This window comes from Streptomyces caelestis, from assembly GCF_001279005.1.
Classification (GTDB): domain Bacteria; phylum Actinomycetota; class Actinomycetes; order Streptomycetales; family Streptomycetaceae; genus Streptomyces; species Streptomyces heliomycini.
This window is the reverse complement of record NZ_LGCN01000188.1, coordinates 1-56195: the sequence shown is the minus strand read 5'-3', so window position 1 is coordinate 56195 and position 56195 is coordinate 1. Positions and strand designations below refer to the sequence as shown.

General features: G+C 73.6%; 52 protein-coding genes, 1 pseudogene and 1 riboswitch (1 of these 54 running past the window's edge). Of the genes and pseudogenes, 32 read left to right on the top strand and 21 right to left on the bottom strand.

The features are described from left to right. Both ADK41_RS16385 and tyrS read left to right on the top strand, forming a co-directional pair. A protein-coding gene (locus ADK41_RS16385; protein WP_030833918.1) for a metallopeptidase TldD-related protein crosses the window boundary here: on the top strand, window positions 1–811 show its 3' portion. It extends 584 nt beyond the left edge of the window; 811 of the gene's 1395 nt are visible here — the last part of the coding sequence; its start codon lies off the left edge, out of view; the stop codon is at window positions 809–811. Between the two features lie 66 nt (window positions 812–877). Then, window positions 878–2146: a tyrosine--tRNA ligase gene (gene tyrS / locus ADK41_RS16380; RefSeq protein ID WP_030833915.1), complete on the top strand. Its 1269-nt coding sequence runs from the start codon at window positions 878–880 to the stop codon at window positions 2144–2146. Window positions 2147–2225: 79 nt separating this feature from the next. On the opposite strand, the gene ADK41_RS16375 is transcribed toward tyrS, so the two are convergent. Next, window positions 2226–2510 carry a GlsB/YeaQ/YmgE family stress response membrane protein gene (locus ADK41_RS16375; RefSeq protein ID WP_030833912.1) on the bottom strand — a complete coding sequence of 95 codons (285 nt, stop codon included), beginning with the start codon at window positions 2508–2510 and terminating at the stop codon, window positions 2226–2228. Window positions 2511–2757: 247 nt separating this feature from the next. On the opposite strand from ADK41_RS16375, the gene ADK41_RS16370 reads away from it, so the two are divergent. Both ADK41_RS16370 and ADK41_RS16365 read left to right on the top strand, forming a co-directional pair. Next, on the top strand, window positions 2758–3156 hold the full coding sequence (locus ADK41_RS16370) for a DUF3099 domain-containing protein (protein WP_030833910.1): 399 nt from the start codon (window positions 2758–2760) through the stop codon (window positions 3154–3156). A 245-nt stretch (window positions 3157–3401) separates the two neighbouring features. Then, on the top strand, window positions 3402–3626 hold the full coding sequence (locus tag ADK41_RS16365; protein WP_030833908.1) for a hypothetical protein: 225 nt from the start codon (window positions 3402–3404) through the stop codon (window positions 3624–3626). Window positions 3627–3631: 5 nt separating this feature from the next. On the opposite strand, the gene moaA is transcribed toward ADK41_RS16365, so the two are convergent. From moaA to ADK41_RS16350, 3 genes are all read right to left on the bottom strand, one after another. Continuing rightward, the gene (gene moaA / locus ADK41_RS16360; RefSeq protein WP_030833906.1) at window positions 3632–4621 is read right to left on the bottom strand and encodes a GTP 3',8-cyclase MoaA; all 990 of its coding nucleotides are present in this window, start codon (window positions 4619–4621) and stop codon (window positions 3632–3634) included. Between the two features lie 160 nt (window positions 4622–4781). Next, a complete protein-coding gene (locus ADK41_RS16355) occupies window positions 4782–6410 on the bottom strand; it encodes a solute symporter family protein (protein WP_030833905.1) in 1629 nt (542 codons plus the stop codon). Beyond that, on the bottom strand, window positions 6407–6763 hold the full coding sequence (locus ADK41_RS16350) for a DUF485 domain-containing protein (protein ID WP_030833904.1): 357 nt from the start codon (window positions 6761–6763) through the stop codon (window positions 6407–6409). The genes ADK41_RS16355 and ADK41_RS16350 overlap by 4 nt, the downstream gene beginning before the upstream one ends. Window positions 6764–7030: 267 nt before the next feature. Here ADK41_RS16350 and ADK41_RS16345 point away from each other — a divergent pair, with 267 nt between their 5' ends. From ADK41_RS16345 to ADK41_RS16325, 5 genes are all read left to right on the top strand, one after another. Continuing rightward, window positions 7031–8560 carry a S8 family peptidase gene (locus ADK41_RS16345; protein WP_030833901.1) on the top strand — a complete coding sequence of 510 codons (1530 nt, stop codon included), beginning with the start codon at window positions 7031–7033 and terminating at the stop codon, window positions 8558–8560. Between the two features lie 61 nt (window positions 8561–8621). Then, window positions 8622–10154, top strand: a complete 1533-nt coding sequence (locus ADK41_RS16340; protein WP_030833891.1) for a S8 family peptidase — start codon at window positions 8622–8624, stop codon at window positions 10152–10154. A gap of 69 nt (window positions 10155–10223) precedes the next feature. Then, entirely contained in the window at window positions 10224–11582 is a 1359-nt protein-coding gene (locus tag ADK41_RS16335; protein WP_030833888.1) for a CoA transferase, read from the top strand. 246 nt (window positions 11583–11828) lie between these two features. Then, the gene (locus ADK41_RS16330; RefSeq protein ID WP_037805080.1) at window positions 11829–12818 is read left to right on the top strand and encodes a CopD family protein; all 990 of its coding nucleotides are present in this window, start codon (window positions 11829–11831) and stop codon (window positions 12816–12818) included. A 106-nt stretch (window positions 12819–12924) separates the two neighbouring features. Continuing rightward, window positions 12925–13908, top strand: coding sequence for a DEDDh family exonuclease (locus ADK41_RS16325; protein WP_030833881.1), 984 nt, complete (start codon window positions 12925–12927; stop codon window positions 13906–13908). 329 nt (window positions 13909–14237) lie between these two features. Here the strand turns inward: ADK41_RS16325 and ADK41_RS16320 are convergent, their stop codons facing one another. Further along, the gene (locus ADK41_RS16320; protein WP_030833878.1) at window positions 14238–14486 is read right to left on the bottom strand and encodes a hypothetical protein; all 249 of its coding nucleotides are present in this window, start codon (window positions 14484–14486) and stop codon (window positions 14238–14240) included. Window positions 14487–14670: 184 nt separating this feature from the next. Between ADK41_RS16320 and ADK41_RS16315 the strand changes: the two genes are divergently transcribed. From ADK41_RS16315 to ADK41_RS16305, 3 genes are all read left to right on the top strand, one after another. Beyond that, complete coding sequence (locus ADK41_RS16315) at window positions 14671–15465, top strand: SURF1 family cytochrome oxidase biogenesis protein (protein ID WP_030833876.1); 795 nt, start codon at window positions 14671–14673, stop codon at window positions 15463–15465. Between the two features lie 196 nt (window positions 15466–15661). Further along, complete coding sequence (locus tag ADK41_RS16310; RefSeq protein ID WP_030833873.1) at window positions 15662–17443, top strand: glycoside hydrolase family 15 protein; 1782 nt, start codon at window positions 15662–15664, stop codon at window positions 17441–17443. 5 nt (window positions 17444–17448) lie between these two features. Beyond that, the gene (locus ADK41_RS16305; RefSeq protein WP_030833870.1) at window positions 17449–18204 is read left to right on the top strand and encodes an SDR family oxidoreductase; all 756 of its coding nucleotides are present in this window, start codon (window positions 17449–17451) and stop codon (window positions 18202–18204) included. A gap of 174 nt (window positions 18205–18378) precedes the next feature. Here the strand turns inward: ADK41_RS16305 and amaP are convergent, their stop codons facing one another. Genes amaP through ADK41_RS16280 form a run of 5 tightly spaced genes read right to left on the bottom strand, consistent with a single transcriptional unit; the run spans window position 18379 to window position 20650 of the window. Beyond that, window positions 18379–18957: an alkaline shock response membrane anchor protein AmaP gene (gene amaP / locus ADK41_RS16300; RefSeq protein WP_030833867.1), complete on the bottom strand. Its 579-nt coding sequence runs from the start codon at window positions 18955–18957 to the stop codon at window positions 18379–18381. A gap of 2 nt (window positions 18958–18959) precedes the next feature. Continuing rightward, window positions 18960–19574, bottom strand: a complete 615-nt coding sequence (locus tag ADK41_RS16295) for a DUF6286 domain-containing protein (protein ID WP_051843481.1) — start codon at window positions 19572–19574, stop codon at window positions 18960–18962. Continuing rightward, window positions 19571–19951, bottom strand: coding sequence for a hypothetical protein (locus ADK41_RS16290; RefSeq protein WP_030833862.1), 381 nt, complete (start codon window positions 19949–19951; stop codon window positions 19571–19573). The genes ADK41_RS16295 and ADK41_RS16290 overlap by 4 nt, the downstream gene beginning before the upstream one ends. After that, on the bottom strand, window positions 19948–20130 hold the full coding sequence (locus tag ADK41_RS16285; RefSeq protein ID WP_030833860.1) for a hypothetical protein: 183 nt from the start codon (window positions 20128–20130) through the stop codon (window positions 19948–19950). The genes ADK41_RS16290 and ADK41_RS16285 overlap by 4 nt, the downstream gene beginning before the upstream one ends. 25 nt (window positions 20131–20155) lie before the next feature. Beyond that, window positions 20156–20650, bottom strand: a complete 495-nt coding sequence (locus ADK41_RS16280) for an Asp23/Gls24 family envelope stress response protein (protein WP_030833857.1) — start codon at window positions 20648–20650, stop codon at window positions 20156–20158. A gap of 86 nt (window positions 20651–20736) precedes the next feature. Between ADK41_RS16280 and ADK41_RS16275 the strand changes: the two genes are divergently transcribed. Further along, window positions 20737–21492 carry a hypothetical protein gene (locus ADK41_RS16275; RefSeq protein ID WP_030833854.1) on the top strand — a complete coding sequence of 252 codons (756 nt, stop codon included), beginning with the start codon at window positions 20737–20739 and terminating at the stop codon, window positions 21490–21492. A gap of 457 nt (window positions 21493–21949) precedes the next feature. On the opposite strand, the gene ADK41_RS16265 is transcribed toward ADK41_RS16275, so the two are convergent. The 6 genes from ADK41_RS16265 to ADK41_RS16240 all read right to left on the bottom strand — a co-directional run bounded on the left by ADK41_RS16265 (window position 21950) and on the right by ADK41_RS16240 (window position 29127). Continuing rightward, the gene (locus ADK41_RS16265) at window positions 21950–22753 is read right to left on the bottom strand and encodes an enoyl-CoA hydratase/isomerase family protein (RefSeq protein ID WP_030833849.1); all 804 of its coding nucleotides are present in this window, start codon (window positions 22751–22753) and stop codon (window positions 21950–21952) included. A gap of 106 nt (window positions 22754–22859) precedes the next feature. Beyond that, complete coding sequence (locus tag ADK41_RS16260) at window positions 22860–23081, bottom strand: helix-turn-helix domain-containing protein (RefSeq protein ID WP_029385158.1); 222 nt, start codon at window positions 23079–23081, stop codon at window positions 22860–22862. A gap of 355 nt (window positions 23082–23436) precedes the next feature. Next, complete coding sequence (locus ADK41_RS16255; protein ID WP_030833845.1) at window positions 23437–25035, bottom strand: ABC-F family ATP-binding cassette domain-containing protein; 1599 nt, start codon at window positions 25033–25035, stop codon at window positions 23437–23439. A 388-nt stretch (window positions 25036–25423) separates the two neighbouring features. Then, on the bottom strand, window positions 25424–26896 hold the full coding sequence (locus tag ADK41_RS16250; RefSeq protein ID WP_167353473.1) for a hypothetical protein: 1473 nt from the start codon (window positions 26894–26896) through the stop codon (window positions 25424–25426). Window positions 26897–27065: 169 nt separating this feature from the next. Further along, window positions 27066–28193 (bottom strand): alpha/beta hydrolase, encoded by a 1128-nt coding sequence (locus ADK41_RS16245; RefSeq protein ID WP_030833840.1) that lies wholly within the window; start codon window positions 28191–28193, stop codon window positions 27066–27068. A gap of 223 nt (window positions 28194–28416) precedes the next feature. Continuing rightward, window positions 28417–29127: a class II aldolase/adducin family protein gene (locus tag ADK41_RS16240; RefSeq protein WP_030833837.1), complete on the bottom strand. Its 711-nt coding sequence runs from the start codon at window positions 29125–29127 to the stop codon at window positions 28417–28419. Between the two features lie 162 nt (window positions 29128–29289). Here ADK41_RS16240 and ADK41_RS16235 point away from each other — a divergent pair, with 162 nt between their 5' ends. From ADK41_RS16235 to cobI, 9 genes are all read left to right on the top strand, one after another. Further along, entirely contained in the window at window positions 29290–30558 is a 1269-nt protein-coding gene (locus ADK41_RS16235; protein WP_030833834.1) for an inorganic phosphate transporter, read from the top strand. A gap of 40 nt (window positions 30559–30598) precedes the next feature. After that, window positions 30599–30820: a hypothetical protein gene (locus ADK41_RS16230; protein WP_030833831.1), complete on the top strand. Its 222-nt coding sequence runs from the start codon at window positions 30599–30601 to the stop codon at window positions 30818–30820. Between the two features lie 154 nt (window positions 30821–30974). Then, window positions 30975–31112: riboswitch (cobalamin riboswitch) on the top strand. 122 nt (window positions 31113–31234) lie between these two features. Continuing rightward, the gene (locus ADK41_RS16225) at window positions 31235–32176 is read left to right on the top strand and encodes a cobalamin biosynthesis protein (RefSeq protein ID WP_030833829.1); all 942 of its coding nucleotides are present in this window, start codon (window positions 31235–31237) and stop codon (window positions 32174–32176) included. Continuing rightward, window positions 32173–33684 carry a cobyric acid synthase gene (locus tag ADK41_RS16220; RefSeq protein WP_030833826.1) on the top strand — a complete coding sequence of 504 codons (1512 nt, stop codon included), beginning with the start codon at window positions 32173–32175 and terminating at the stop codon, window positions 33682–33684. Before ADK41_RS16225 ends, ADK41_RS16220 begins: the two co-directional genes overlap by 4 nt. Then, the gene (gene cobN / locus ADK41_RS16215) at window positions 33681–37331 is read left to right on the top strand and encodes a cobaltochelatase subunit CobN (protein WP_030833823.1); all 3651 of its coding nucleotides are present in this window, start codon (window positions 33681–33683) and stop codon (window positions 37329–37331) included. Before ADK41_RS16220 ends, cobN begins: the two co-directional genes overlap by 4 nt. A gap of 169 nt (window positions 37332–37500) precedes the next feature. Further along, on the top strand, window positions 37501–39510 hold the full coding sequence (locus ADK41_RS16210; RefSeq protein WP_030833820.1) for a putative cobaltochelatase: 2010 nt from the start codon (window positions 37501–37503) through the stop codon (window positions 39508–39510). Continuing rightward, entirely contained in the window at window positions 39510–40109 is a 600-nt protein-coding gene (gene cobO / locus ADK41_RS16205) for a cob(I)yrinic acid a,c-diamide adenosyltransferase (protein ID WP_030833817.1), read from the top strand. The genes ADK41_RS16210 and cobO overlap by 1 nt, the downstream gene beginning before the upstream one ends. After that, window positions 40103–41560, top strand: a complete 1458-nt coding sequence (locus tag ADK41_RS16200) for a cobyrinate a,c-diamide synthase (RefSeq protein WP_030833814.1) — start codon at window positions 40103–40105, stop codon at window positions 41558–41560. The genes cobO and ADK41_RS16200 overlap by 7 nt, the downstream gene beginning before the upstream one ends. After that, window positions 41557–42288, top strand: coding sequence for a precorrin-2 C(20)-methyltransferase (gene cobI, locus ADK41_RS16195; protein WP_030833812.1), 732 nt, complete (start codon window positions 41557–41559; stop codon window positions 42286–42288). Before ADK41_RS16200 ends, cobI begins: the two co-directional genes overlap by 4 nt. Before the next feature lie 17 nt (window positions 42289–42305). Here the strand turns inward: cobI and ADK41_RS16190 are convergent, their stop codons facing one another. Continuing rightward, complete coding sequence (locus ADK41_RS16190; protein ID WP_030833809.1) at window positions 42306–43034, bottom strand: ZIP family metal transporter; 729 nt, start codon at window positions 43032–43034, stop codon at window positions 42306–42308. A gap of 95 nt (window positions 43035–43129) precedes the next feature. Here ADK41_RS16190 and cobM point away from each other — a divergent pair, with 95 nt between their 5' ends. From cobM to cobC, 6 genes are read left to right on the top strand one after another with little or no spacing between them, the layout of a single operon-like run. Then, window positions 43130–43948, top strand: coding sequence for a precorrin-4 C(11)-methyltransferase (gene cobM / locus ADK41_RS16185; RefSeq protein ID WP_030833806.1), 819 nt, complete (start codon window positions 43130–43132; stop codon window positions 43946–43948). After that, entirely contained in the window at window positions 43945–45186 is a 1242-nt protein-coding gene (locus tag ADK41_RS16180; protein WP_030833803.1) for a bifunctional cobalt-precorrin-7 (C(5))-methyltransferase/cobalt-precorrin-6B (C(15))-methyltransferase, read from the top strand. Before cobM ends, ADK41_RS16180 begins: the two co-directional genes overlap by 4 nt. Continuing rightward, complete coding sequence (gene cobJ, locus ADK41_RS16175) at window positions 45183–46865, top strand: precorrin-3B C(17)-methyltransferase (RefSeq protein WP_030833800.1); 1683 nt, start codon at window positions 45183–45185, stop codon at window positions 46863–46865. The genes ADK41_RS16180 and cobJ overlap by 4 nt, the downstream gene beginning before the upstream one ends. Next, on the top strand, window positions 46862–47458 hold the full coding sequence (locus ADK41_RS16170) for a precorrin-8X methylmutase (RefSeq protein WP_030833797.1): 597 nt from the start codon (window positions 46862–46864) through the stop codon (window positions 47456–47458). Before cobJ ends, ADK41_RS16170 begins: the two co-directional genes overlap by 4 nt. Continuing rightward, window positions 47455–48360: a sirohydrochlorin chelatase gene (locus ADK41_RS16165; protein ID WP_030833793.1), complete on the top strand. Its 906-nt coding sequence runs from the start codon at window positions 47455–47457 to the stop codon at window positions 48358–48360. The genes ADK41_RS16170 and ADK41_RS16165 overlap by 4 nt, the downstream gene beginning before the upstream one ends. Continuing rightward, on the top strand, window positions 48350–49417 hold the full coding sequence (cobC, locus tag ADK41_RS16160) for an Rv2231c family pyridoxal phosphate-dependent protein CobC (RefSeq protein ID WP_030833791.1): 1068 nt from the start codon (window positions 48350–48352) through the stop codon (window positions 49415–49417). Before ADK41_RS16165 ends, cobC begins: the two co-directional genes overlap by 11 nt. Before the next feature lie 73 nt (window positions 49418–49490). Here cobC and ADK41_RS16155 read toward each other — a convergent pair whose 3' ends face one another. From ADK41_RS16155 to ADK41_RS16140, 4 genes are read right to left on the bottom strand one after another with little or no spacing between them, the layout of a single operon-like run. Then, on the bottom strand, window positions 49491–50582 hold the full coding sequence (locus tag ADK41_RS16155) for an amidohydrolase family protein (RefSeq protein ID WP_030833789.1): 1092 nt from the start codon (window positions 50580–50582) through the stop codon (window positions 49491–49493). A 21-nt stretch (window positions 50583–50603) separates the two neighbouring features. Continuing rightward, complete coding sequence (locus tag ADK41_RS16150) at window positions 50604–51401, bottom strand: amino acid ABC transporter ATP-binding protein (RefSeq protein ID WP_030833787.1); 798 nt, start codon at window positions 51399–51401, stop codon at window positions 50604–50606. Then, a complete protein-coding gene (locus ADK41_RS16145; RefSeq protein ID WP_030833785.1) occupies window positions 51398–52234 on the bottom strand; it encodes an amino acid ABC transporter permease in 837 nt (278 codons plus the stop codon). The genes ADK41_RS16150 and ADK41_RS16145 overlap by 4 nt, the downstream gene beginning before the upstream one ends. 4 nt (window positions 52235–52238) lie before the next feature. Further along, window positions 52239–53090 (bottom strand): ABC transporter substrate-binding protein, encoded by an 852-nt coding sequence (locus ADK41_RS16140; protein WP_030833783.1) that lies wholly within the window; start codon window positions 53088–53090, stop codon window positions 52239–52241. Window positions 53091–53276: 186 nt separating this feature from the next. Between ADK41_RS16140 and ADK41_RS16135 the strand changes: the two genes are divergently transcribed. From ADK41_RS16135 to ADK41_RS40870, 4 genes and pseudogenes are all read left to right on the top strand, one after another. Beyond that, a complete protein-coding gene (locus ADK41_RS16135) occupies window positions 53277–54377 on the top strand; it encodes a pyridoxal-phosphate-dependent aminotransferase family protein (RefSeq protein WP_030833781.1) in 1101 nt (366 codons plus the stop codon). Window positions 54378–54590: 213 nt separating this feature from the next. Continuing rightward, entirely contained in the window at window positions 54591–55130 is a 540-nt protein-coding gene (locus ADK41_RS16130; protein WP_030833779.1) for a DinB family protein, read from the top strand. A 340-nt stretch (window positions 55131–55470) separates the two neighbouring features. Continuing rightward, entirely contained in the window at window positions 55471–55977 is a 507-nt protein-coding gene (gene ectA / locus ADK41_RS16125) for a diaminobutyrate acetyltransferase (protein WP_030833776.1), read from the top strand. Window positions 55978–56054: 77 nt separating this feature from the next. Then, a pseudogene (locus ADK41_RS40870) lies at window positions 56055–56195 on the top strand (diaminobutyrate--2-oxoglutarate transaminase); the annotation flags it as partial.

The window sequence follows — 56195 nt, the reverse complement described above, 5'->3', positions numbered from 1 at the left end:
CACGCGGGACTTCAAGGACGTCGACCCGGCGGCGCTCGACGCGGAGCTGGCCGTACGGCTGGGCTGGGCCGAGCGGCGGCTGGAGCTGCCCGCGGGCCGGTACGAGACGCTGCTGCCGCCGACCGCGGTGGCGGACCTGCTGATCTACCAGCTGTGGTCGGCCTCGGGGCGGGACGCGGTCGAGGGGCGCACGGTGTTCTCCAAGCCGGGCGGCGGCACCCGGGTCGGCGAGCGGCTGACCGGGCTGCCGCTGACCCTGCGCAGCGACCCGAACGAGCCGGGTCTGGAGTCGGCGCCGTTCGTGATCGCGCACTCCTCCGGCGGTGACCAGTCGGTGTTCGACAACGGGCTGCCGCTGACGGCCACGGACTGGGTGCGCGAGGGCGAGCTGAACCGGCTGACGACCAGCAGGCACGGCGCGGGCCTGACCGGGCTGCCGACGGCGCCCGCCATCGACAACCTGATCCTGGACGGGGGCGGGGACCGCTCCCTGGAGGAGATGGTCGCGGCCACCGGGCGCGGGCTGCTGCTGACCTGCCTGTGGTACATCCGCGAGGTCGACCCGGCGACGCTGCTGCTGACGGGCCTGACCCGGGACGGCGTCTACCTCGTCGAGAACGGCGAGGTCACCGGCGAGGTGAACAACTTCCGGTTCAACGAGTCGCCGGTGGACCTGCTGGGCCGGGCCACGGAGGCCGGGCGTACGGAGAAGACGCTGCCCAGGGAGTGGGGCGACTGGTTCACCCGGGCGGCGATGCCGGCGCTGCGCGTCCCCGATTTCAATATGAGCTCCGTCAGTCAGGGCGTATAACCTCGTAGGCGTTCGCAAGCGGCCGTCACCCGACCGGCCGAAGATCATCGAGGAGACACGAGAACCGTGACGGACATCGTCGACGAGCTGAAGTGGCGCGGGCTGTTCGCCCAGTCCACTGACGAGGACGCTTTGCGCAAGGCGCTCGCGGACGGTCCCGTCACGTTCTATTGCGGCTTCGACCCGACCGCGCCGTCCCTGCACGTGGGGCACCTGGTGCAGGTGCTCACCCTGCGCCGGCTCCAGCAGGCCGGTCACCGGCCGCTGGCGCTGGTCGGCGGCGCCACGGGCCAGATCGGCGACCCGCGCCCGACCGCCGAGCGCACGCTGAACCCGCCGGAGACCGTCGCGGGCTGGGTCGAGCGGCTGCGCGGCCAGATCGAGCCGTTCCTGTCCTTCGAGGGCGAGAACGCGGCCACGATGGTCAACAACCTCGACTGGACGCAGAACCTCTCCGCGATCGAGTTCCTGCGGGACATCGGCAAGCACTTCCGCGTCAACAAGATGCTGACCAAGGACTCCGTCGCCCGGCGCCTGGAGTCCTCCGAGGGCATCAGCTACACGGAGTTCAGCTACCAGCTGCTGCAGGCGATGGACTTCCTCCAGCTGTACCGGCGCTACGGCTGCACGATGCAGCAGGGCGGCAGCGACCAGTGGGGCAACCTCACGGCGGGCCTGGACCTGCTGCACCGGCTGGAGCCGGACGCCACGGCCCACGCCTACGCCACACCGCTGATGACGAAGGCGGACGGCACCAAGTTCGGCAAGACCGAGGGCGGGGCCGTCTGGCTCGACCCGGAGATGACGACGCCGTACGCGTTCTACCAGTTCTGGCTGAACACGGACGACCGGGACATCTCGGGCTACCTGCGGATCCTGTCCTTCAGGTCCCGCGAGGAGTTGGAGGAGCTGGAGCGGCAGACGGAGGAGCGTCCGCAGGCCCGGGCCGCCCAGCGCGCGCTGGCGGAGGAGCTGACGACGCTGGTGCACGGCGCCGACCAGACGGCCGCCGTGATCGCCGCCTCCAAGGCCCTCTTCGGCCAGGGTGAGCTGGGTGAGCTGGACGACCGCACGCTGGCCGCCGCGCTCTCGGAGGTGCCGCACGTCAAGGTGGTCGAGCTGGGCCCGGTGGCCGACCTGTTCGCCGAGGTCGGCCTGGTGCCGAGCAAGTCCGCCGCGCGGCGCACGGTGAAGGAGGGCGGCGCCTATGTGAACAACGTCAAGGTGACCGCCGAGGACGCCGTCCCGGCCGAGGAGGACCTGCTGCACGGGCGCTGGCTGGTGCTGCGCCGGGGCAAGAAGAACCTGGCGGCGGTGGAGGTCACGGCCGGCTGACCCGGCGGCCCGCGCCTGCTCCGGGGCGGTCTCCGGCATCCGCCGGAGACCGCCCCGTCGTCATCCGTACGGCGACGGGTCAGACCCGCTGTCGTTCGTGTTTCCTGCGCTGCATCGAGGTGTACAGCATCTCCGCGAACAGGACGACGACGATCGCCGCGCCCAGCTGGAAGATGTGCCGCCCCCAGTCGATGCCCCGCGTCTCCTCGATCCCGAAGCCCCGCGCGATGGCGTTGCCCACGATCGCACCGATGATGCCGCAGATGGTGGCCAGCCACAGCGGGAGGTGCTGCTTGCCGGGGATCACCGCCTTGGCGATCAGGCCGAGCACGAATCCCACGATGATCGCCCACAACCAGCCCATGGCTGCCTCCTCGTACGGCTTGACGCGAGCGGTTACGGCCAGTGTCGGTCGAGACGCGGTACGCCGCATGTCGGGCATGCCGCCCGCGCCGCGGCGCGGGCGGTGCGCCGCGGGACGGGGCGGACCCGCTCTCGTTCCCCGTCCGGAGGCGGCGTAACGTGGACATGTCCGGAACCGGTGTCAACGGGACGGGGTGCCGGCCGGTCAGGTACGGAGAAGACCCGATGCGGGCGGATGGTGGAATGCGATGCGGAAGCAGCATGGCGGCGGCAACGTCCAGGTGTTCCGGATCACCGGCGCCCGGACGGGCCTCCAGGAGGACGTGCGGGGGCGGCAGCGCCGGTACGTGATCTCGATGGCCGTCCGTACGGTCTCGGTCATCCTCGCGGCGACGCTGTGGAACGTGGAGCGGCACGTCGCGATCGTGGCGCTGGTACTCGGGGCGGTCCTGCCGTACGTCGCGGTGGTGATCGCCAACGCCGGGCGCGAGAATGCGCCGTCCCTGCCGTCGACCTTCGTGACGACGCCGATGAAGCCGATGATCGCATCGCCGCGGACGAATGACGGTTCCGCGGAATCCGATGCGGAAGATGTGGCGTCACAGGCGGCGCCGAACGCACGAACGGAGCGGCCCGGGCGGTCGTGAGGATCGGGGTGTGCGGGGAAACCCTGTCAAGCGGAAGGCGCTTACCCGCCATCCTCAAGGAAAGCTCAGATCAATCGTGTTGTTCCGGTGCCGGGGGCGGCGCGACCCGTGACATACTTCGTACGCGCTCCGCATCCCCCGTCGGAGCGACGGACCGACGCCGGGCAGCTCCCCCCGTGGCTGCTCGGCGTCGCCCTTTCCCGTGGATCTCGCGCCCCGTCGGCCGGGTTAGGGTCAAGGGTGTGATGGTCCCTGATCCCGAGACGCCGGTCTGTTCCGCCAAGGGGTGTCGTGCCGCCGCCGTGTGGGTGCTGGCGTGGAACAACCCCAAGCTGCACACGCCGGAGCGCCGTAAGACCTGGCTCGCCTGCGAGGAGCACCGCGAGCACCTTTCGCAGTTCCTCGGGGTCCGGGGATTCCTGAAGGACGTCGTCCGGTTCGAGGAGTGGGAGGCTCCGGAGGGAGCCTAGTGTCCTCAGCCCCCGATGGCGGACATCGGCCGGTCCGGCTGGATGAAACCGGGGTCGTCCAGGCCCGCTCCCGCCTTCTTGCCCCGCATCGCGTGTTTCCAGAGGCGGGCGATCTCCTCGTCGGGGGCGCCGGAGCGCAGGGCCGCGCGCAGGTCGGTCTCCTCGGTGGCGAACAGGCAGGTGCGGATCTGTCCGTCGGCGGTGAGCCGGGTGCGGTCGCAGGCGGCGCAGAACGGGCGGGTGACGGAGGCGATGACGCCGACGCGGTGCGGGCCGCCGTCGACCAGCCAGCGCTCGGCCGGTGCGGAGCCGCGCGCCTCCTCGCCCTCGGGGGTCAGCTCGAAGCGCGTGCGCAGGGAGGCCAGGATGTCCCCGGCGGTGATCATTCCGTCGCGCTTCCAGCCGTGCTGGGCGTCCAGGGGCATCTGCTCGATGAAGCGCAGCTCGTAGTCGTGCTCCACGGCCCAGGCGAGGAGGTCGGGGGCCTCGTCGTCGTTGAGCCCCGGCATCAGGACCGAGTTGACCTTCACCGGGGTCAGGCCGGCCTCGCGGGCCGCGTGGAGGCCGTCGAGGACGTCCTGGTGGCGGTCACGGCGGGTGAGGGTCTTGAAGACGTCCGGGCGGAGCGTGTCCAGGGAGACGTTGACCCGGTCCAGACCCGCCTCCTTCAGGGCGGCCGCGGTGCGCCGCAGCCCGATGCCGTTGGTGGTGAGGGACGTCTGCGGGCGGGGTTCCAGGGCGGCGACGCGCTCGACGATGCCGACCAGGCCGGGACGGAGCAGCGGCTCGCCGCCGGTGAAGCGGACCTCCTCGATGCCGAGGGAGGTGACGGCGATGCCGACGAGGCGGACGATCTCGTCGTCGGTGAGCAGGTCGGGCTTGGCCAGCCACTGCAGCCCTTCCTCGGGCATGCAGTAGGTGCAGCGCAGATTGCACCGATCGGTCAGCGAGACCCTCAGGTCGGTGGCAACTCGGCCGTAGGTGTCGATGAGCACGTGGGCCCCCTCCCTCGACGCGGATCACTCGTGCCCGGCTACTGCGAGCCTACGTGACGCCGCCGACAACCCCCAGCGACCCGGTGCGACGGGAGGACGGACGGCCGCGTCGCGAGGACCCTTACGGGGGTCCTCGCGACGCGGCCGTCCGGGGTGCGGATCAGTGGGCGCCGGTGCCGGTCAGGGACCGGACCTCCAGCTCCGCGTACTTCTTGGCGTCGGGCTCCTCCTTCGACAGGACGGTGCCGAGCCAGCCCATCAGGAAGCCGAACGGGATGGAGATGATGCCCGGGTTCTTCAGCGGGAACCAGGCGAAGTCGACGTCCGGGAACATCGCCTTGGGGTCGCCGGAGACCACGGGCGAGAACAGCACCAGGCCGACGGCGACGACGAGACCGCCGTAGATCGACCACAGGGCGCCCTGGGTGGTGAACCGCTTCCAGAACAGGCTGTAGAGGATGGTCGGCAGGTTGGCGGACGCGGCGACCGCGAAGGCCAGCGCGACCAGGCCGGCCACGTTCAGGTCACGGGCGAGGGCGCCGAGCGCGATGGAGACGATGCCGATGAGGACGGTCGCCCAGCGGGCCGCCCTCATCTCCTCCTTCTCCGTGGCCTGGCCCTTGCGGATGACGTTGGCGTAGATGTCGTGCGCGAAGGAGGACGACGAGGCCAGGGTGAGGCCGGCGACCACGGCGAGGATCGTCGCGAAGGCGACCGCAGAGATGGTGGCGAGCAGGATCGCGCCCCAGGCCGAGTCGGTGCCGCCCAGGTGCAGCGCGAGCAGCGGGGCCGCCGTGTTGCCGGACGGGTTGGACGCGATGATCTCGTCCTGGGAGATCAGGGCCGCCGCGCCGAAGCCGAGGGCGATGGTCATCAGGTAGAAGCCGCCGATGATGCCGATGGCCCAGTTCACGGACTTACGGGCGGCCTTGGCGTTGGGCACCGTGTAGAAGCGGATCAGGATGTGCGGCAGACCGGCGGTGCCCAGCACCAGGGCGATGCCGAGGGAGAGGAAGTCCAGCTTGGTGGTGCCGTCGGCGCCGTACTGGAGGCCGGGCTCGAGGAAGGCGTCGCCCTTGCCGCTGTTCTCGGCGGCGCTGCCCAGCAGGTCGGAGATGTTGAAGTTGAACTTCAGCAGCACCAGGAAGGTGATGAGGATGGTGCCGCCGATGAGCAGCACGGCCTTGACCATCTGGACCCAGGTGGTGCCCTTCATGCCGCCGATGGAGACGTAGACGATCATCAGGACGCCCACCAGGGCGACGATGAGGATCTTGCCGGCGTCGGAGGTGATGCCGAGCAGCAGCGAGACGAGGACGCCCGCGCCCGCCATCTGGGCCAGCAGGTAGAAGATCGACACGACGATGGTGGAAGTGCCGGCCGCGGTGCGCACGGGACGCTGGCGCATGCGGTAGGCGAGGACGTCGCCCATGGTGTAGCGGCCGGAGTTCCGCAGCGGCTCGGCGACCAGGAGGAGCGCGACCAGCCAGGCGACCAGGAAGCCGATGGAGTACAGGAAGCCGTCGTAGCCGAAGAGGGCGATGGCGCCCGCGATGCCGAGGAAGGACGCGGCCGACATGTAGTCGCCGGAGACCGCGAGTCCGTTCTGGAAGGCGCTGAACTGGCGCCCGCCGGCGTAGAAGTCGGCGGCGTCCTTGGTCTGCCGGCCGGCCCAGACGGTGATGCCGAGGGTGGCGAGGACGAACAGCGCGAACAGCGTGATGATCAGCGTGCGGTGTTCGCTCGCCTCGTTCGCGGCGAGGGTGACGTGGGTGATCGCGGGGCTCATGCGCCGCCCTCCATACGCTTCTTGATGGCCTCGGCCTTGGGGTCGAGCTCGGCGGCGGCGTGCCGGGAGTACCACCACGCGATGAGGAACGTGGTGACGAACTGCAGGACGCCGAAGACGAGGGCGACGTTGATGTTGCCCACCAGCTTGGCGCCCATGAAGCCGCCCGCGTAGTTGGAGAGCAGGACGTACAGCAGGTACCAGACGATGAAGGCGATGGTCAGCGGGAAGGCGAAGGAGCGGTAGGAGCGGCGCAGTTCACCGAACTCAGCGCTCTCCTGCACCTCGGTGAACTCCTCCGGTGTGGGGAGTTTGCGTTGTTCCGTCGAGGGGGGCGGTGCTTCGGCGGCCACGGAGTCTCCTCGCGTTGCGGGTCGGTACGGGTGGGGACGGAAGGCGAGTGTCCTCGCGCTTCCTGCCCAAGGGCACGGCGCCACGCGAGGGCCGGTTCAACTCTCCGCCGTTCTTTTCCCGTGGCGTTTTCCGAAGTCGTTTCCGGCAAAACATTGCTGGCCAGCGAGAGCGCGGGATAGCTTCACCCTGCACCACCCCGTCATGTACCTGCCCGAACACCATCCGTGCCCCGGGCCGGTTCCGTTTCCGGATGATGTGGAGACCCCATGGCTCATCTGCGTTCCAGACGCCGTCTCGCCCTCGCCGTGCCCGTCGTGCTGTCCCTGACCGCCTCGCTCGGCTTCCTGCCCGCGGCGGCCTCGGCGGCCCCGCGGACGGTGTCGGCCGAGCAGGCGGCGGACGCGCCCGCCCTGGCGTACGTCGTCAACACCAGGACGGACCGCCGCACGATCGCCTCGGTGGAGCGGGCGATCGCCGCGGCCGGCGGGAAGGTCGTCGTCACGTACGACAGGATCGGCGTGATCGTCGTCCACTCGGCCGACCCGGACTTCGGCGAGGAGATACGCAAGGCCCGCGGGGTCCAGTCCGCCGGCGCCACCCGCACCGCGCCGCTGACCGCGGCCGGGACGACGGACGAGGGCGCCGCCGACTACGTGAGCGCCGCCGAGGCCGCGCGGACGCGGGCCGTCTCCGCGCGGACGCCCGGCAGCGAGCCGCTCGAGGCCGACCAGTGGGACCTGCGGGCGATCGGCGCCGACAAGGCCGCGAAGATCAACCCGGGCAGCCGCAAGGTGACCGTCGCCGTGATCGACACCGGCGTCGACGACACCCACCCGGACCTCGCCCCGAACTTCTCCGCCGCACAGTCGGCCAACTGCGTCGGCGGCAAGGCGGACACCGGCGAGGGCGCCTGGCGCCCGTACACGGACGAGGACTACCACGGCACGCACGTGGCCGGTGAGATCGCCGCGGCCCGCAACGGCGTCGGCGTCGCCGGTGTCGCGCCCGGCGTGAAGGTGGCCGGCATCAAGGTCAGCGACCCGGACAACGGCCTCTTCTACCCGGAGAACGTCGTCTGCGCGTTCGTCTTCGCCGCCGACCACGGCGTGGAGATCACGAACAACAGCTACTACGTCGACCCGTGGCTGTACAACTGCATGGACGACCCGGACCAGAAGGCGATCGTCGACGCGGTCAACCGCGCCCAGCTGTACGCCCAGAGGAAGGGCACGCTGCACCTCGCCTCGGCCGGCAACTCCAACCACGACCTGGCCTCCGACGCGATCGTCGACGACTCCAGCCCCGACGACACCACTCCGGTGACGCGCACCATCGACCCGAGCGAGTGCTACGACATCCCGACCCAGCTGCCGGGCGTCGTCACCGTCAGCGCGACGGGCGTGCAGAACCTCAAGTCGTACTACTCCACGTACGGCAAGGGCGTCGTCGACGTCGCGGCGCCGGGCGGCGACCGCCGCTACCAGCTGCCGGACACGCCGTCGAAGGACGGCCGCATCCTGTCCACCATGCCGAACGGCGAGTACGCCTTCCTGCAGGGCACCTCGATGGCCTCGCCGCACGCCGCCGGCGTCGCCGCGCTGCTGAAGTCCGAGCACCCGTGGGCCACGCCCGCCCAGCTGCAGGCGCTGCTGAAGGCCCAGGCGAACAACCCGGGCTGCCCCGAGTCGTACGACCAGGACGGCGACGGCGCGCAGGACGCCACCTGCGAGGGCGGCAGCCGGGTCAACGGCTTCTACGGCTTCGGCGTCGTCGACGCGCTGCGCGCCGTCAAGTGACCCGCACGGCCCCCTACTTCCCGCCCCGTTTGACCGCACTCGTGAACGAACTGGAGACTCCATGACAGCGGCCCACCCGCGTCACCGCCGCGCGCTCGTCATCCCGGCCGGTATGGCCATGGCGACGGCGCTCGCGTTCCTGCCGAACACCGCGGCCACGGCCGCCCCGGCCGCCGAGCGGCCGGCCGCGTCCACCGCCGACGCGACCCCCCTCAGCTACGTGGTCAACGTCAAGGGCGGGCACGGCACGGCCGCGCACGTGAAGAAGGCGATCGTCAAGGCCGGCGGCACGATCGTGGCGTCGTACGACAGGATCGGCGTCATCGTCGTCCACTCGTCGGACGCCGACTTCGCGAAGACCGTCCGCACGGTGCGCGGGGTGCAGTCGGCCGGCGCGACCCGCAACGCGCCGCTGCCGTCGGCGGCCACCACGGACATGGGCACGCCGAAGGCGCTCAGCGCCTCCGAGGTCGCCCGGGCCGAGTCCGCGGCGGCCGAGGGACAGGACCCGCTCCAGGGCCTGCAGTGGGACCTGCCCGCCATCAAGGCGGACAAGGCGCACGAGAAGTCGCTGGGCAGCTCCAAGGTGACCGTCGCCGTCATCGACACCGGCGTGGACGACACCCACCCGGACATCGCGCCCAACTTCGACCGGGCCGCGTCGGTCAACTGCGTGTCGGGCAAGCCGGACACCAGCGACGGCGCCTGGCGGCCGAGCGCCGAGGAGAGCCCGCACGGCACGCACGTCGCCGGTGAGATCGCCGCCGCGAAGAACGGCGTCGGCATGACCGGTGTCGCCCCGGGCGTGAAGGTGTCGGGCATCAAGGTGTCCAACCCGGACGGCTACTTCTACACCGAGGCCGTGGTGTGCGGCTTCGTGTGGGCGGCCGAGCACGGGGTCGACGTCACCAACAACAGCTATTACACCGACCCCTGGTACTTCAACTGCACGGACGACCCGGACCAGAAGGCGCTCGTCGAGGCCGTCACCCGGGCGTCGCGCTACGCGGAGCGCAAGGGCGCGGTGAACGTGGCCGCGGCCGGCAACGAGAACTACGACCTCGCGGCCGACGAGATCACCGACCCGACCTCCCCGAACGACGGCACCCCGTCGGACCGGGTGGTCGACCCGTCCGAGTGCCTCGACATACCGACCCAGCTGCCGGGCGTGGTGACGGTCGCGGCGACCGGCGCGAAGGGGCTGAAGTCGTCGTTCTCCAACTACGGCCGGGGTGTGATCGACATCGCCGCGCCCGGCGGCGACTCGACGCGCTACCAGACGCCTGAGCCGCCCGCCACCAGCGGTCTGATCCTGGGCACGCTGCCCGGCGGGTCGTGGGGCTACATGGCGGGCACGTCGATGGCGTCCCCGCACGTCGCGGGCGTCGCCGCGCTGATCAAGTCGACGCACCCGAAGGCCTCGCCGGCGCTGGTCAAGGCCCTGCTGTACGCGCAGGCCGACGCCACCGCGTGCACGGACCCGTACGACATCGACGGCGACGGCAAGGTCGACGCGGTGTGCGAGGGCCCGAAGAACCGCAACGGCTTCTACGGCCGGGGCATGGCCGACGCGCTGGACGCGGTGACGCGGTAGTCACGCGGGAGCGGTGGGCGAAAGGGGCCGGGCGGTTGCGCCCGGCCCCTTTCGCGGCATAGTGCGGGCATGAACGCCCTCGCCTCCGTCTGGCCCGCCCTGGGCGGCGACCCCGCCCTCCTCGCCCGCGTGTCGACCGTCGAACGGCCCGGCGTGCTCCCCTCCCGGCTGCCGGTACGGGAGTCGGCGCGCGCCTGTGTGGGCGCGTGCGCGCTGGCCGCCGCCGAACTGGGGGCCCGGCGGACGGGCGGCGGGGTGCCGGCGGTGCGGGTGGACGACGGGGCGGTGGCCACGGCGTTCGTCAGCGAGCGGCATCTGCTGGTGGGCGGGCGGGCCCCGGAGACCTTCGCACCGTTGTCGCGGTTCTGGCGCACCGCCGACGGGTGGGTGCGCACGCACGCCAACTATCCGCACCACCGGGCCCGGCTGCTCGCCGCGCTGGGCGTGCCGAAGGACCCGGGGGCGGTGGCGGCGGCGCTCGCGGAGCGCTCCGCGCGGGAGGCCGAGGAGGCGGTGTACGCGGCCGGGGGCCTGGCCGTCGCCCTGCGGTCGCCCGAGGAGTGGGCGGCGCACGAGCAGGGCGTGGAGGTGGCCGGGCGTCCCCTGGTGGAGCGTGAGCGGCTGGACTCGGCCCCCGCGCGGGTGCTCGCTCCGGTAGGGCGGGATCCGCTGCTGCCCGCGGCGGGGCTGCGGGTGCTGGATCTCACGCGGGTGATCGCGGGTCCGGTCGCCACCCGTACGCTCGCGCTGCTGGGTGCGGACGTGTTGCGCGTGGACGCGCCGGGGCTGCCCGAGATCGCCGACCAGCACGCCGACACGGGGTTCGGGAAGCGGTCGGCGTTGCTGGATCTCTCGGTCGGGCGGGAGGTGTTCGAGGAGTTGCTCGCGGCGGCGGACGTGGTGGTGACGGGGTACCGGCCGGGCGCCCTGGACCGTTTCGGGCTGGCACCTCGGGCGCTGGCGGAGCGGCGGCCGGGGGTGGTGGTGGCGCAGTTGTCGGCGTGGGGGACGTACGGGCCGTGGGGGGATCGGCGGGGGTTCGACAGTCTGGTGCAGGTGGCCACGGGGATCGCGGCGGTCGAAGGTTCTTCGGCGGGGCGGCCGGGGGTGCTGCCTGCGCAGGCGCTCGATCACGGCACGGGGTATTTGTTGGCCGCTGGGGTGTTGCGGGCGATCGGTGAGCAGATGGAGGGGGGTGGGAGCAGGGTGGTGCGGGTGGCGTTGGCGCGGACTGCGGGGTGGTTGCTGGAGGGGCGTGGAGACGTCGGCGTTTCCGGTGACGTGCCCGTCGGGCAGTGGCTCGCGGAACGGTACAGCCCGCTGGGGAGGCTGCGGTACGCCCTGTCGCCGGTGGTGTTCGAGGGTGGGCCGCGTGACTGGGCGCGGGCGCCGGGGTGTTGGGGAACCGATTCGGCTCGGTGGGTCTGAGGGACCGCACGGGGTTTCACTCGCCGGCGCCGGCAGGGTGCCGCTGCGCCCACCCGTGCCGCCCCAGCGGCACGACTGCCCGCAGCTGCGACGGCACGACTGCCCGCGGCTGGGGGGTGGACGCAGGCCCAGCGGCGCGACTGCCCGCGGCTGGGGGTGGGCGCGGGCCCAGTGGTACGGCTGCCCGCAGTCGGGGGTGCGGGCTTGCCCGCTTCTGTGGGGCCTTGTGAAGATCCTGGGGTGAGTTTGACGAGAACCAGGGTCGGGGCGGATGGCGCACGAAGGAGCGGGCGGGGGCGGGCCGTCGCCGTGCTCGTGCTGGTGGGGCTCGGGGTGGTGATACCGCTGTTCGGGCCGGCGCCCGCGTTGCACGGCACCGGGGAGGCCGATGCGCCCGGTACCGGGGGGATCGGCCTGTTGCGGGCGGTGTTGTTCGCGGCGTTGTCCATACCCGTCGGCGAGCTGTTCGTGCGGCGGCTGGCGCGTTCCGTGCCCGGCGCCCCGGCCGCCGTGCCCCGCGGTTGGTCCACCGCGGCGAACTCCGTCGGTTTCGTGGCCGCCCTCGCACTCGCCTCCGTCGTGGCCACCGGCAACCTCGTGCCCGGCGGCCTCGCCGACATCGACGTCGGCGGCCTCTACGCCTCCAGGGACGGCAAACTCGCCCTCCTGGAGGTCAACGCCTTCCTCGCGGCGGCCCTGTGCGCGGCGTCCGGCCGTCCCGGCACCCAGGTGTGGCCGCTGGCCGCGGTGATCGTCGCGGAGGCGCTGCGCGCGCACCCGACGACCGAGTACAGCCCGCTCATCGGCTCCGGGCTGACCCTGGTGCACCTGGTCTGCGCGTCGCTCTGGGCGGGCGGCCTGCTGTACGCGCTGCGCACCCTGCGGCTGTGGCGGCGAGCGGAGGCGGGCGCCGCGCTGCTGGGGCGCTACGCGCGCGTGGCGGCCGTCCTGCTCGCCGCCGTCACCGCGACGGGCGTGTGCAGTTCGCTGCGCCGGATGCCGCCGGAGACGGTCCTGGAACAGCTGACGGACACGGCGTACGGACGTGTCCTGCTCGCCAAGGTGATCCTGATGACCGGGGTCGCCGTCCTCGCCCTGTGGGCCCGGATCCGGCTGGCCCGCGCGAAGGACCCGCTGACCGCCTGCTCCCCCGCGCGGGCGGAGGTGTACGCGCTCGGCGTGGTGGTCGCGGTGTCGGGGCTGCTGACGGCGCTTCCGGTGCCGATCCGCTGGTGAACGGGGTTTCACGGCCCGTACGGACGTTCCCGGTGTCCGGATGCGCGGGCCGTGCGGGGGGCCTGTCGGTCGGCGGTGTCGGTCCCGGCCCGTATCCTCGTGAACCATGCTCGACGACCTCACGACCGCAGCGTCCTCCCCCACCCCGTGGCCGGCCGCGTACCCGCAGGGATACGCGGTCGTCGACGTGGAGACCACGGGGCTGGCCCGGGACGACCGCATCATCTCCGCGGCCGTCTACCGGCTGGACGCGCGCGGCGAGGTCGAGGACCACTGGTACACGGTGGTCAATCCGGAGCGGGACCCGGGCCCGGTGTGGATACACGGCCTGACGAGCGACGTACTGGAGGGGGCGCCCCTCTTCCAGGACGTCGCCGCGGAGTTCGCGACCCGGCTGGAGGGCCGGGTGCTGGTCGCGCACAACGCGGTCTTCGACTGGCAGATGATCGCCCGGGAGTACGCCCGCGCGCGTAGCGAGGCGCCGGTGAAGCAGCGGCTGTGCACCATCGCCCTCTCCAAGGAGCTGAGGCTTCCGCTGCCCAACCACAAGCTGGAGTCGCTCGCCGCGCACTTCGGCGTCGTACAGCGGCGGGCGCACCACGCGCTGGACGACGCGCGCGTGCTGGCGGAGGCGTTCCGGCCCAGTCTGCGGGCCGCGGCGGCGGGCGGCGTACGGCTGCCGCTGCACGAGTGCCTGCCGCTGACCGAGTGGACGGACCGTCCCCGTACCGGGCAGCAGGCGGGCCCCGGCGGCTACCGGCCGGCCGGCTGGCGCCCGTCCCGCAAGCGGCCCGCGTGCCCGTACCCCAACCCGGGGCGGTACGAGCCGGGCGAGCGGCTCAAGCAGGGCATGCGGGTGGCGTTCTCCGGGGACACCTCCGTCGAGCGGGACCTGCTGGAGGACCGCGCGACGGAGGCGGGCCTGCACGTCGCCGGCAGCCTCTCCCGGCTCACCAGCCTCCTCGTCACCAACGATCCGGACTCGGGCACGTCCAAGGTGGTCAAGGCCCGGCAGTACGGCACCCCGGTCGTCGACGAGGCCGCGTTCGGTCAGCTCCTCGGGGACGTCGAACCCGCGCCGGAGGACTGACCGGGGCGCCGGGGCCGACCGTACGGACGGGTGATCGGCGGGCGACTCGCCCGCCGCCCGTGCCGGGCCGACGGCTCGCCCCGCGGCGACGCCCACGGAATCACCTTCGAGGCGCGGGCGCGGGGCGCGGCCCGGAGCAGTGCGGGGCTCTCGCCGCCGACGGTCCCCCGCTCGAAAGGCCGGTCCGGGATCTCGTCCGGGCGCAGGCGCCCGGGGCCGGCCGGCGGAGCCGGTTACGGAAGCGACGGATCCGTGGGCGCACGCGGGTGAGCCGAAGGGCGTGGAAACCGGTGCCCCACACCGGCCGCTGACGGGAAAAGGGCCGCTTTCTACGCCGGTGATCCCACCTTGTCGACAATGCCGGCCTTGCCCTCGGCGCGGGCGCAGTGGGCACCGCAGAACCAGTGACCGTCGGCCTCGACGCCCTGACCGATGATCTGCACCCGGCAGTGCTCGCAGATCGGGGCCATGCGATGGATCGCACAGGCGAACGAATCGAAGACGTGGCGGGCACCGTCCCGGGTCTCCACGGTGAACGCCAGCGCGTAGTCGTTCCCGCACACTTCGCAACGTGTCATAAGCAGCATGGTCGGCCGCCGGGAAGGCGCTCGCAAGCCGACGGCGCCGCATCGACCGGGTGCCGTGCCCGGCCGGCGTGGCCGTCATGCCGGGGATCTCGTTCCTCCGGGCCTCGGCGAGGACCGGGCCCGGATGGACGTACCCGCCTCAAAGCACCCCGCGACCGAGTTGTACGGTCGTGGGGTGTACCGCTTTCTGTTGTCCCGCCAATGGGTGACCATCACACTGGTCGCCCTGCTCCTCATCCCCACGATGATCTGGCTGGGCTTCTGGCAGATGGACCGCTACGAGGAGCGCGACGCCCGGAACCGGCTGGTCGCCGACGCGCTGGCCGCCGATCCGGTCCCCGTGGAGCAGCTGGCCGCCCCGGGACACGCCGTGACCCGCGCCGAGCGGTACCGCACCGTGACCGCCGAGGGCCGCTTCGACACCGATGACGAGGTCGTCGTCCGCCGCCGCACCAACGCCGACGACCGGGTCGGCTTCCACGTCCTCACCCCCTTCGTCCTCGACGACGGCCGGGTCCTGCTGGTCAACCGGGGCTGGATCCCCGCGGAGGCGGGCCGGACCGCGTTCCCCGAGGTTCCCGCGCCGCCGCGCGGCGAGATCACGATCAAGGGCCGGCTGATGCCCGACGAGACGACCGAGGCGAGCGGCATCAAGGACCTCGAGGGCCTGCCGGACCGGCAGATCATGCTGATCAACAGCGGGCAGGAGGCGGAGCGCCTCGGCGCCCGGGTGCTCGGCGGCTACGTGGCGCAGACGGCGCCCGAGCCGAAGGACGGCGCCCCGGAGCAGCTCGGGAACCCCGGCAAGGAGAACTCCGCGCTGAACTACGCGTACGCCATACAGTGGTGGCTGTTCGCGGCGGCCGTGCCGGTCGGCTGGTTCGTGCTGGTCCGCCGTGAGGCCCGGGAGCGGGGCCGGGCCGCGGCCGAGGCACCGGAAGCCGAGGAGACGGAACCGGCGACGGTGTAGCGGGGCCCGCCGGGGACACGCGCCGCGGCGTACCGGACGGGAGCGGACACCCCGCGGGGGACGCGGACAGTGCCGCCGGGCTCCCCCGGGCCCGGTGTCGTCTTCCGCGGCGACGGCGCGGCGGCGTCCGACGGCCCGTCATCCCCCCCGGCCACGCCCCTGATTGCCACCCCCGGCCGCCGGGAACCCGCACCCCGTGCACCGTATCGAGGACTACGCGCTCATCGGCGACGAACAGACCGCTGCCCTGGTGGGCACGGACGGCTCGGTCGACTGGCTCTGCCTGCCCCGCTTCGACTCGGCGGCCTGCTTCGCACGGCTGCTCGGGGACGAGGACAACGGGCACTGGCGCATCGCCCCGGCCGGTGCGGACCGGTGCGCCCGCCGCTCCTATCGCAAGGACACCCTGGTCCTGGACACCGAGTGGGAGACCCCCGAGGGGGCGGTGCTGGTCACCGACCTGATGCCGCAGCGCCACCGTGCGCCGGACCTGGTGCGGATCGTGCAGGGCGTCCGGGGTGAGGTGACCGTGCGCAGCACGCTGCGGCTGCGCTTCGACTACGGCTCGGCCGTGCCGTGGGTGCGCAGGGCGGACGGGCACCGGGTGGCGGTGGCCGGCCCGGACTCGGCGTGGCTGCGCAGCGTGCCGGAGGTGGACACCTGGGGCGAGGACCGGCGCACGGTCTCGGAGTTCACGGTGCGGGAGGGCGAGCGGGTCGCGTTCGTGCTCACCTGGCACCCCTCCCACGAGCCGCGGCCCCCGCTGGTCGACCCGTACTCCTCGCTGCGGCACAGCGTCACCGACTGGCGTGCCTGGGCGGCCCGGTGCCGTTACGACGGCCCGTACCGGGACGAGGTCGTCCGGTCGCTGATCACCCTCAAGGCGCTCACCTACCGCCCCACCGGCGGCATCGTCGCCGCGGCCACCACCTCGCTGCCGGAGGAGCCGGGCGGGGTGCGCAACTGGGACTACCGCTTCTGCTGGCTGCGCGACTCCACCCTGACCCTGAACGCGCTGCTGGCCGCCGGGTACCAGGACGAGGCGGAGGCCTGGCGCAACTGGCTGCTCCGCGCGGTCGCGGGCGATCCGGCGGACCTGCAGATCATGTACGGGCTCGCGGGCGAGCGACGGCTGCCGGAGTCCGAACTGCCGTGGCTGTCCGGTTTCGACGGCGCCACGCCCGTGCGGATCGGCAACGACGCCGTGAGCCAGCTCCAGTTGGACGTGTACGGCGAGGTCATGGACTCCCTGGCGCTGGCGCGGAGTTCGGGACTGTCCGCGCAGCCGGACGTGTGGGCGTTGCAGTCGGTGCTGATGGACTTCCTGCGCGCGTCGTGGCGGCAGCCGGACGAGGGGCTGTGGGAGGTGCGCGGCGGCCGGCGCCACTTCGTGCACTCCAAGGTGATGGTGTGGGTGGCCGCCGACCGCGCGGTGCGCGCGCTGGAGGACGACCCGGACCTGGAGGGGGACCTGGACGGCTGGCGGGAGCTGCGCGACGAGGTGCACCGGGAGGTGTGCGAGAAGGGCTACGACCCCGTGCGGAACACGTTCACGCAGTCGTACGGCTCGCGGGAGCTCGACGCCGCGCTGCTGCTGATCCCCCGGGTGGGTTTTCTGCCTCCGGACGACCCCCGGGTGCTCGGCACCATCGAGGCGGTCCGCGCGGAGCTGGGGCAGGACGGGTTCGTACGCCGCTACACGCCGGACGCGGCGGCCGTCGACGGGCTGCCCGGCGGGGAGGGCACGTTCCTGGTCTGTTCGTTCTGGCTCGCGGACGCCCTGCACATGACCGGCAGGACGAAGGAGGCGCGCGCACTGTTCGAGCGGCTGGTGGGGCTCGCCAACGACGTGGGTCTGCTGGCGGAGGAGTACGACCCGGTGGGCGGGCGGCTGCTGGGCAACTTCCCGCAGGCGTTCAGCCACATCGGCCTGGTGAACACCGCTCTCGCCCTGTTCGGGGACGAAGGGGCAGGATAGGGGCCATGGATCTTGGACTGAAGGACCGGGTGTACGTCGTCACCGGGGCGACCCGCGGGCTGGGCCACGCCTGCGCGCAAGAGCTCGTCGCCGACGGCGCGAAGGTGGTCGTCTCGGGACGGGAGGAGGAGTCCGTCGCTCGGGCGGCGTCCGCGCTGGGGCCGGAAGCGGTCGGAGTGGCCGTCGACAACGCCGATCCCGAGGCCCCGGCGCGGCTGATCGCCACCGCGCGGGAGCGGTTCGGGCGCTTCGACGGCATCCTCGTCAGCGTGGGCGGGCCGCCGCCGGGGTTCGTCGCCGACACCACCGACGAGCAGTGGCGGGCGGCGTTCGAGTCGGTGTTCCTGGGCGCGGTGCGGATGGCGCGGGCGGCCGCGGCGGAGCTGGGTGAGGGGGGTGTCGTCGGGTTCGTGCTGTCGGGGTCGGTGCACGAGCCGATTCCCGGGCTGACCATTTCCAACGGGCTGCGGCCGGGGCTGGCCGGGTTCGCGAAGTCGCTGGCGGACGAGTTGGGGCCGCGGGGGGTCCGGGTGGTGGGGCTGCTGCCCGGGCGCATCGATACGGACCGGGTGCGGGAGCTGGACTCGTTGTCGGCGGATCCGGAGGCTACGCGGCAGGCGGCGGAGTCCCGGATTCCGTTGCGGCGGTACGGGAGTCCCGCGGAGTTCGGCCGCACGGCGGCGTTTCTGCTGTCGCCGGCGGCGTCGTATCTGTCGGGCGTGATGCTGCCGGTGGACGGGGGTTTCCGGCACGGGTTCTGACGCGGGGGCCGGCCGGCGGGTGCGCTGTGCCGGTGCGGGGGGCGCGGCCCGGCGCTCACCGGGCGCCCCCGGAGGGGGGTACCCCCGGAGGGGGGTACCCCCGGAGGGGGGTACCCCCGGCGCCCACCCGTGCCGCCCTGCGGCACGGGTGGGCGCGGGAGCGGCGGGCGGGGGTCAGATCACTCGTTCCGGGCGGTGTTTCACGGCTTGCAGGCGGGTTTCCGCGGGGAGGGCGGGAAGGCCGGCCGAGTCCCGGGCGTGGGTGAGGGGGCCCTCGGTCAGGGCTCGCAGGGTGGCCGCCGGGTCGGTGCGGGGGTGCAGGCGGAGGCGGATCCGGGTTCCGGGGGTGCTCCGGCGGCCGGTGAGCAGGACGTCGGCCCGGTCTACGCCGTCCAGGTGGCTCGCCTCCTCGGCGAGGGCCTGTTCCAGTGCCCGGCCCTCCAGTGACGCGCCCTCGTCGTCGCCGGTGTCGAGCAGGACCTCGGCCGGCCGCCGCCGGCGCAGCACCGCGAGCAGCCACCACAGGGAGAGCAGGACCAGGACGGCGAGCACGGCGATGACGGCCGGCCACCACCAGCCCTCGTCCCGCCACCGGGTCCGCTCGGCCTCGTCCAGCAGCACGTCGTGCCGTCCGTCGTACGGCCACCAGGAGGGCGCGGGCGCCCCCAGCCCGGTCGCCAGCACGGACCCGCCGAGGACGACCAGCACCAGCCCCACGATCCCGAGCAGCACCCGGTTGACGCCCTTGAGCACCTCTACCTCCCCTTCCGGCCGGGCCGCCGTACGCGCAGCGACAGCGAGGGCGGCCGGGCCAGGCCCAGCCCCCGCACGGCGTCGTCGAGCACCGCGGCCAAGTCGGCCCGTACGTCGTCCGGTTCACGGAAGTGCGACACCGCGCGGACGTCCGCGCGGCGTCGTTTCACCCTGACCCGCGCCGACCGCACGCCGGACACCTCCAGGGCCCGGTCCCGCAGCACCATGGCGGCGGCGTCCCGGTGCAGTCCCGCGCGGACGTGGGGATCCGTGGGGCGCATCGGGAGCAGGGCGCGCAGGCCGGGTGTCAGGGCGAGCAGCAGCAGCCAGAGCCCGAGGACGGTGGCGACACCGGCGCCGGTCAGCACCCAGATGTCGTCCAGGGGCCGCTCGGCGAGTTGCCGGGCCAGTTCCCGGCGCCAGCCCAGCGCGGAGCGGTGGGCCCGCACGGCGGCGACGTCGTACAGGAACGCGCCCGCGACCACCAGGGTCAGCAGCGCGACCAGGCCCGCGGGGACCCGGCGGGCCGACCAGAAGCGCCGTCGCCCGCCGAAGCCGCCGGGCCCCTGTGGGGGTGGCGGGTCCTCCTCCGGGGCCGTGCTCTCGGAGTCGCTCATCCCGTGCTCCCCCGGGCCGCTTCCGGCGCGGCGGTCGGGTGCAGCCGTTCGACCAGGACGGCGACCTCCGGTACGTGCATCCCCGCCAGGGCGCGCACCCGGTCGACCACCTGGCGCCGCACCCGCGCGCACCGGCCGCCGAGGTCGCCGGGGTAGTCGAGTTCGACGTACACGCGGACCCGGGCGGCCTCCTGGCGCACCACCACGGTGGCGTGCGGCGGAGCGGCGCCCGGCGGCAGGGGGCCGACCACCTCGCGGGCCGCCTGCGAGGCGATCTTCGCGACCACCCGGTCGGCGATCCTGGTCGCCCCGCGCTCACCCGGCGCGACGGCGGCCGGGCCCCGGCCGGGCTCGGTGACCGTGCTCACCGCCGTCACCGCCGCTTGTCACGGGAACGGAAGAGATCGCCGAGTTCCAGGTCCCCCTCGAGGAACCGCCCGACGACGAAGCCGACGGCGCCCAGGGCTGCCACCAGCAGAAAAGCCCCGAACCCGCCGAAGTATCCGGCGAACCCCAACGCCATGCCGGCGATCATGCCGACCACGGCTGCGTTCATGGTGTGCTCCTCCGCTCACCGGGCCTCACTGGAGGCGGGTCTCCGGTTCCTCGTCCTCCTCCTCGGGCAGCTTCACGTCGCTCACCGCGATGTTGACCTCGACCACCTCCAGTCCGGTCATCCGCTCGACCGCCGCGATGACGTTCTCCCGCACGTCCTTGGCGACGTCGGTGATGGACACGCCGTAATCGATGACGATCTCCAGGTCGAGTGCGGTCTGCACCTCGCCGACCTCGGCCTTCACGCCGCGCGTCGCCGCCTTCGAGCCGCCGGGCACCCGGTCGCGCACGGCGCCGAAGGTCCGTGCCAGACCGCCGCCCATGGCGTGCACGCCGAACACGTCCCGCGCGGCCATCCCCGCGACCTTCTCCACGACGCCGTCCGCGATGGTGGTACGGCCACGGGTCGCGGGGTCGCCGCCGCCGCGCCGCGTTCCCGGGTCCTTGCGGGGGGTGGTCTCCGAAAGGTCCTTCTCCTGGCCGGGGGCCCGCACCGAGCCCCCTTCGGTCATATCGGTCATCTCCGCGCATCCCTTCTCTCATCCTCTTTCGACCACGGTATGCGCGTTTGCCCGGTATTGCGCCGGAGATGCGTCAGGCTGGAGGAATGACGGCGGACCGGTGGATGCGGGCGGTGCGGCAGCAGGTCGGGCTGGGGAGGATCCTGCCCCTGGGAGGAGCGCGCGAGGGGGCGTGGATCGCGGAGCAGGCGGTGGAGACGGTGCTACGGCGCGCGGCGGCGCGGGACGCGCCGGGCGTACGCCTGGACGGGGTGCGGATCGGGCTCGCCGATCCGGAGGGGGCGACGGACGAGCCGGTGGTACCGCCTCCGCCGAGCGCGCTGCCGCCGGGGCCGTTGCGGCTGACCGTCGGGTTCGCGGCCACGGCGGCGCGGCCGGTGCCGGTGACGGCGGCGCGTCTGCGCGCGGTGCTGGCGGAAGCGGTGGTGGAGCGGGTCGGGTTGGCCGTCACGTCGGTGGATCTGCGGGTGACGGAGTTGCTGGACGCGGAGTCCGTGCCTGTGTCTGCGCCTGTCGTGGAGCCGGCGGCGGAGGAGGAGGCGGAGACGGAGGCGGTGTCCGCGCCGTCGCCGGACGGCGGTGACTCCGAGGCGGATCGTGTCGCTGCGGCGGCGCTCGCGGTGGCGGGGGTGAGTCGGCTGACGGGCACGCTGGGGCGGTCCGTGCATCTGACCGAGCAGCCGGGTGGGGGCGCCCTGCCCCGCCGCCACGTGCGCGTGGACCTCGCGGTGGAGGCGGACGCCTGTGCTCTGGACGTGGCCCGGGGGGTTCGTTCGGCGGTGGCGTCCGCTCTGGCGGGTGGGCGGCCTACGGTGGCTGTGCTGATCACAGCGGCCGACTGACCGGGCCCTCGGCCGGTGGGGCTCTTTCACCGGGCGGTGTTCGTGGACGTGCCGGGGCGGTCCGCTGGGGGTGGGATGTTCGCGCAGCCCGGCGCTTACGGGGTGCCGTCGCGCCCACCCGTGCCGCCCTGGGGGTACCTCCCAGGCCCTTGAGGCACTGGGGGAGGCACGACTGCCCGCGGGGACGGGGCGGCAGGGACGCCGCCCGCGGGAACGGCGTGGTGGGGGCGTTGGCTGTGGGGACGGGGCGGTGGGGACACCGCCCGCGGAGGACGGCGCGGTGGGGACACCGCCCGCGGAGGACGGCGCGGTGGGGACACCGCCCGCGGAGGACGGCGCGGTGGGGACGCCGCCCGCGGAGGACGGCGCGGTGGGGACGCCGCCCGCGGAGGACGGCGCGGTGGGGGCGCCGCCCGCGGGGGACGGCGTGGTGGGGGCGTTGGGTGTGGGGGCGGGGTTATTCGCTCAGGCCGGCCAGGTCGCGTAGGCGGCGGGACTGGGAGGCTCGTTCGGCGGTGCGCTGTTCGTCGTAGGTGCGGTTCTGGGCGCCGCGGAGCAGGGACTTGGTCTCGATGACGGCGTCGCGGGGGGCGGCCAGCAGGGCCGCGGCGAGGTCCTGGACCGCCGCGTCCAGGTCGGCCGCGGGCACGGCGAGGTTGGCCAGGCCGGTGTTCACGGACTCCTCGGCCGTGACGAAGCGCCCGGTCGCGCAGATCTCCAGCGCGCGGGCGTATCCGACGAGACCGACCAGCGGGTGCGTGCCGGTCAGGTCGGGGACGAGGCCGAGGCTGGTCTCGCGCATGGCGAACCGCACGTCGTCCGCGACGACACGCAGGTCACAGGCGAGGGCCAATTGGAACCCGGCCCCGATGGCATGTCCCTGGACAGCCGCGATGGACACGATGTCGCTGCGCCGCCACCAGGTGAACGCCTCCTGGTACTCGGCGATGGTCGCGTCCAGCGTGGCGTCGTCGCGACGCGCCAGGTCGATGAACGACGGCTCGCCCTCGATTCCCTCGGGCGTGAACATCTGCCGGTCGAGCCCGGCGGAGAAGGACTTGCCCTCCCCGCGCAGCACCACGACCCGGACGGAGCCGGGCAGCAGCCGGCCCGCCTCGGTCAGCGCCCGCCACAGAGCGGGGCTCTGCGCGTTGCGCTTGGCCGGGTTGGTCAGCGTCACCGTGGCGATCGCGTCGTCGACGGTGAGCCGTACACCGTCCTTGTCGAGTACCGGACCGAGGTCCTGGGCGGACGAAGCCATGGGGCGCCTCCGATGGGTGCGGTCATCCAAGTGACTGCACAGTAACCACCCGACCGGTCAGTCGGCCGGCCGGGTGGCCACCATCGGGTTCTCGGGGCGCCCGGGATCAGGCCGAAGGGGCCTTTTTGCCCCGTGTCGCCCCGCCACGCCCTCGCAGCGTGACACCCGATTCGCTGAGCATGCGGTGCACGAAGCCATACGAGCGGCCGGTCTCCTCGGCCAGCGCCCGGATGCTCGCACCGGCGTCGTACTTCTTCTTCAGGTCTGCCGCGAGCTTGTCGCGCGCGGCGCCGGTCACCCGGCTGCCCTTCTTCAGAGTCTCGGCCACCCGTGCCTCCTCATGGGAAGTGCGCTCTGGTCTCCTCATGATCACCCCTCCCGGCCCTCATGGCCACCCATTCGGCAAGGTCGATGAGACAAGGTGGTGACGACGGGAGCGCGTCCCCACATGCGGAATCAAATATTCCGCAGGGTGCGGACAGTGCCTCCGCACCGGTTCTTCCGTGAAGTGCCAGGTCAGAAAGGCGCGACGGCCGAGCCCCGGTTCATCGAGGGCTCGGCCGCGAAATCCGTGTAGGACACACCTCGGGATGAGGAGATCTCACACGAATGATGGATCACCGATGGGCCGAATGATCCATACGCGGTGGATCACCTCTTCGATCAACCCCGGTCGACGTCTCTCAGGCGAGGGCGACCAGGTCCGCGTAGTCGGCGCCCCACAGGTCCTCGACGCCGTCGGGCAGCAGGATGATCCGCTCCGGCTGGAGCGCCTCGACGGCGCCCTCGTCGTGTGTGACGAGGACGACCGCGCCCTTGTACGTGCGCAGCGCCCCGAGGATCTCCTCGCGGCTGGCCGGGTCGAGGTTGTTGGTCGGCTCGTCGAGGAGCAGCACGTTGGCCGAGGAGACCACGAGGGTCGCGAGCGCGAGACGGGTCTTCTCGCCGCCGGAGAGGACGCCGGCCGGCTTGTCGACGTCGTCGCCGGAGAACAGGAACGAGCCGAGCGTCTTGCGGACCTCGACGAGGTCGAGGTCGGGGGCGGCGGAGCGCATGTTCTCCAGGACCGTGCGTTCCGGGTCGAGGGTCTCGTGCTCCTGCGCGTAGTAGCCGAGCTTGAGGCCGTGGCCCTCGACGACCCGGCCGGTGTCGGGCTTCTCGACGCCGCCGAGGAGGCGGAGCAGGGTGGTCTTGCCCGCGCCGTTGAGGCCGAGGATGACGACGCGGGAGCCCTTGTCGATGGCCAGGTCGACGTCGGTGAAGATCTCCAGCGAGCCGTAGGACTTCGACAGTCCCTCCGCCATCAGCGGGGTCTTGCCGCACGGGGACGGCTCGGGGAAGCGCAGCTTGGCGACCTTGTCGGACTTCCGCTCGGCCTCCAGGCCGGCCAGCAGCTTGTCCGCCCGGCGGGCCATGTTCTGCGCGGCGACGGTCTTGGTGGCCTTGGCGCGCATCTTGTCGGCCTGCGCGTGCAGCGCGGACGCCTTCTTCTCGGCGTTCTGCCGCTCGCGCCTGCGGCGCTTCTCGTCCGCCTCGCGCTGCTGCTGGTAGAGCCTCCAGCCCATGTTGTAGACGTCGATGGCGGCACGGTTGGCGTCCAGGTAGAACACCTTGTTGACGACCGTCTCGACCAGGTCGACGTCGTGGGAGATCACGATGAAGCCGCCGCGGTAGGTCTTGAGGTAGTCGCGCAGCCAGGCGATGGAGTCGGCGTCGAGGTGGTTGGTCGGCTCGTCCAGGAGCAGGGTGTCCGCGTCGGAGAACAGGATCCTGGCGAGCTCGACGCGACGGCGCTGACCGCCGGAGAGGGTGTGCAGGGGCTGGCCGAGCACGCGGTCGGGCAGGTTCAGCGCGGCGGCGATGGTGGCGGCCTCGGCCTCGGCGGCGTACCCGCCCTTGGTGAGGAACTCGGTCTCCTGGCGCTCGTACTGCTTGAGCGCCTTCTCGCGGGTGGCGCCCTGGCCGCCTGCGATGCGCTGCTCGTTCTCGCGCATCTTGCGGATCAGCGCGTCGAGGCCGCGGGCGGAGAGGATGCGGTCGCGGGCGAGGACGTCGAGGTCGCCGGTACGGGGGTCCTGGGGCAGGTAGCCGACCTCGCCGGAGCGGGTGACGGTGCCGCCGGCGGGGATGCCCTGGCCGGCGAGGACCTTGGTGAGGGTGGTCTTGCCGGCGCCGTTGCGGCCGACGAGGCCGATGCGGTCGCCCTTGGCGATGCGGAAGGTGGCGCTTTCGATGAGCACGCGGGCACCGGCGCGCAGCTCGATGCCGGAGGCGGAGATCACGGACAGACTCCTGGGCGGGTGTGGGGTGGCGGTGGGCGGCTGAGGACGTTCCCGCCGTCTAATGCGCGAGGAGAATGGCCATGCGAGCCATTCTAACGGGGCCGTGCAACCACTTTTCCTGGGCGCGGGTGTGCCCGGCCGGCGCCGGGCCGGGCGGCTCACGGGGGCTTTTGGCCTCACGGAGCCGTCGGTGCGCGGGGGCGGGGACGGCACGGTGGCGCACGCCGGGCCGACGCGGGTCCGGCCGGGGCGCACGTCGTCGTGGACGGCGCCGACGCGCGCCGACGGCGGGCGGTGGACCGGACCGCGGCATCCGGGGCTTCGGCGCGCACCCGCCCGGGGCGGGGACCCGGAACCCCGAACCCGGAGCCCGGAGCCCGGAGCCCGGTCAGCCGCCGGTGTGCACCTGGAAGGCGGCCCGGCGGACCGCCTTGGCGAGGGCCGGGTCGGGGTGGGCGGCGGCCAGGGCGACCAGGACCTGGACGGTGCGCGGATGGCCGACGGCGCGTACCTCGGTGAGCAGGGCGGGGACGGTCGGCTGGACCGCGGACTCCAGATGGCGGACCAGCAGCGGGGCCTCGCCGTGGTCGGCGACGGCGGCCGCGGTGTCCACCCACAGCCAGGTGGCCTCCTCGCGGGTGAGGACCTCGTGGGCGTCCTCGGGGTCGGCGCCGTCGTGCTCGGCGAGCCACAGCAGGGCGTACGGCCGCAGCGTCGGCTCGTCGAGCACGGTGCGGACCTCGGGCTCGGCGGGGGCGCCGACCACCCGCAGCGCCTCGAAGGCGAGGCCGCGCAGCAGGGCGTCCTCACCCCGGGCGGCGTCGATCAGCTCCGTGACGGCGCTGCCGACCGGCCGGGCGGCGAGCCAGGCGCGGTACTCGTCGCGGGCCGCGTTGGGACGCAGCTGGGCGCAGCCGCGCAGCATGTCCTCGGCGCCCTGCTCGATGTTCCCGGCGGGGCTCTGCGCGGCGACGCAGATCTGCTCCAGCTTGACCCACACCGCCCAGCTGCCGAGCGGGGTGAGCGTGGCCTGCCCGTCGCCGTAGGTGAGGGCGCCGACGGAGGCGAGGGCGCACAGCGCCCAGTCGAGCAGCGGCTCGAGCGGGGCGTCGGCGGCGGGCACGGCGCTCGCCGGCCGGGGCCGCTGGAGCGGCACCTTGGGTCTGAGCTCCCGGGGGAGCCCGGACCCGTGCGTGCCGGGCTGGGCGGGGTCGGACTGCGGGACGTAGTCGACCTCGCAGCGCTCCGTGCGGAGTTCGGTCACCCGCTGCTGGAGGAGGTCGAGGAGCTGGGGCACGGGGACCGGGCCGGCGGAGAGCTGGAGGAAGGAGAGGACCTGCGGCATCGCCGTGACGACCTCGGCGACGGCGGCGGCCTCGTACTCCTCGGGTTCCGGGTGGGCGAGCGACCAGGCGTCGCAGAGGGCGACCCAGCCGCGCAGCACGGCGCTGTCGTCGCGGTCCCAGGCGCGCAGCCGCCAGCCCGGGCGGGCGCTGTCGCCGTGCACCTCGATGAGACCGGCCAGGCGGGCGGTGTCCCAGTCGGCGCGGACCTGAGCGGGGGTCAGGCCCAGAGCGCGGGCCGCCCGTTCGGCGGTCGCGCCGGAGAGGGTGGCCTTGCCGTCGGCGGTGGCGCTGTCCCCGCCGGGGCCGAGGGCGGCGTCGGCCCAGCGGGCGACGCGGGCCGCGGCGGCCAGGACGGAGCGCGCCATTCTGGCCAGCTCCGCCGGGGCCGGCGTGCCCTCCGGGGGACGTGGCGCGGGGCGGCGCGAGCGCCGCTGGTTCACCGCTGTGGGGGCGGCGGCCAGGGGGCGCGGGCGGACGAGTCGGAGCCTGGAGTCGCGCGGGATACGGGACGTCACGAGTGCAGTCTTCCTGGTGACGGTCCGAAAACCCAAACGGAATGCCGACAGGGGCTCCGGGACGGCTCGCGCCCCGGCTCCGGACACGGCCGGAGGAAGGGATTCAGGCCACTGGTACGGCCATGAACGGAATCCTCGGCACCGGCTGTCCGGCGCTCCCTCCGCGCGGTCACATCAGGGGGGTGAGGAAGCGCCGCAGCGCCTCTTCGTAGGTCTGTGGGTCGGCGTTCCACATCGCGCCGTGGGAGGCGCCCCTGACGGTGTGCAGGGTGATGGTGTTCGGGTGGTCGGCGGCGAGGCGGCGGGAGAACCGCCAGGGCGCCACCGTGTCGTCGGGGCCGTGGAAGATCTGCGTGGGGACCGCGATCCGGTCCAGGTGGACGGCGCCGGGCCTGCGGTCGCCGTACAGGCCCGTGCGTCCCTGGGCGGCGCGGACCGCGAGCGGCAGCAGCACGCCCGGGGTGTGCCGGGCCGTGGCGAGGGCGCGCAGGGTCGCCTCCCAGCTCAGCACCGGGGAGTCGAGGACGAGGCCGGCGACGCGGGCGCGCACCTCGGAGCGGGCGGCGGTGCGCAGCGCCATGGTCGCGCCGGTGGACCAGCCGTACAGGACGACCTGCCGGGCGCCGGAGTCCACGGCGTGGTGGAGCGCGGCGTCGAGATCGCGCCACTCGGTCTCGCCGAGGTGGTTGAGGCCGTCCGGGGAGCGCGGCGCGCCGGGGTCGCCCCGGTAGGCGGGGGCGAGCACCGGGAAGCGGTGGCGGTGCAGGAACTCCATGAGGTTCATGGTGTGTTCCCGGGTGGTGCCGAGGCCGTGGACGGCGATCACCCAGGTGTCCCGGGCGCCCGGCACGAACCACGCGGGCAGGGGGCCGAGTTCGCCGGGGAGCTCGAGGTCGGTGTGGTCCAGGCCGAGGGCGCCGCCCGGGTCGCCGACGTACAGGTTCGGGGTGAGCCGGGCGCGGTCGCCGGGTTCCGGGGTGCCGTACGTGACGCGTTCGAGGCGGCGCACGACGGTGTCGGCGGAGTCCGGGACGCCGGGCAGCACGGGGCCGACGACCGCGTGGAAGTCGTCACCGGTGAGGCCGTGGCGTCCGGGCCGCAGTGTGGCGAAGTCCCTGGTGAGGGCCACCTGGCCGGCGGCGGTGGAGTGGACGGTGAGCCCGGGGTCGGTGGGCAGGGGGCCGCCCGGGGGCGTCCTGAGCGCGGCGTCGCTGGCGTACCGGCCGACGGCCACCGCGGCGGCGCCGGCGCCTATCACGGCGGTGACGGCAGCGGCCGTCGCTCTGACAGTGCGCACGTTCTCCAGTGTCATGTCGGAACGTGTACCCGGCCAGCGGGGGCGGGCACCGCGCGGCCGGCCGGTCGGTCGGCATGTCCGTCCGGACGCGGGAGGCGGACGCGCCGGCGGAGGGCTCGGGGCGGGTTGTTCCGCCCCCGCCGCCCCTTCCCGTTCCGTTCCGCGCCGCCCCGTCCCCGGGGGCTTCGCCTACGGACCCCCGCCGGCCCTGCGGGCCTCGTCCTCAGACGCCGGACGGGCCGGATCGCTGTCCGTACCCCCGCAGCCGCTCCCCCACCTCCGTCACCTGCTGTGGGGTCAGCAGGTGCGGGGACAGACCCGGGACGGAGGAAGCGGTCAGCCAGAGGCTGCACATCCATTCCAGCTGGGCCGTGCGGTCGTAGGCCTGGGCGAGGGTCGCGCCGTGGGTGACGGTGCCGTGGTTCTGCAGCAGGCAGCCGGTGCGGCCGTCGAGGGCGCGGAGCATGTTCTCGGCCAGTTCGTCCGTGCCGTACGTCGCGTAGCGGGCGACCCGGACGGGCCCGCCGAGCGCCGCCGCCATGTAGTGGATCAGCGGCAGCTCCTCGACGAGCGTGGAGACGGCCGTCGCGTGCACGGCGTGCGTGTGCACGACGGCGCGCGCGCCGGTCGTGCGGTACACCGCGAGATGCATGGGCAGCTCGCTGGTGGGGACGAGCGAGCCGAGGACCTGCCGGCCGGTGAGGTCGACGCCCGTCACGTCGTCCGGCGTCAGCCGGTCGTACGGCACTCCCGACGGCGTGACCAGGACGGTCTCGCCGACCCGCACCGAGACGTTGCCGGAGGTGCCGACGACGAGTCCGTCGGCGACGGTCCGGCGCGCGGTCCCGACGAGTTCCGCCCAGGCGCGCGCCTCCTCCTCGCCCACGTCCCGGGCGTCCCCCGCTTCCCGCACGTCCCCTCGCCGCTCAGTCATGCCGTGATCCTGCCAGGCGGCCTCCCGTCACCGCGGCACCGCCATCCGGCGGAGCGGCCACCCCCTCTTACGGTCACCACGATGCCCGTTCCAGTTCATCTTCCGTTCACCCTGGTTACCTACATTCGACCAGTCAATGACCTCGAACGATTGCCTGGGTAAATGGAAAGCTTCTCGCTGATCCTCGCGATTGTGGTGGTAACCGCACTCGCGTTCGATTTCACGAACGGTTTCCACGACACCGCGAACGCGATGGCAACGACCATTTCGACCGGTGCTCTCAAACCCAAGGTCGCGGTGGCCATGTCCGCCGTGCTGAACCTTGTGGGCGCCTTCCTCTCGGTGGAGGTCGCCAACACGATCTCCAAAGGACTCGTCGACGAGTCCGGCATCCGTCCCGAGGTCATCTTCGCCGCGTTGGTCGGCGCGATCCTCTGGAACCTCCTGACCTGGCTGGTCGGTCTGCCGTCCAGCTCCTCGCACGCCCTCATGGGCGGTCTGATCGGCGCCACCGTCGCCTCCGCCGGCCTCGGCGCGGTGCACGGCGACGTACTGGTCACCAAGGTCCTGATCCCCGCGATCGCCGCCCCGCTGGTGGCCGGAATCGCCGCGATGTTCGCGACCCGGCTGACCTACCGCCTGGGCAGGAAGGCCGACGGCAGGGCCTCCGAGAAGGGCTACCGCGCCGGACAGATCGCCTCCGCCGGCCTGGTCTCCCTGGCCCACGGCACCAACGACGCCCAGAAGACGATGGGCATCATCACCCTCGCCCTGGTCGCGGGCGGCGCCGTCGCCCCCGACTCCGACCCGCCGATGTGGGTCATCCTCTCCGCGGGCATCGCCATCGCGCTCGGCACCTACCTCGGCGGCTGGCGCATCATCCGCACCATGGGCAAGGGCCTGACCGACCTCCAGCCGCAGCAGGGCTTCGCCGCCCAGACCAGTGCCGCGACGGTCATCCTGGCCTCCTCGCACCTCGGCTTCTCCCTCTCCACCACGCATTCCGTTTCCGGTTCCGTGATGGGCGCGGGCCTGGGCCGCAAGGGCGGTGTCGTCCGCTGGTCGACCGCCACCCGGATGTTCGTCGCCTGGGGCCTGACGCTGCCGGCGGCGGCCCTGGTCGCGGCGCTCGCCGAGTGGGTCTGCGGCTTCGGCGACTGGGGCACCGCCCTCGTGGCCGTCTTCCTGATCGCCTCCAGCGCGGCGATCTGGAAGATCTCCCGGCGCGAGGTCATCGACCACACCAACGTCAACGACCACGAGGCACCGGAGGCGGAGCCGTCCGGCGTGGTGACGCAGGCGATGGCCGCGGTGACGCCGCCCCCGGCGGGCACCGTGACCGACGACCTCTCGGCCACCATCCCGGCGCCGGTGACGGCCCCCGCCGACCCGGCGGCCCCCGCGGCCCCGCCGGCCGCGACCACCGTCTGACCGCGACCCGGCAGACCCGGTACGAAGGAAGAAGAGCACCATGAAGATCGACTGGGCGGCCCTCGGTTCCGTCTTCGGCGTCAGCCTCGTGGTCACCGTGGTCCTGGTGGGCCTGTTCACCCTCGGCATCAACGGCCTGTCCCACCGCGAGCGGGCCGCCGCCCAGGGCCGGTCCGCGGCCCTGGCGGTCACCGGCGCCTACGCCAGCTTCGCGGCGTGCGCGGCGGCGGTGGGGTACGGCATCTACCTGATCATGGCCTGATCACGGGCCACACCCGTCCGGGCGGGCGGTGCGGGAGCCTCGGCTCCCGCACCGCCCGCCCGCGTGTGCGCATCTCCGCCCGGGGTTCACCCGCCGGATCCCCCCTGTGGGCCTGAGCACACTTCAGCCTCGCAGGTCAACGGCAAGTTGACGGCCCTTCCGGGACCGTGGTGGACTGCCTCAGCCACTACGGCGGCAGGAGAGGAAGCCGGTGCGATTCCGGCGCGGTCCCGCCACTGTCACCGGGGTGAACACCCCGGGAGCCAGGAACTCTCACCGCCGGTCTCGTCGAACCAGGGCGTGGACACCCTGAGTGAGGACATAACGCCATGCGCGGCTGCCTGCCGAGGTCGATCAGCGACACCCCGCCCCGCTTCGGGGCCGCTCCCTCCGGATCCGTCACCGGCTGACCCCATGGGTGCCGATCGCGTGTTCGCGTACGGCGCCGCCGCCGGCCTCCTCGGCGACCTGCTGCTCGGCGATCCCCGCCGGGGGCATCCGGTCGCCGCCTTCGGGCGGGCCGCGGCTGCCGTGGAACGGGTGCTGTGGCGGGACGACCGGGGCCGGGGCGCGGTGCACACCGCCGTCTGCGTCGGCGGGACCGTCGCACTGGGGAGCCTGGCCGCACGCCTCGTACGCTCCTCCCCCGCCGCCTCCGCCGCCCTGACCGGTGTCGCCACCTGGGCCGTCGTCGGCGGGACCTCGCTGGCCCGGGAGGCCCGCGCCATCGGACGGGCGCTGGAGGCCGGGGACGTCGAGGCGGCCCGGGCACGGCTGCCGCACCTGTGCGGCCGGGACCCGCAGGCCCTGGACGCCGACGGGATCGCCCGCGCGGTGGTCGAGTCCGTCGCCGAGAACACCTCCGACGCCGTGGTGGGCGCGCTGGTGTGGGGCGCCGTCGCCGGGGTGCCGGGGCTGCTCGGGTTCCGGGCCGTCAACACGCTGGACGCGATGGTCGGCCACAAGTCCCCCCGCTACCGGCGCTACGGCTGGGCCTCCGCCCGCCTCGACGACGTCGCCGGGTGGCCGGGGGCGCGACTGACCGCCGTACTCGCCGCGCTCGCGGGACCGGACCCGCGCGGGGCCGTGCGGGCGTGGCGCGCGGACGCGGCGAAGCACCCGAGCCCCAACGCCGGGCCCGTCGAGGCGTCCTTCGCGGGCGCGCTCGGCGTACGGCTCGGCGGGACCCTCTCCTACGGCGGGCGGGTCGAGCACCGGCCCGTCCTGGGCGGCGGCGGGCGTGCCGTCGCCGTGTCCGACATCGACCGGGCGGTACGGCTCTCGCGGCGGGTCGGCTGGCTCGCGCTCGGGGCCGGCGTCGCCGCGCGGAGCGTCATGAAGGGACGTGCGTCGTGAGCGGTGGAGGACTGCTGGTCGCCGGGACCACCTCGGACGCCGGCAAGAGCGTGGTGACCGCCGGGATCTGCCGGTGGCTGGTGCGGCAGGGCGTGAAGGTCGCGCCGTTCAAGGCGCAGAACATGTCGCTGAACTCGTTCGTGACACGGGAGGGCGCCGAGATCGGGCGGGCGCAGGCCATGCAGGCCCAGGCCTGCCGCCTCGAGCCGACCGCGCTGATGAACCCGGTGCTGCTCAAGCCGGGCGGCGAGCGGTCCAGCCAGGTGGTGCTGCTGGGCAGGCCGGTCGGCGAGATGAGCGCGCGCGGCTACCACGGCGGGCGGCAGCAGCGGCTGCTGGGCACGGTGCTGGACTGTCTGGAGCGGTTGCGGGGCACGTATGACGCGGTGATCTGTGAGGGGGCCGGCAGCCCGGCCGAGATCAATCTGCGGCGCACCGACATCGTGAACATGGGGATCGCCCGGAACGCCGGGCTGCCGGTCCTCGTGGTCGGCGACATCGACCGGGGCGGCGTCTTCGCGTCCTTCTTCGGCACCGTCGCGCTGCTCTCCCCCGAGGACCAGGAACTGGTCGCCGGGTTCCTGGTGAACAAGTTCCGGGGCGACGTGTCGCTGCTGGAACCGGGCCTCGACATGCTGCACGACCTGACCGGGCGGCGGACGTACGGCGTGCTGCCCTTCCGCCACGGGCTCGGCATCGACGAGGAGGACGGACTCAGGGTGTCGCTGCGCGGCGCCGTACGGGAGTCCGCGGTGGCCGCGCCGGTCGGTGAGGACGTGCTGCGGGTCGCCGTGTGCGCGGTGCCGCTGATGTCCAACTTCACCGACGTGGACGCGCTCGCCGCCGAACCGGGTGTCGTGGTGCGGTTCGTGGACCGGCCCGAGGAACTCGCCGACGCCGACCTCGTGGTCGTACCGGGCACCCGCGGGACGGTACGGGCGCTGGAGTGGCTGCGGGAGCGCGGGCTGGCGGACGCGCTGACCCGGCGGGCGGCCGAGGGGCGGCCCGTGCTCGGGATCTGCGGGGGCTTCCAGCTCCTCGGCGAGCACATCGAGGACGAGGTCGAGAGCCGCGCGGGGCACGTCGACGGGCTCGGCGTCCTGCCCGTGCGGGTGCGGTTCGCACGGGAGAAGACCCTCACGCGTCCGTCGGGCGAAGCCCTCGGGGAGCCCGTCGAGGGGTACGAGATCCATCACGGGGTCGCCGACGTCCTGGGAGGGACGCCCTTCCTGGACGGCTGCCGGGTCGGACAGACCTGGGGCACGCACTGGCACGGCTCGCTGGAGTCGGACGGTTTCCGGCGGGCCTTCCTGCGCGAGGTGGCCGCCGCCGCGGGCCGCCGCTTCGTACCGGCCCCCGACACCTCGTTCGCCGCGCTGCGCGAGGAGCAGCTCGACCGGCTCGGCGATCTGATCGAACAGCACGCGGACACGGACGCGCTGTGGCGGCTCATCGAGTCCGGCGCGCCGCAAGGACTGCCCTTCATCCCACCGGGAGCGCCCGCATGAGCACTGTGTTGTTGTTGTCGACCGCCGACACGGACCTGCTGGCGGCCCGTGCCTCCGGCGCCCCCTACCGGATCGGCAACCCGACCCGCGTGGACGTGGCGGACGAGCTGCCCGCGCTGCTGGACGGGGCGGACCTCGCCGTCGTACGGCTGCTGGGCGGCAAGCGCGCCTGGGAGGACGGGCTCGCGGCGCTGAAGGCGTCCGGGATCCCGGCGGTGCTGCTCGGCGGGGAGACGGTGCCGGACGCGGAACTCATGGCCGAGTCGACGGTGCCGGCCGGTGTGGTGGCGGAGGCGCTGCGGTACCTCGTCGAGGGCGGCCCGGACAACCTCACCGAACTGGCCCGGTTCCTGTCGGACACCGTGCTGCTGACCGGCGAGGGCTTCGAGGAGCCGCGGAAGATGCCGCAGTACGGCGTCCACGGCGAGCGTGCCCTGGAACAGGGCCGCCCGACGGTCGGCGTGCTGTTCTACCGGGCGCACGAACTGAGCGGCAACACCGCCTTCGTGGACACGCTGTGCGACGCCATCGAGGCGCGGGGCGCCAACGCCCTGCCCGTGTACTGCGGTTCGCTGCGCGGCGCCGACCCGGAGCTGTACGGGCTGCTGGCGAAGGCCGACGCCCTGGTCGCCACCGTGCTGGCGGCCGGCGGCACCCACGCCTCGCAGGCGTCGGCGGGCGGCGACGAGGAGGCCTGGGACGTCGGGGCGCTCGCCGACCTGGACGTGCCGGTGCTGCAGGGGCTCTGCCTCACCTCCTCGCGCGCCGCGTGGGAGGAGTCCGACGCCGCCCTGTCCCCCATGGACGCGGCGATGCAGGTCGCCATCCCCGAGTTCGACGGCCGGCTGATCACCGTCCCGTTCTCCTTCAAGGAGCAGGGCCCCGACGACGTCCCGGTGTACGTCGCCGACCCGGAGCGGGCCGCGCGGGTGGCCGGGATCGCCGTACGGCACGCCCGGCTGGGGCACAAACCGAACGCCGGGAAGAGGCTCGCGCTGGTCTTCACCGCGTACCCGACGAAGCACTCGCGCGTCGGCAACGCGGTCGGCCTGGACACGCCCGCGTCGGCGGTCCGGGTGCTGGACGCGCTGCGGGACGCCGGGTACTCCCTCACCGACTACCCCGACAACGGCGACGAGTTGATCCACCGGCTCATCGAGGCCGGCGGGCACGACGTCGAGTGGCTGACCGAGGAGCAGCTGGCCGCCGCGCCCGCGCGGGTGCCGCTGGCGGACTACCGGGCGTGGTTCGAGCGGCTGGACCCGGAGCTGCGGGAGGGGATGCGTCAGGCGTGGGGCGAGCCGCCGGGGTCGCTGTACGTCGACGGGGACGACATCGTGCTGGCGTCCCTGCGGTTCGGGAACGTCGTGGTGATGATCCAGCCGCCGCGCGGCTTCGGGGAGAACCCGATCGCGATCTACCACGACCCCGACATGCCGCCGTCGCACCACTACATGGCGGCCTACCGGTGGCTGGAGAACAGTTTCGGCGCCGACGCGATCGTGCACATGGGCAAGCACGGCACGATGGAGTGGCTGCCGGGCAAGGGACTGGGGCTGGGCGCCGGGTGCGCGCCGGACGCGGTGCTCGGCGACCTGCCGCTGATCTACCCGTTCATCGTCAACGACCCCGGCGAGGGCACCCAGGCCAAGCGGCGCGGGCACGCCACGGTGGTCGACCACCTGGTGCCGCCGATGGCGCGGGCCGACACGTACGGCGATCTGGCCAAGCTGGAGCAGCTGCTCGACGAGTACGCGCTGGTCTCCGACCTGGACCCGGCGAAGGCGCCGGCGGTGCGCGCGCAGATCTGGACGCTGGTGAAGGCCGCCGAGCTCCACCACGACCTGCACGTGGACGACCAGCCGGACGACGACGCCTTCGACGAGTTCGTCATGCACATCGACGGCTACCTGTGCGAGATCAAGGACGTGCAGATCAGGGACGGCCTGCACATCCTCGGCGGCGGCCCGGTGGGCGAGCCGCGCGTGAACCTCGTCCTCGCGGTCCTGCGCGCCTCGCAGGTGTGGGGCGGGCGGGCGAACGCGCTGCCGGGCCTGCGGGCCGCGCTGGCCGCGCACTTCGGGCTGGTGGAGAAGGAGCTGCTGGCCGAGCCGGGCGCGCCGGTGAAGGCGCCGGTGGAGCTGACCGACCTGGTGGACGGTCCGGCGCGTACCGGCGCCGACGTGATCGACCTGCTGGAGCGGCTGTGCCGGCGGTTCGCGGAGGGGATGGAGGAGCGCGGCTGGGCGGCCGGCTCGGTCCCCCCGCTGGTGCGGGAGGTACTGGGCACCGAACTCCCCGACGCGGTGGCCGTGTTGCGGTTCGCCTGCGAGGAGGTCGTGCCCCGGCTGGCCCGGACGACGGACGAGATCGGGCACATCCTGCGGGCGCTGGACGGTGGTTACGTCCCGGCGGGACCGTCGGGGTCGCCCACGCGCGGGCTGGTCAACGTGCTGCCGACCGGACGGAACTTCTACTCCGTCGACCCCAAGGCGATCCCCTCGCGGCTGAGCTGGGAGGTCGGGCAGTCCCTCGCGGACTCCCTGGTGCAGCGGTACCTCCAGGACACGGGCGCGTACCCGAAGTCCGTCGGCCTGACGGTGTGGGGCACCTCCGCGATGCGCACCCAGGGCGACGACATCGCCGAGATCCTGGCGCTCCTCGGCTGCCGTCCGGTGTGGGACGACGCGTCGCGGCGGGTGACCGGGTTCGAGGTGGTCGGCCTGGAGGAGCTGGGCCGGCCGCGCATCGACGTCACGGTGCGCATCTCCGGTTTCTTCCGGGACGCGTTCCCGCACGTGGTGGGGCTGATCGACGACGCGGTACGGGCGGTGGCGGAGCTGGACGAGCCCGCCGGGTCCAACTACGTGCGGGCGCACGCCGACGAGGACACCGCCGGGCACGGCGACCGGCGGCGGGCCACCGCGCGCATCTTCGGCTCGAAGCCGGGGGCCTACGGGGCCGGTCTGCTGCCGCTGATCGACGCGCGGAACTGGCGGTCGGACGCGGACCTCGCCGAGGTGTACGCGGTCTGGGGCGGCTACGCCTACGGGCGCGGGCTCGACGGGCGGGCGGCGCGCGGCGACATGGAGACGGCGTTCCGGCGGATCGCGGTGGCGGCGAAGAACGTCGACACGCGCGAGCACGACATCCACGACGCGGATGACTATTTCCAGTATCACGGCGGCATGGTCGCCATGGTGCGGCACCTGACGGGGGCGAGCCCCGAGGCGTACGTCGGGGATTCCGCCGTCCCGGACCAGGTGAAGACCCGGACGCTGGGCGAGGAGACGCACCGGGTCTTCCGTGCGCGGGTGGTCAACCCCCGCTGGATGGCGGCGATGCGGCGCCACGGCTACAAGGGCGCCTTCGAGATGGCGGCGACCGTGGACTACCTCTTCGGGTACGACGCCACGGCAGGGGTGGTGGACGACTGGATGTACGAGAAGTTGTCGGCCGAGTACGTGTTCTCGCCCGAGAACCAGGCGTTCATGCGGAAGTCCAATCCCTGGGCGTTGCGCGGCATCACGGAAAGGCTGCTGGAGGCGGCGGACCGCGGGCTGTGGGCGGAGCCGGACCAGGAGACCCTGGACCGGCTCCGGGCGACCTACCTCGAGCTCGAGGGAGATCTGGAGGGGGACGCGTGATCTCCCTCGGTATCCCCGCGCAGGCGGGGAGCACAGCAACAGCTCGACGAGATGTTCGTGGAGGAGCGGACCATCCCCGCACGGGCGGGGAGCACGCTTCGACGTTGGCGGAACGGCATGCGGATTTCGCACCGTCCGAGTTCGATTCACACCAAGGAGTGATCGCCGCGTGAGCACGCCTTATCCGTTCACCGCCATCGTCGGACAGGACGATCTTCGGCTGGCGCTCCTGCTCAACGCGGTGAGTCCTGCGGTGGGCGGGGTTCTCGTTCGAGGTGAGAAGGGCACCGCGAAGAGCACCGCCGTGCGCGCTCTGGCGGCGCTGCTGCCGGAGGTGGACGTCGTACCCGGGTGCCGGTTCTCCTGCGACCCGGCTGCCCCCGACCCGACCTGTCCCGACGCCCCCCACGAGCCGGGCGCTGCCACGTCGCGTCCTGCCCGCATGGTCGAACTGCCCGTCGGCGCCTCCGAGGACCGGCTCATCGGGGCACTGGACATCGAGCGTGCCCTCTCCGAAGGCGTCAAAGCGTTTGAACCCGGCCTCCTGGCCACCGCGAACCGGGGACTTCTCTACGTCGACGAAGTCAACCTGCTGCACGACCACCTCATTGACGTTCTGTTGGACGCCGCCGCCATGGGCGCCTCGTACGTCGAGCGCGAGGGCGTCTCCGTACGGCACGCGGCGCGGTTCCTGCTCGTCGGGACCATGAATCCGGAGGAGGGCGAACTGCGGCCGCAGCTCCTCGACCGGTTCGGACTGACCGTCGAGGTGGCCGCCTCGCGCGAACCCGACCAGCGGGTCGAGGTCGTCCGGCGGCGGCTGGCGTACGACGACGACCCCGCCGCCTTCGCCACGCGGTGGGCCGGCGAGGAGGCCGCCGTACGGGCGCGGATCGGGGCGGCGCGGAAGCTGTTGCCGTCGGTGCGGCTCGGGGACGGGGCGCTGCGGCAGATCGCGGCGACCTGCGCGGCGTTCGAGGTGGACGGCATGCGGGCCGACATCGTGATGGCACGCACGGCGACCGCGCTGGCGGCCTGGGCGGGGCGGACGGACGTGCTCGCCGAGGACGTGCGGCAGGCCGCGCTGCTGGCGCTGCCGCACCGGCGGAGGCGGAATCCGTTCGACGCGCCGGGCCTCGACGAGGACAAGCTCGACGAGACGCTGGAGGAGTCCGGGGGCGGCGACGGCCCCGACACCGATCCGGACGGGCCCGACGGAGGTGGCGGGCAGCCGCCCGCGGAAGGCCCGGAGGGTCCGCAGGGCGGTGGTGACGCGGGGGCGCCGGCCGAGGCCGGGGACGCCGGGGAGGCCGAGCGGTCCGCGGGGGCCGGTTCCGGTGAGCGGTCCCCGGTGGGCGCCGCCGAGCCCTTCCGCACGAAGGTGCTGAGCGTGCCCGGGATCGGCGAGGGCGCCGCCGGGCGGCGGTCGCGGGCGCGCACCGAGCACGGGCGGACGACGGGCGCGCGGCGGCCCGGCGGCCCGCTGACCACGTTGCATCTGGCCGCCACCGTCCAGGCCGCGGCACCGCACCAGCGGGCGCGCGGGCGCAGTGGGCCAGGACTGGTGATCCGACGGGACGACCTCAGGCAAGCGGTGCGAGAGGGGCACGAATCCAATCTCGTGCTGTTCGTCGTGGACGCCTCGGGGTCGATGGCGGCGCGGCAGCGGATGGGCGCCGTGAAGGGCGCCGTGGTGTCGCTGCTGCTCGACGCCTACCAGCGGCGGGACAAGGTGGGCCTGGTGACCTTCCGGGGGTCGGCGGCCGAGGTCGCGCTGCCGCCCACGTCGTCGGTGGACGCGGCGGCGGCCCGGCTGGAGTCGCTGCCGACCGGTGGGCGGACCCCGCTGGCGGCGGGGCTGCTCAAGGCGCACGACGTGCTGCGGGTGGAGCGGCTGCGGGACCCGGCACGGCGTCCGCTGGTGGTGGTGGTGACGGACGGGCGGGCGACCGGTGGAGCCGAGCCGGTCGCGCTGGCCTCGCGTGCGGCGCGGCTGTTCGCGGCCGAGGGGGTCGCGTCGGTGGTCGTGGACTGCGAGTCGGGTCCGGTGCGGCTGGGTCTCGCCGGGCGGCTGGCCGGTGAGCTGGGCGGCAGTGCCGTGACGCTGGACGAACTGCGGGCCGACTCGATCGCCGGGCTGGTCAGGGATGTGCAGGGGACTTCGAGGAGGGCCGCGTAGTGCCGAAGGGACAGCCGAGTGTCGTACCGGACGACGGCCTGACGACCCGTCAGCGGCGCAATCGTCCGCTGGTCGTCGTGCACACCGGCATCGGCAAGGGCAAGTCGACCGCCGCGTTCGGGCTGGCGCTGCGGGCCTGGAACCAGGGGTGGCCGATCGGGGTGTTCCAGTTCGTCAAGTCGGCGAAGTGGAAGGTCGGCGAGGAGAACGCGCTGCGGGTGCTCGGCGCCTCCGGCGAGGGCGGGACCGTCGACTGGCACAAGATGGGCGAGGGCTGGTCCTGGGTCCAGCGCGATGCGCAGATGGACAACGAGGAGAAGGCCCGGGAGGGCTGGGAACAGGTCAAGCGGGACCTCGCCGCCGAGACGTACAAGCTGTACGTGCTCGACGAGTTCGCCTACCCGATGCACTGGGGGTGGGTCGACACCGACGAGGTGGTGTCCGTGCTGCGGGAGCGGCCGGGGACGCAGCACGTGGTGATCACGGGGCGGAACGCGCCGGAGAGGCTGGTCGAGGTCGCCGACCTCGTGACCGACATGTCCAAGGTCAAGCACCCCATGGACGCCGGGCAGAAGGGGCAGAGGGGCATCGAGTGGTGAGCTCCGTCCCGCGGTTGGTGATCGCCGCGCCCTCGTCGGGGAGCGGCAAGACCACCGTCGCCACGGGGTTGATGGCCGCGCTGTCCGCGCGGGGGTTCGCCGTGTCCCCGCACAAGGTGGGGCCCGACTACATCGATCCCGGCTACCACGCGCTGGCCACCGGGCGGACGGGGCGCAACCTCGACGCGTACCTGTGCGGTCCCGAGCTGGTCGCTCCGCTGTTCGCGCACGGTGCGGGCGGGTGCGACATCGCCGTCGTCGAGGGCGTGATGGGGCTGTACGACGGGGCGGCCGGTGAGGGCGAGCTGGCGTCCACCGCGCAGGTGGCGAAGTCGCTCCGGGCGCCGGTCGTGCTCGTCGTCGACGCGTCGTCGCAGTCGCGGTCGGTGGCGGCGCTGGTGCACGGGTTCGTGAGCTGGGATCCGCAGGTGCGGGTCGGGGGCGTGATCCTGAACAAGGTCGCCTCGGACCGGCACGAGGGGCTGTTGCGGGAGGCGCTGGAGTCCGTCGGGGTGCCGGTGCTCGGTGTCCTGCGGCGGGCCGCTCAGGTGGAGACGCCTTCTCGGCATCTGGGGTTGGTGCCTGTCGCCGAGCGGGGCTCTGTGGCTGTCGAGGCCGTTTCGGCGATGGCCGCGCAGGTGGCTGCCGGGTGTGATCTGTCGGCGTTGGTCGCGCTCGCGCGGAGTGCGGGGGCGCTGACGGGTGCGGCTTGGGACGCGGGTGAGGCCTTGGTTTCCTCGCCCCCGCCGCCCCTTCCCTTCCCGTCCCCGGGGGCTGCGCCCCCGGACCCCCATCGGCCCTGCGGGCCTCGTCCTCAAACGCCGGACGGGCTGGAGGGTGCCGGACGGGCTGTAAGGGTTGCCGTCGCGGGCGGGAGCGCCTTCACGTTCTCGTACGCCGAGCACGCCGAGCTGCTGTCCGCCGCCGGGGCCGAGGTCGTCACCTTCGATCCGTTGCGGGACGAGGAGCTGCCCGAGGGGACGGCCGGGCTGGTCGTCGGGGGCGGGTTCCCCGAGGTGTACGCCGCCGAGTTGTCCGCCAACGAGGCGTTGCGCAAGGCCGTCGCGGAGTTGGCTCTCAGCGGTGCTCCCGTCGCGGCCGAGTGTGCCGGGTTGCTGTACCTGTGCCGGGAACTCGACGGGCTGCCCATGTGCGGGGTGCTGGACGCCTCCGCGCGTATGTCGGAGCGGCTGACCCTGGGGTACCGGGACGCCGTGGCCGTGAGCGACAGTGCGCTGGCCGGCGCCGGTACCCGGATGCGGGGGCACGAGTTCCACCGGACCGTCGTCGAGCCGGGGGCCGGGGAGGAGCCCGCCTGGGGGATGCGGGCGCCCGAGCGGCGTGTCGAGGGATTCGTACAGCGCGGTGTGCACGCGAGCTATCTGCACACGCACTGGGCGTCCGAGCCCGGTGTCGCCCGTCGGTTCGTGGAGAGGTGCCGGACGTCATGAGCAGCAGGCTGGTCGGGGTCGGGGTGGGGCCCGGGGATCCGGAGCTGGTGACCGTCAAGGGGGTCAACGCGCTGCGGGCCGCCGACGTCGTCGTGGTGCCGGTCCTCGACTCCGGTGAGCGCGGGCGGGCCGAGGCGACCGTGCTGCACTACGTGCCCGCCGGGAAGGTCGTCCGGGTGGTGTTCGCGCTGAACGAGCGGACCGACCGGGCACGGCGCGAGGCGGCCTGGGACGCCGCCGGCGAGCGGGTCGCCGGGCTGCTGCGGGAGCACCGGGCCGTCGCCTTCGCGACCATCGGGGACCCCAACGTGTACTCGACGTTCACGTATCTGGCCCAGACCCTCGTGGAGCTGGTGCCGGACACCGTCGTCGAGACCGTTCCGGGGATCACCGCCATGCAGGATCTGGCGGCGCGGTCGGGTGCGGTGCTGACCGAGGGGACCGAGCCGCTCACGCTGGTGCCGGTGACCGCCGGGGCCGCCGTGCTCAAGGACGCCCTGGCCGGGCCCGGGACCGTCGTCGCGTACAAGTTCGGGCGGCGGGCCGGTGAGGTCGCCGAGGCGCTGCGGGAGACCGGGCGGATCGGGGGCGCGGTGTGGGGGTCGGCGCTGGGGCTGCCGGAGGAGTCGGTGCGGCCGGCCGCCGAGCTGGACGGGGCGCCGCTGCCGTACCTCTCGACGCTCATCGCGCCGCCGCGGCGTGACGGCGGGCGGGGCGGGAAACTGTGAGCCGGACTCGGGCGCGCTCAGTGCGCGGCGCCCACCACCAGCCAGATGAACAGCACGCCCGCGATCGTGCACAGCAGGGTGGAGCGGGCCGGGTGCTCGTGGTGGGCCTCGGGCAGGATCTCGGCCGCCGCGAGGTAGAGCAGGACGCCGCCGAACAGGCCGAGGTAGCCGCCGAGCAGCGGTTGCGGGATGGTGAGGAACAGGGTCGAGGCGGCGCCCGCCACCGGTGCCGCCGCGTCCGCGAACAGCATCGTCAGCGCGCGGCGGCGGGCGTTGCCGTAGACGCGGGTGAGCGTGTACGTGTTGAAGCCGTCCGCGAAGTCGTGGGCGACCACGGCCACCGCGACGGCGGCGCCCATGCCGCCGCCGACCTGGAAGGCGGCGCCGATCGCCACGCCGTCCATGGCGCTGTGGCCGACCATCGCGGCGGCGGCCGTGAGGCCCACCTCGGGCGTGCGGCCGTCGCTCTCCTCGGCGCCGTGCGCGGCCTGCCGGTGGGCCAGCAGGCGTTCCACCAGGTGGGCCAGGAGGAAGCCGGCGACGAAGAGCAGCAGGGCCGCGGGGACGCCGTACACCTCGGCGCCGGCCGCCTCCAGGGACTCCGGGAGGAGTTCGAGGCCGACGACGCCGAGCATCAGCCCGCCGGCCAGGCCCAGCACCAGGTGGCGGCGGTCGGTCACGCGGTGCGCCGCCCAGCCGCCGACCAGCGTCATCAGGAACGCGCCGAGCGCGACGAGGACCGCCATGTGCTCTTCGTATCCGATCGGCGCCCGTCCACGCACGCGTGACAGCCGCTCACCGCCCACTGTCTTTGACCGTTCGCCAGAGAGGACCGATTTCCATGGCCGATGCCGCAGGCGGCAAGGTGACCTTCGTCGGAGCCGGCCCCGGCGCCGCCGATCTGCTGACGTTCCGTGCCGCGCGCGCCATCGCCGAGGCCGACGTCGTGATCTGGGCCGCCAGCCTGGTGCAGGAGGAGGTCCTCCGGCACGCGCGTGAGGACGCCGAGGTCCTCGACTCGGCGACGATGTCCCTGGAGGACGTCGTGGCCGTCTACGAGCGGGCCCACGCGCAAGGGCTGAAGGTCGCGCGGATCCACTCGGGCGATCCCGCGCTGTGGGGCGGCACCCAGGAGCAGGTCGACCGGTGCGCGGAGCTCGGTGTCGCGACCGAGATCGTGCCGGGTGTGTCGTCGTTCTCCGCCGTCGCGGCGCTCGCGGGGCGGGAGCTGACCATTCCCGAGGTGGCGCAGTCCGTGGTGCTGACCCGGCTCGGCGGCGGCAAGACGCCGATGCCGCCCGGTGAGGAGGTCCGCGAGTTCGCGCGGCACGGCACCACCATGGCGATCTTCCTGTCGGCCGCCCGCAGCGGGCAGCTGGTGCGGGAGCTGCTGGAGGGCGGCTATCCGACGTCCACGCCGGTCGTCGTCGCGTACCAGGCGACCTGGCCGGAGGAGCTGGTCGTGAAGTGCACGATCGGCACGCTGGAGGAGACGGTCAAGGAGCACAAGCTCTGGAAGCACACGCTGTTCCTGGTCGGTCCGGCGCTCGACGCGCACGGCACCCGCTCGCACCTGTACCACCCCGGTCACTTCCACGGCTTCCGCAAGGCCGACCCTCAGGCGCGCCGGGCGTTGCGCGCGCGGGGTGCGAACACGTGATCACCGTCGTCGGGATGGGGGCGGGGGCGCCGGTCGACGAGCGGTGCGCGGCCGGGGCGGAGCTGGTGGTCGGCGGGCGGCGGCACCTGGACGCCGTGCGGCTGCCGGAGGGGGCCGAGCGGATCGTGCTCGGGCCGCTGGCGCCCGCGCTCGACACCGTCGGGACGTACGTCGCCGAGGAGCGGCCGGTCGTGGTGCTGGCGTCCGGGGACCCCGGGTTCTTCGGGATCGTGCGGGCGCTGGCCGAGCGGTTCGGGCCGGAGCGGCTCGACGTGCGGCCCGGTGTCTCCTCCGTGGCCGCCGCGTTCGCGCGGGTCGGGCTGCCGTGGGACGACGCCGTGGTGGTGAGCGCGCACGGCAGGGATCCGCGGACGGCGGTGCACCTGTGCCGGGCCCGTCCGAAGGTCGCCGTGCTGACGGGTCCGGGGGCGGGTCCGGCCGAGCTGGGGGCCGCGCTGCGCGGCACCGCGCGGGTGCTGGTCGTCGCCTCCGCGCTCGGCTCCGCCGAGGAGCGGGTGGAGCGGGTGACGCCCGCCGAGGCCGCCGTGCGGGACTGGGGTCCGGCGGTGAGCGTGGTGCTGTGCCTGGACGAGGCGCGGGCCCTCGGGCCGGTACGGACCGTCGCGGGCGGGGCCGGGGACGGCCGGCCCGCCGGCTGGGCGCTGGACGAGACCGGGTTCGACCACCGCGACTCCATGATCACCAAGTTCGAGGTGCGGGCCCTGGCCCTGGCCCGGCTCGGCCCGCGCCCCGGTGAGCTGGTGTGGGACGTCGGCGCGGGGTCGGGGTCCGTGGCCGTGGAGTGCGCGCGGCTCGGGGCCGCCGTCACCGCCGTCGAGAAGGCGCCGGACGGGGTGGAGCGCGTCCGCGCCAACGCCGCCGCGCACGGGGTCGACGTGCGCGTGGTGCACGGGGCGGCGCCGGATGTGCTGGCCGGCCTCGACGAGGACCCCGACGCCGTGTTCGTCGGCGGCGGGGGGCGCGAGCTGCCGGCGGTCGTCACCGCGTGCGCGCGCCGGGCGCGGCGGACGGTCGTCGTCGCCGTGGCCGCGCTGGACCGGGTTCCGGCGGCCCGCGAGGCGCTGGTGAACGCCGGGTTCTCCTGCGACGGCGTGCTGCTGCAGTCGTCGCGGCTGGCGCCGTTGCCCGGGGACGTGACCCGGCTGGCGGCGACCAATCCCGTTTTCCTGCTGTGGGGCGTCAGGCCTCCGGCGCACACCGAAGGAGTCTGCGAGTGATCGGCCTCATCTCCGCCACGGCGGCCGGAGCGGCCGCGCGGGACCGGCTGGCCGCCGTGTGGCCGGACCGCACGCGCGTGTACGAGGGTCCCGTGCCGGACGCCGTGCGGGCCGCGTTCGCCGAGTGCGAGCAGCTCGTGTGCTTCCTCGCCACGGGGGCCGTGGTGCGGCTGGTGGCGCCGCTGCTGGGCGACAAGGCGAGCGACCCGGGCGTGGTCTGCGTCGACGAGGGCGGACGGTTCGCGGTGTCGCTGGTCGGCGGGCACGGCGGCGGGGCGAACGAGCTGGCCCGCGCGGTCGGCGAGGTGCTGGGCGCCGAACCGGTGGTGACGACGGCGACCGACGCGGCCGGTCTGCCGGGTCTGGACACCCTCGGCCTGCCGGTGGAGGGCGACGTCGCCGCCGTGTCGCGGGCCCTGCTGGACGGGGAGGCGGTGGCGCTGCGGGCCGAGGTGACCTGGCCGCTGCCGCCGCTCCCGGTCGCGGGCGAGGGGGCGTACACGCTCCGGGTCACGGACCGGCTGGTCGAGCCGGGCGAGCGGGAGGCGGTGCTCCGGCCGCCCACCCTCGTGGTCGGCGTCGGCGCCTCGAAGGGCGCCCCCGTGGACGAGGTGCTCGGTCTGGTCGAGGGCGCCCTGCGCGAGGCCGGGCTGTCGGCGGCGTCGCTCGCCGAGCTGGCCACCGTGGACGCCAAGGCCGACGAGCCCGGCATCGTGGCGGCGGCCCGGCGGCTCGGGGTGCCCCTGGTGACGTACGCCGCCGGGGAGTTGGCGGGCGTCGAGGTGCCCAATCCGTCGGACGCGCCGCTGGCCGCCGTCGGCACCCCGTCGGTCGCGGAGGCCGCCGCGCTGGTGGGCGGGGGCGAACTGCTCGTGCCCAAAAGGAAGTCGGCGGCACGGCCCGCGAGGGCGACCTGTGCCGTCGTGCGGCGGCCGGGGCGCGGGCGGCTCGCGGTGGTCGGGCTGGGGCCCGGCGCCCGGGACCTGCTCACCCCGCGGGCGAAGGACGAACTGCGGCGCGCCTCCGTGCTGGTGGGGCTCGACCAGTACGTCGACCAGATCCGCGATCTGCTGCGCCCCGGCACGCGTGTGCTGGAGTCCGGTCTCGGGGCGGAGGAGGAACGGGCCCGCACGGCCGTCGCCGAGGCCCGGCGCGGGCAGGCGGTCGCGCTGATCGGCAGCGGGGACGCCGGGGTGTACGCCATGGCCTCCCCGGCGCTCGCGGAGGCGTCCGACGACATCGACGTGGTCGGGGTGCCGGGCGTGACGGCGGCGCTGGCGGCCGGGGCGCTCCTGGGGGCGCCGCTGGGCCACGACCACGTGTCGATCAGCCTGTCGGACCTGCACACGCCGTGGGAGGTCATCGAGCGGCGGGTGCGGGCGGCGGCCGAGGCGGACCTCGTGGTGACGTTCTACAACCCGCGCAGCCGGGGCCGTGACTGGCAGCTGCCGAAGGCGCTCGCGATCCTCGCCGGGCACCGGGAGCCGGCGACGCCGGTCGGAGTGGTGCGCAACGCGTCCCGCGCGGACGAGTCGAGCCGGCTGACCACGCTGGCCGCGCTGGACCCGGCGACGGTCGACATGATGACGGTCGTGACCGTGGGCAACACGGCGACCCGGGAGATCGCGGGGCGCATGGTCACCCCGCGTGGCTACCGCTGGCAGGAGGAGGCACGGTGAACCGCGTGGTGCACCCCATCGAGCAGGAGTCCTTCCGGCGGCTGCGCGCCCGCCTCGACACCTCGCACTTCCCGCCGCTGACCCGGGCGGTGGTGGAGCGGGTCGTCCACTCCGCGGCCGACCTGGAGTACGCGTCCGACCTCGTCATGGACGAGGGCGAGCTGACGAAGGCCCACGCCGCGCTGCACGCCGGGGCGCCGGTCGTGGCGGACGTGGAGATGGTCGCGGCCGGGATCACCCGCCGCGAGACCGTGTGCCGGCTGGGGGACGCGCGGTCCGGGCCGGGGCTGACGCGTTCCGCGCACGCCGTGCGGCTGGCGTACGAGGAGGTGGGGCCCGGCGCCCTGTGGGTGATCGGCTGTGCGCCGACCGCCCTGGAGGAGCTGCTGACCCTGGACGCCTCCCCCGCGCTCGTCATCGGGCTGCCCGTCGGTTTCGTCGGGGCGGCCGAGTCCAAGGCCGCGTTGCGGGAGAGCGGGCTGCCCGCCGTGAGCAACGTGTCCGAGAAGGGCGGGTCGGCGGTCGCCGCCGCCGCGCTCAACGCCCTGCTGTACCACCCCGTTCCATCCGAGAATCCCGAGGAGAACCTGTGACCACCCCGCCGCCCGCCCTGCTCATCGCCGGCCACGGCACCCGGGACGACGCCGGAGCGGAGGCGTTCCGCGACTTCGTACGGGAGCTGGGGCGCCGTCACCCCGAACTGCCCGTCGCCGGCGGGTTCATCGAGCTGTCCCCGCCGCCGCTGGGCGAGGCCGTCGCCGAGCTGGTGGAGCGGGGGGCGCGGCGGTTCGCCGCCGTGCCGCTGATGCTGGTGTCCGCCGGGCACGCCAAGGGGGACATCCCGGCCGCGCTGGCCCGCGAGAAGGAACGGCACCCGGGCGTCTCGTACACCTACGGCCGTCCGCTGGGCCCGCACCCCGCGCTGCTGAGCGTGCTGGAACGGCGGCTGGCGGAGGCGGTCGACCCCTCCTGGGACCCGGCCGAGGTGACCGTGCTCCTGGTGGGGCGCGGGTCGACGGACCCGGACGCCAACGCCGAGGTGTTCAAGGCGGCGCGGCTGCTGTGGGAGGGCCGCGGGTACGCGGGCGTGGAGACGGCGTTCGTGTCGCTGGCGGCGCCGGACGTGCCGAGCGGACTCGACCGGTGCGCGCGGCTGGGAGCGCGCCGGATCGTCGTCCTGCCGTACTTCCTGTTCACCGGGATCCTGCCGGACCGGGTGCGGCGGCAGACCGAGGAGTGGGCGGCGGCGCACCCGGAGACCGGGGTGCGGTCGGCGGACGTCATCGGTCCGGAGCCGGAGCTGCTGGATCTGGTGTGGGAGCGGTACGAGGAGGCCGTCGGGGGCGACCTGCGGATGAACTGCGACTCGTGCGTGTACCGGATCGCGCTGCCGGGCTTCGAGGACAAGGTGGGGCTGGCGCAGCGGCCGCACTTCCACCCGGACGACGACGGCCACCACCACGGGCACGGTCACGCGCACTCCCATGCGCACTGAGCCGGCGGCCGACGGGCACGACCTGCGGCACCACGGGGACGCCGAGGTCCGCGACGACGGCTGCGCGCTGGTCGACCTGGCGGTGAACGTCCGCGCGGACACGCCTCCGGGGTGGCTGCGGGAGCACGTCGCCGGGTCGCTGTCCGGGCTCGCCGCCTATCCGGACGGGCGGGCGGCGCGGGCGGCGGTGGCGGCACGGCACGGGCTGCCGGTGGAGCGGGTGCTGCTGACGGCCGGGGCGGCGGAGGCGTTCGTGCTGCTGGCGCGGGCGCTGAAGGTGTGCCGGCCGGTGGTGGTGCATCCGCAGTTCACGGAGCCGGAGGCGGCGCTGCGGGACGCCGGGCACACGGTGGACCGAGTGCTGCTGCGGGAGGCGGACGGCTTCCGGCTGGACCCGGCGGCGGTGCCGGAGGACGCGGACCTGGTGGTGGTCGGCAACCCGACGAACCCGACGTCGGTGCTGCACCCGGCCGCGGCGCTCGCCCGGCTCGCCCGGCCGGGGCGGACGCTGGTGGTGGACGAGGCGTTCATGGACGCGGTGCCGGGCGAGCGCGAGGCGCTGGCCGGGCGCACGGACCTCCCCGGTCTCGTCGTCCTGCGCAGCCTCACCAAGACGTGGGGGCTGGCGGGGCTGCGGATCGGCTACGTCCTGGCGGCCCCGGAGACCGTCGTGGAACTGGAGCGCGCGCAGCCGCTGTGGCCGGTGTCCACACCGGCGCTGGCGGCGGCGGAGGTGTGCGTGGGGCCCCGGGCGTGCGCGGAGGCGGCCGCCGCGGCCCGCCGCGTGGCGGCGGACCGCGCGCATCTGATCGCGGGGCTGCGGGAGTTCGCCGGTCACGGGCTGCGGGTCGTGGAGCCCGCCGAGGGCCCCTTCGTCCTGGTCCGGCTGCCGCACGCGGCGACGGTGCGGCGCCGTCTGCGCGATCTCGGCTACGCGGTGCGGCGCGGGGACACGTTCCCGGGGCTGGGCGAGGAGTGGCTACGGCTGGCGGTACGGGACCGGGGGACGACGGACGGGTTCCTGGGCGCGCTGGACCGGGTCCTGGGAACGGGTTGATCCGCCCCCGCCGCCACCCGGCCCCGTCCCCGGCCCTCGTCGTCACCCTCGCGCGCCCCGCACGGCGCCCGCCTCATCCGACCACGCGCCCGTTCAGCACCACCCGGCGCGGATCCGTCAGTACGCGGACGTCCGCGCGCGGGTCGGTGTCGTAGACCACCAGGTCCGCCGGGGCGCCCTCCTCCAGGCCCGGCCGTCCGAGCCACTTGCGGGCCGCCCAGGTCCCGGCCGCGAGCGCCTCGACCGGCGGAATGCCGGCCCTGACCAGCTCAGCGACCTCGTCGGCGGCGAGGCCGTGCGGGAGGGAGCCGCCGGCGTCCGTGCCGACGAACACGGGGATGCCGGCGTCATGGGCGGAGCGCACGGTGTCGTAGCGGCGTTCGTGGAGCCGGCGCATATGGGCCGACCAACGGGGGAACTTGGACTCGCCGCCGTCGGCGAGCGCGGGGAAGGTGGCGATGTTGACCAGGGTGGGGACGATCGCGACGCCCCGTTCGGCGAAGAGGGGGATGGTGTCGTCGGTCAGGCCCGTCGCGTGCTCGACGCAGTCGATGCCGGCCTCGACCAGGTCTTGCAGGGAGTCCTCGGCGAAGCAGTGCGCGGTGACGCGGGCGCCCAGCCGGTGCGCCTCGGCGATCGCCGCCTCGACCGCGCCGCGCGGCCAGCAGGCCGACAGGTCGCCCAGGTCGCGGTCGATCCAGTCGCCCACCAGCTTCACCCAGCCGTCGCCGCGCCGGGCCTCCCGCGCGACGTACGCGACGAGGTCCTCGGGCTCGACCTCCCAGGCGTAGTCGCGGATGTACCTGCGGGTGCGGGCGATGTGCCGGCCGGCCCGGACGATCTTCGGCAGGTCGTCGCGGTCGTCGATCCAGCGGGTGTCGGACGGCGAGCCCGCGTCGCGCAGCAGCAGGGCGCCGGCGTCGCGGTCGGTGAGCGCCTGCCGCTCGGCGACGTCCTCGGGGACCGCGCCGTGCCGGTCGAGGCCCACGTGGCAGTGGGCGTCCACCAGGCCGGGCAGCACCCAGCCGTCGACGGCGCGGACGTCGCGGGCGCCGACGGGAGGGTCGTAGGAGATCCGGCCGTCGACGACCCACAGCTCGTCTCGGACCTCGTCCGGGCCGACGAGGATCCGCCCCTTCACGTGCAGCACCGCGCGTTCGCTCATACCCGGCACCCTAGTGAGGCGCTATCCGGGCCCGCCCACCTGGTCCGAGGTCTCCTCCTCCACGTCCGCCATGGCGGGGTCGAGGAGGCGGGAGAGGAAGTGGCGGGTGCGTTCGTGCCGGGGGGCGCCGATGACCTGTCCGGGGGCGCCCTCCTCGACGATCACTCCGCCGTCCATGAAGACGACCCGGTCGGCGACCTCGCGGGCGAAGGTCATCTCGTGGGTGACGACCATCATCGTCATGCCCTCGTCCGCGAGCATCCGCATGACGGCCAGGACGTCGCCGACCAGCTCGGGGTCGAGCGCCGAGGTCGGCTCGTCGAACAGCATCACCTCGGGGCCCATGGCCAGCGCGCGGGCGATGGCGACGCGCTGCTGCTGGCCGCCGGAGAGGGAGGACGGGTAGGCGTCCGCCTTCTCGGCCAGCCCCACCCGCCGGAGGTTCTCGGCGGCCACGCGCGCGGCCTCCGCCTTGCCCCTGCGCAGCACCCTGCGCTGCGGCAGCGTGAGGTTCTCCACCACCGTGAGGTGCGGGAAGAGGTTGAACTGCTGGAAGACCATGCCGATGCGGCGGCGTACGGCGTCGATGTCGACGTCCGGGTCGGTGAGTTCCGCACCGCCGACGAAGACCTGGCCCCCGGTGGGTTCCTCCAGGAGGTTCACGCACCGCAGCAGGGTCGACTTGCCCGACCCGGACGGGCCGATCACGCAGACGACCTCGCCCTGGCCGATCTCCAGGTCGATGCCGCGCAGCACCTGGTTGTCGCCGAAGGACTTGTGCAGACCGCTGACGCGGATCTCCGGTCGGCTCGGGGTCATTTCACGGCCTCCTGGGCCTTGGCCTCCATACGGCGCACGACGAAGCCGAGCGGGACGGTGATCAGCAGGTAGCACAGGCCGGCCACCAGGATCGGGGTGGAGTTGGCGGTCTGGCTGGCCAGGTCGCGGCCGTACTTGGACAGCTCGCGCTCCTCCAGGGTGACGCCGAGGAACAGCACCAGCGAGGAGTCCTTGAAGAGCAGGACGAGTTCGTTGGTGAGCGGCGGGAGGATGATCCGGAAGGCCTGCGGGACGATGATGGAGACCATGGCCCGGGCGGGCGAGAAGCCCAGCGAACGGGCCGCCTCCATCTGTCCCTTGGGGACCGCCTGGATGCCGGCCCGGATCGTCTCCGCCATGTACGCGGCGGCCACCAGTCCGAGCGCGAGCGCGACCTTGCCGTAGGTGCCGCCGACGATCTCCGTGCCGGGGAAGGCGAGCGGCACGGCGACGCCGATGAAGATGAAGATCAGCAGGGCGGGCAGGCCGCGGAAGATCTCGATGTAGAGGCCGGCCAGCCAGCGGTACGGGCCGACGGAGGACAGCCGCATCAGCGCGATCAGCATGCCGAGGGCGAGTCCGACGGCGAAGCCGGTGACCGTGTAGAGCACGGTGTTCTTCAACGCCAGCGTGATGACCTCGGGGAACATCCGCTCGGCGATGTCGGCCTGCGCGAACTGGTTCTGCAGCCTGCCCCAGTCGGCCGAGACCGCGAAGGCGATCACGGCCGCGACGAAGACGGCGTACTGGACGCCGCGCGACAGGCCGCGTTTCTGGCGCCTGGTCAGGCCCTTCTTCTTCGGCTGGAGTTCCGTCTTCTCGGTGCCGGTCATGGGTTCAGGACGCGGCCGGCGAGGCGGCGGACTCGTCGTACGGGCCGATCCACCGCTCGTACAGCTTCTTGTACGTGCCGTCGGCCTTGGCGTCCGCGAGCGCCTTGTCGATGGCCTCGCGCAGCGCCGTGTTGCCCTTCTTCACCGTGAAGCCGTACTCCTCGCCGGTGTCGATCTGCGCGGCGACCTCGAAGGCGTCGGCGTTGGCCTTGTCCTTCAGCCAGCCCTGGACCACCGGGTAGTCGATGACGACGGCCTTGACCTGGCCGGTGCGCAGGCCGTTGAGGACGGCGTCGGAGGACTCGAAGGAGACCGGGTCGAAGCCCTGCCCCTTGACGTAGTCCTCGCCGGTGGTCTGCGCCTGGGCGCCGAGCTTGACGTTCTTCGTCTTCACGTCGGCGAGGGAGGCGACGCCGCTGCCCTTGTCGACGAGGACGGCCTGGGTGGCGTTGAAGTACGGGTCGGAGAAGTCGACGTTCTTCTTCCGCTCCTCGGTGATGGTCATGCCGGCCGCGGCCAGGTCGCACTCGCCGGAGTTGAGGAAGGCGCCGGTCTTGAAGTTCTCGAAGGGCGTGTCGATGATCTCCTGCTTCACGCCCAGGTCCTCGGCGACCAGGTCGATCAGCGCGACGTCGAAGCCCTGCACCTTGCCGTCGATCTCCGACTGGAAGGGCGGGTACGGGAGGTGGGTGCAGGTGGTGAGCTGCCCCGCCTTGACGACCTCGACCCCGCCGGCGGCGGTCTTCGAGCCGCTGCCTCCGTCGTCGCTGGAGGTGCAGGCGGTCAGGAGGACCAGTCCGGCCGTCACGGTGGTGGCGGCCAGGGCACGGGCCCGGCGGCCGGGGAGCGTCTTCACGGAAGCCTCCTGTCAAGGAACTGTGAGTTCAGATTATAAGTAAAGGTTTGAGGCCCTCAAACCAAACCGATGGTCACGGGGCCGCCCGGCCTGAGAACCCCGCGGTCGGGCCTCATGCCGGGCGAAGGTTTACCCTCGACCTCGTCGTACGTACCCGCGCCGTCGCGAAGTAAAGAGAGCACCGCCGTGACCCACCCCCTCCTCGACCTGCCCCCGCTGGGCGCCGCACGCTTCGCCTCGATCGAGGACCGGGTGGCACGGCTGCTGAGCACCGGGCAGGACGTCGTGATCATGCAGGGTGAGGCGCTGCTGCCGCTGGAGGGCGCGATCCGCGCGACGGCCGGCCCCGGCACGACCGCGCTGAACGTCGTCACCGGCCCCTACGGGCAGACCTTCGGCGACTGGCTGCGGGACTGCGGCGCCACCGTGATCGATCTGGCGGTGCCGTTCCACACGGCGGTGACGGCCGAGCAGGTCCGGGCCGCGTTCGCCGAGCACCCGGAGATCGACTTCGTGTCCCTGGTCCACGCGGAGGCGGCGACCGGGAACACCAACCCGGTCGCGGAGATCGGCGAGGCGGTGCGGGCGCACGGGGCGCTGTTCTACCTGGACGCGGTGGCGTCGATCGGTGCGGAGCCGGTGCTGCCGGACGCGTGGGGCGTGGACCTGTGCGTGATCGGGGCGCAGAAGGCGATGGGCGGCCCGGCCGGGGTGTCGGCGGTGTCGGTGAGCGGGCGGGCATGGGCGCGGATGGCGGCGAACCCGCGGGCGCCGCGCCGTTCCTACCTGTCGCTGCTGGACTGGAAGGAGCGCTGGATCGACGGCGGCCGCAAGGCGCTGCTGCACGCTCCGGCGCAGTTGGAGATGCTGGCGCTCGAGGCGTGCGTGGAGCGGATCGAGGCGGCGGGGCTCGACGCGGTGATGGCACGGCACGCGGCGGCCGCGGCGGCGACGCGGGCGGGCGCCCTCGCGCTGGGCGGAGGGCTGGAGCCGTACGTGCACGACGCGGCGGAGGCGGCGCCCGTCGCCACGACCCTGCGGGCGCCGTCCGGCACGGTGGCCGCGGACCTGGTGGCCCGCGCCCTGTCCGCCGATCCGGCCCTCCCGCTGGCCGCGGGCGGCGGCGCGCTCGCCAAGGAGATGATCCGCGTCAACCACTACGGCCCCGAGGCGACGCCGGGCGCGGTACGGGCGAGCCTGGCGGCGCTGGGAGCGGCGCTCGGCGAGAAGGGGCTGGACGTGGACACCGAGGGGGCCCTGCGGGCCGTGGAAGCGGCCTGGGGCTGACGTCGCGGGCCGGGGCCGCCCATTCTCCGCCCCCGCCGCCCCTTCCCTCCCTGCCCCCGGGGCTGCGCCCCAGCCCCCTTCCGGCCCTGAACGAACCTCGCCCCCAGGCGCCGGTCGGGCTGGAAAGCGTGAACGGCGCTCCCGGACCGTCGGCTTCGGGCCATCCCCTGTCAGGGCCGTGCCCGGCCGCGGGGGCCGTGCCATGCTGCCCCCATGACTGCCGACCCGTCGGCGCGGACGCCGATCACACTGCCCGACGGACGCCCCGTCCCCCGGTTCACCGGTGACGAGCGGTCGATGCTGGAGGACTGGCTGGACCACCACCGCGGAACACTGGCGCTGAAGTGCGCCGGGCTGGACGACGCGCAGGTGCGGCTCGCGTCGGCCGAACCGTCGGCGCTGACCCTGCTGGGGCTGGTGCAGCACCTCGCCGAGGTCGAGCGGAACTGGTTCCAGCGGGTGGTCGCCGGCCTCGACGTGCCTCCGGTGTTCGAGGACCGGGGCGGGTTCGCCCTCGATCCCGCGCGGGGACTCGACGAGGTGCTCGGCGTCTGGCGCCGGGAGGTGGCGCGGGGGCGGGAGCTGTGCGCGGGGCTGACGCTGGAGGACACCGGGCGGATCACCGAGGGGCCGGCCGCCGGGGCCGAGGTCAGTCTGCGCTGGGTGCTCATCCACCTCGTCGAGGAGTACGCGCGCCACAACGGCCACGCGGATCTGTTGCGGGAGCGTATCGACGGAGTGACCGGGGCCTGAATTCCGTGGAATTATCGGAATCCTTCGCACAGATTCTCCCGCGACATTCTTTCGCTTATTTCCCGATTACCCTGCGGAGTAGCTTCCCGTCTTCTCCTGCCCGCTTCTCCCGACCCTAAACGCCACGATTTCGAGAACGTGGAGCCGGGCGTCACGGGAGTTACGCACTTGTGATCGGTTCCACACCGCGCCCGCTATGCGGCTTATGCACCGGTGCAAACAGGGCATATCGCCAAGCTCTCGCGCGATCCCACCCGCACGCGTGATAACACAGATCGAGCCTGCGCGTAACCCCGGCAGACGATGCAATTTTGAATTTACCTGGGTAAGTTCAATTCACATGACTGCCGCACAAGCAGACCTGCAAATCGACCGCCCCACCGTGGCGGACGGAGCCGTGCTGTGGCGGATAGCCAAGGACTCGAAGGTCCTCGACCTGAACTCGTCGTACAGCTATCTGCTGTGGTGCCGTGACTTCGCCGCCACCTCGGCCGTCGCTCGCGACGAGCGCGGAGAGCCGATCGGCTTCGTCAGCGGATACCTGCGTCCGGACAGCCCGCGCACCCTGCTCGTCTGGCAGGTCGCGGTGGACGCGTCGCACCGCGGCCGCGGCCTCGCCGCCGCACTGCTCGACGGACTGGCCGCCCGGACCGCCGAGGAGCACGGGGTGGACACCGTGGAGACCACCATCACGCCGGGCAACACCGCGTCCGAGCGCCTGTTCACCGCGTTCGCGGAGCGTCACGGCGCCCTGCTGGAGCGCGAGGTGCTGTTCGACGCCGGCCAGTTCCCCGACGGACCGCACGACCCCGAGGTGCTGTACCGCATCGGGCCGCTCGCGCGCTGACCGCGCGGCCCGGCCCCCGACTCTCCGACTTCTTCCGACTCCCTCTGACCTCCCACGCCACCGAGGAGCGATTCGTCGTGACCATCACCCAGCCCGACCTCAGCGTCTTCGAGACCCTCGAGTCCGAGGTGCGCAGCTACTGCCGCGGCTGGCCCACCGTCTTCGACCGTGCGCACGGCAGCCGCATGTACGACGAGGACGGCCATGAGTACCTGGAC

Excerpts from the sequence above, each read along its gene's own strand:
- ADK41_RS16375 (WP_030833912.1), bottom strand. The coding sequence starts at position 2,510 with ATGGGCTGGTTGTGGGCGATCATCGTGGGATTCGTGCTCGGCCTGATC.
- ADK41_RS16370 (WP_030833910.1), top strand. The coding sequence starts at position 2,758 with ATGCGGAAGCAGCATGGCGGCGGCAACGTCCAGGTGTTCCGGATCACC.
- ADK41_RS16365 (WP_030833908.1), top strand. The coding sequence starts at position 3,402 with ATGGTCCCTGATCCCGAGACGCCGGTCTGTTCCGCCAAGGGGTGTCGT.
- ADK41_RS16355 (WP_030833905.1), bottom strand. The coding sequence starts at position 6,410 with ATGAGCCCCGCGATCACCCACGTCACCCTCGCCGCGAACGAGGCGAGC.
- ADK41_RS16345 (WP_030833901.1), top strand. The coding sequence starts at position 7,031 with ATGGCTCATCTGCGTTCCAGACGCCGTCTCGCCCTCGCCGTGCCCGTC.
- ADK41_RS16340 (WP_030833891.1), top strand. The coding sequence starts at position 8,622 with ATGACAGCGGCCCACCCGCGTCACCGCCGCGCGCTCGTCATCCCGGCC.
- ADK41_RS16335 (WP_030833888.1), top strand. The coding sequence starts at position 10,224 with ATGAACGCCCTCGCCTCCGTCTGGCCCGCCCTGGGCGGCGACCCCGCC.
- ADK41_RS16325 (WP_030833881.1), top strand. The coding sequence starts at position 12,925 with ATGCTCGACGACCTCACGACCGCAGCGTCCTCCCCCACCCCGTGGCCG.
- ADK41_RS16320 (WP_030833878.1), bottom strand. The coding sequence starts at position 14,486 with ATGACACGTTGCGAAGTGTGCGGGAACGACTACGCGCTGGCGTTCACC.
- ADK41_RS16305 (WP_030833870.1), top strand. The coding sequence starts at position 17,449 with ATGGATCTTGGACTGAAGGACCGGGTGTACGTCGTCACCGGGGCGACC.
- ADK41_RS16295 (WP_051843481.1), bottom strand. The coding sequence starts at position 19,574 with ATGAGCGACTCCGAGAGCACGGCCCCGGAGGAGGACCCGCCACCCCCA.
- ADK41_RS16285 (WP_030833860.1), bottom strand. The coding sequence starts at position 20,130 with ATGAACGCAGCCGTGGTCGGCATGATCGCCGGCATGGCGTTGGGGTTC.
- ADK41_RS16280 (WP_030833857.1), bottom strand. The coding sequence starts at position 20,650 with ATGACCGATATGACCGAAGGGGGCTCGGTGCGGGCCCCCGGCCAGGAG.
- ADK41_RS16275 (WP_030833854.1), top strand. The coding sequence starts at position 20,737 with ATGACGGCGGACCGGTGGATGCGGGCGGTGCGGCAGCAGGTCGGGCTG.
- ADK41_RS16265 (WP_030833849.1), bottom strand. The coding sequence starts at position 22,753 with ATGGCTTCGTCCGCCCAGGACCTCGGTCCGGTACTCGACAAGGACGGT.
- ADK41_RS16240 (WP_030833837.1), bottom strand. The coding sequence starts at position 29,127 with ATGACTGAGCGGCGAGGGGACGTGCGGGAAGCGGGGGACGCCCGGGAC.
- ADK41_RS16235 (WP_030833834.1), top strand. The coding sequence starts at position 29,290 with ATGGAAAGCTTCTCGCTGATCCTCGCGATTGTGGTGGTAACCGCACTC.
- ADK41_RS16230 (WP_030833831.1), top strand. The coding sequence starts at position 30,599 with ATGAAGATCGACTGGGCGGCCCTCGGTTCCGTCTTCGGCGTCAGCCTC.
- ADK41_RS16225 (WP_030833829.1), top strand. The coding sequence starts at position 31,235 with ATGGGTGCCGATCGCGTGTTCGCGTACGGCGCCGCCGCCGGCCTCCTC.
- cobN (WP_030833823.1), top strand. The coding sequence starts at position 33,681 with ATGAGCACTGTGTTGTTGTTGTCGACCGCCGACACGGACCTGCTGGCG.
- cobI (WP_030833812.1), top strand. The coding sequence starts at position 41,557 with ATGAGCAGCAGGCTGGTCGGGGTCGGGGTGGGGCCCGGGGATCCGGAG.
- ADK41_RS16190 (WP_030833809.1), bottom strand. The coding sequence starts at position 43,034 with ATGGCGGTCCTCGTCGCGCTCGGCGCGTTCCTGATGACGCTGGTCGGC.
- cobM (WP_030833806.1), top strand. The coding sequence starts at position 43,130 with ATGGCCGATGCCGCAGGCGGCAAGGTGACCTTCGTCGGAGCCGGCCCC.
- cobC (WP_030833791.1), top strand. The coding sequence starts at position 48,350 with ATGCGCACTGAGCCGGCGGCCGACGGGCACGACCTGCGGCACCACGGG.
- ADK41_RS16155 (WP_030833789.1), bottom strand. The coding sequence starts at position 50,582 with ATGAGCGAACGCGCGGTGCTGCACGTGAAGGGGCGGATCCTCGTCGGC.
- ADK41_RS16150 (WP_030833787.1), bottom strand. The coding sequence starts at position 51,401 with ATGACCCCGAGCCGACCGGAGATCCGCGTCAGCGGTCTGCACAAGTCC.
- ADK41_RS16145 (WP_030833785.1), bottom strand. The coding sequence starts at position 52,234 with ATGACCGGCACCGAGAAGACGGAACTCCAGCCGAAGAAGAAGGGCCTG.
- ADK41_RS16130 (WP_030833779.1), top strand. The coding sequence starts at position 54,591 with ATGACTGCCGACCCGTCGGCGCGGACGCCGATCACACTGCCCGACGGA.
- ectA (WP_030833776.1), top strand. The coding sequence starts at position 55,471 with ATGACTGCCGCACAAGCAGACCTGCAAATCGACCGCCCCACCGTGGCG.